Genomic DNA, 57,671 nt, shown 5'->3' on the forward strand with positions numbered 1-57,671 from the left:
GGCTGCGGTGGGTGCCCGCGGGTTTGGTGTCGCCGTCCCGGGCGGGTGAGGGCCGCGCGATGGGCCCGGCGGTCGCCGGGCCCTTCGCGCGCTGCGGTGCGATGAGACGGGATGCGGTGCGTGCTCAGCCCTCCAGGAAGGCCTTGACCGCGCTCGCCAGCAGGTACGGGTCGTCCGCGCCGCACAGCTCGCGCGCCGAGTGCATGGAGAGCGCCGCGATGCCGCAGTCCACCGTGCTGATCCCGAGCCGGGCCGCCGTGATCGGGCCGATCGTCGTCCCGCAGGGCATGGCGTTGTTGGAGACGAAGGTCTGCCACGGCACGCCGGCCTTCTCGCAGGCCGCCGCGAAGACCGCCCGGCCGACCCCGTCGGTCGCGTACCGGTTGTTGACGTTGACCTTCAGGATCGGCCCGCCGTTCGGCATCGGGTGGTGCCCCGGCTCGTGCCGCTCGCTGTAGTTGGGGTGGACGGCGTGGCCCATGTCGGAGGAGAGGCAGACGGTGCCGGCCAGCGCCCGGGCGCGGTCCTCCGGGCTGCCGCCGCGCGCGTAGACGCTGCGCTCCAGCACGTTGCCGAGCAGCGGGCTCTGCGCGCCGGTGTCCGACTCGCTGCCGGTCTCCTCGTGGTCGAAGGCGGCCAGCACCGGGATGTACGGCAGGTCCTCGCCGGCCACGGCGGCCAGCGCGGCGGTGGCCGCGTGCACCGAGAGCAGGTTGTCCAGGCGCGGACCGGCCAGCAGCTCGCGGTCCCGGCCCAGGTAGCTGGCGGGCTGCACGTCGTGCGTCATGAGGTCCCAGCCGGCCACGTCGGCGGGGTCGACACCGGCGCGCTGCGCGACGTACTCGATCAGCGAGCCCTCGTCGACCGGGCCGAGGCCCCAGATCGGGGTGAGGTGGCGCTGCTTGTCGAGCTTCATCCCCTCGTTGACCTGGCGGTCGAGGTGGATCGCCAGCTGCGGCACGCGCAGCAGCGGCTCGTCCAGCTGCACCAGCCGCGAGCTGCCGTCCCGCAGCGCGAGGCGGCCGGAGAGGCCGAGGTCGCGGTCGAGCCAGGTGTTCAGCGGCACGCCGCCGTAGATCTCCACGGCGACCTGCCGCCAGCCCGCCGAACCGGTGTCCGGCACCGGCTTGACCCGCAGGTTGGGCGAGTCGGTGTGGGTGCCCACGACGCGGAACGGCGTCTGCGGAACGGCGCCCTGCGGCACGTACCAGGCGATCAGCGCACCGCCCCGGATCACGTACCGGCCCCCGGCCACCGCGTCCCAGGCGTCCGTCTCGGCGACCTGCCGGAAACCCGCCTTCTCCAGCCGCTCGGCGGCGCTGGCGACCGCGTGGTACGGCGACGGTGAGGTACCGAGGAAGGCAATCAGATCATCGGTGTGCGTCCGGTCGAAGAAAGCCTGACGGGCGGCGGTCGACATGCTGCTCCTGAGTCGAGGGAGGGCTGAAACCGGATGGGGGTCGGCTTCGCACCTTGAGCATATGCCCGTACACGGACAGGACACTCGGATCCTCCCAACGGATGCAGAACGCGGACAGAAACCTGAACTGACGCCGCGCCGGACGGCGCGCACCCAGCGGTCGTGCCCGGTCGCGGACGGTCATGGCGGTCCGGAGACGGGCGTGGAACGGCGGTCCGGGGGAGAGACGGCGTGGCCGGGGGACGGCGTGGGCGGAAGCGACCGGTGGCACACCGAAGGGCCCGGTCGAGGAACCGGGCCCTTCGGTGTGAGGGTGGGGTCAGGCGGTCATCGGGGAGGCCGGCGTCAGAACGCCTGCTCCGCCAGCTCCATGATCTCGTTGTCGATGCCCTCGGCGATCAGGCGCTGCGAGGCGACGGTCGGCAGGATGTTCTTGGCGAAGAAGCGGGCCGCCGCGACCTTGCCCTGGTAGAAGGGGACGTCCTTCTCCGAGGCGCCGGCCTCCAGCTTGGCCAGGGCCACCGCGGCCTGGCGCAGCAGCAGCCAGCCGACCACGACGTCGCCGGAGACCATCAGGAGGCGGGTGGTGTTGAGGCCCACCTTGTACATGTTCTTGACGTCCTGCTCGACCGAGGAGAGGTCGGCCAGCAGCTTGCCGACGATGGCCTCCAGGTCACCGGCGGCCTGGGCGAGCAGCTTGCGCTCGGTGGCCAGGGCGTCGCCGCCCGCGGCGGAGCCGAGGAACTTCTGGATCTGCTCGGACAGCGCGGTGAGCGCCTGGCCGCCGTCCTTGACGATCTTGCGGAAGAAGAAGTCCTGGCCCTGGATCGCGGTGGTGCCCTCGTAGAGGGTGTCGATCTTGGCGTCCCGGATGTACTGCTCGATCGGGTACTCCTGCAGGTAGCCGGAGCCACCGAAGGTCTGCAGGGACTGGGCGAGCTGCTCGTAGGACTTCTCCGAGCCGTAGCCCTTGACGATCGGCAGCAGCAGGTCGTTCAGGCGCTCGGCGGCCTCGTCGTGCTCGCCGCGCAGGCGGGCGGCGAGCACGTCGTCCTGGGTGGAGGCGGTGAGCAGGACCAGCGCGCGCATGCCCTCGGCGTAGGCCTTCTGGGTCATCAGCGAGCGGCGCACGTCGGGGTGGTGGGTGATCGTGACGCGCGGCGCGGTCTTGTCCAGGAACTGCGAGATGTCGGCGCCCTGCACGCGCTCCTTGGCGTACTCCAGCGCGTTGAGGTAACCGGTGGAGAGGGTGGCGATGGCCTTCGTGCCGACCATCATCCGGGCGAACTCGATGATCTTGAACATCTGGCGGATGCCGTCGACCTTCTCGCCCAGCAGCCAGCCCTTGGCCGGGTGCTTGGCACCGAAGGTCATCTCGCACGTGTTGGAAGCCTTGAGGCCCATCTTGTGCTCGACGTTGGTCGCGTAGACACCGTTGCGCTCGCCGAGCTCGCCGGTCTCCCAGTCGAAGTCGTACTTCGGCACGATGTAGAGGCCGAGTCCCTTGGTGCCCGGCTTGCCGCCCTCGGGGCGGGCCAGCACCATGTGGATGATGTTCTCGGACATGTCGTGCTCGCCCGAGGTGATGAAGCGCTTCACGCCCTCGATGTGCCAGGAGCCGTCCTCCTGCTTGATCGCCTTGGTGCGGCCGGCGCCCACGTCCGAACCGGCGTCGGGCTCGGTCAGCACCATGGTGGAGCCCCAGAGGCGGTCGGTCATCCGCTTGGCGACCTCCAGCTGCTCCTCGGTGCCCTCCTCGGCGATGACACCGGCGAAGGCCGGGCCGGAGGAGTACATCCAGATGGCCGGGTTCGAGCCGAGGATCTGCTCGGCGAAGCCCCAGATCAGCGAGGACGGGGTGACCTGGCCGCCGATGGACTCCGGGATGCCCAGACGCCACCACTCGGCGTCCATGAAGGCCTGGTAGCTCTTCTTGAACGAGGCCGGGATCGGCGCGGTGTTGGTCTCCGGGTCGAAGACCGGCGGGTTGCGGTCGGTGTCGATGTACGACGCGGCGAGGTCGTTCTCGGCAAGGCGCGCGATCTCGCTCAGGATGTTCTTCGCGGTCTCGACGTCCATGTCCGCGAACGGTCCGGTGCCGTAGACCTGCTCGCGGCCGAACACCTCGAAGAGGTTGAACTCCACGTCCCGCAGGTTGGACTTGTAGTGACCCATCGCCGTTTTCTCCGGTTCGTCGCTTCCGGGAGACCGCCGCGTTCGGGCGCCCCGTACCCACCAGTAAGCATCATGATGCTACCCAGCGGTAACTTGTTTCAAGCCCCTGGCGATGAATCCCCTATGAACGTGGTCACGTCCCACAAGCCGGGAGGGCCACTCCTTGTCAGGATCAACGCCAGCACAGGCGGCTGCGCTCCCGATAGCCTGTCCGTGTGTACGGCTATGACCAGAACGCATACCCGGGCGATCCCTACCAGCAGCAGGCGGGACCGCAGCCGGGCATGAACGGCATGCCCGGCCCCGGCCCGTACGGCGAGCAGCCGCAGGCGTCGCAGCAGCAGCAGTCCCTCTACCCCGAGCCGTCCCCGCCGTCACTGGCGGACGCCGTCCGGGCCTTCACCACCGGGTCGATGGCGGTGGAGGACTTCCAGGCCATCTTCATCACCTCCAAGGTGCACTGCCCGCGCGGCGACCGCCCCGGGTTCCTGGCGCTGCACAACACGCCGACCCCGGTGATCCCGATGTTCAGCTCCCTGAAGGAGCTGCGCCGCTACGCCGGCAAGGACTCCAAGCACTTCACGGTCACCGGCGCCGAGGTGCTCGACCTGCTGCCGACCGGATACGGCTTCGCCCTGGACATGGAGGGCGAGCACCGGATGGTGTTCGACGCCAAGGCGGTCGAGCAGATGGTCGACTTCACCATGCGCCGCATGTACGGCTGACCGGTCCGCGCGTACGCCCGACCGGCCCGCGCGGCCGGCGACGGCGCCCGCGCGGCCGGCGGTCCCGTTCCGGCCGCGCGGGCGCCCCCGGGCCACACCCTCCGACCCGGCCCCGGCGCCGCCGCCTCCATATAGTTCAACGTTCAACTTGCTTCTTGTTGAGGATTGAACTAATCTCGTGGACGTAGGCCAGAGGAACCCCCCGAAGGAGGCCGACATGCCCGCCGTGACCGTCGAAAACCCGCTTGTTCTGCCGCGTATCGCGGCTCCCGCCGAAGGCTCCAGCCCGCGGCCGGTGCTGGCAGTGTCCACCGCCCCCAGCGGCTTCGAGGGCGAGGGCTTCCCGGTCCGCCGCGCCTTCGCGAAGATCAACCAGAAGTACCTCGACCCGTTCATCATGATGGACCAGATGGGCGAGGTCGACTATGCCGCTGGGGAGCCGAAGGGAACCCCTTGGCATCCACACCGGGGCTTCGAGACGGTCACCTACATCATCGACGGCACCTTCATCCACCGGGACTCCCACGGCGGCGGCGGCGTCATCACGGACGGCGACACCCAGTGGATGACGGCCGGCTCGGGCCTGCTCCACATCGAGACCCCGCCCGAGTCGCTCGTCATGTCCGGCGGCCTGTTCCACGGGCTGCAGCTCTGGGTGAACCTGCCCGCCGCCGACAAGATGATCGCGCCGAAGTACCAGGACATCCGCGGCACGAACGTGAAGCTGCTCGCCTCCTCCGACGGCGGCGCGCTGGTGCGGCTGATCGCCGGTGACATCGCCGGCCACCAGGGCCCCGGCGCCACCCACACGCCCATCACGATGATCCACGTGTCGGTGAACCCCGGCGCCCAGGTCACCCTGCCCTGGCGGTCCGACTTCAACGGCCTGGCGTACGGCCTGGCGGGCACTGGCTCGGCGGGCGAGGAGCGGCGCCCGTTCCACATGGGCCAGTCCGTGGTCTTCGGCGACGGCGACTCCCTCACCATCCGGGCGGACGACACCCAGGACTCCCGAAGCGCCAACTTCGAGGTCGTCCTCCTCGGCGGCCTCCCCATCCGCGAGCCCGTCGCCCACTACGGCCCGTTCGTCATGAACAGCCACGCCGAACTCCAGCAGGCCATGGAAGACTTCCAGGCCGGCCGCCTCGGCACCATCCCCCCCGACGCCAACTGACCCGTACCGCCACGCCAGACGAGGCCCCGACCGCACTCCGCGGCCGGGGTCTCGCCATGCCATGCACCGAGCACCTTGAGCCCGGTCCCCAGCCCGAGGTCTCCTGCCCGGACAGCCAAAGCCCCAACCACGCCTAACGGCGACAGGGCAGCGGGCAGGCTGGGACGGCGAAGTCACCCGGTGTCGGGCCGACGTCCGAGCGCATCGGACAGCCCGCCACTATCCAATCATCGACTGATCACTTGCGATCCGATACAGCCGTCCACCTCACTAAATATTTCGGCACATGATCGATCGCCGGAGACTAATCGACCAGCCTGGGCAGTCCGATCCAGCCGTCGATATGGTTCGCACATGGCCGATGTTTCTCATGAGAGGCATGGAGTCCCGCTCGAAGCGTATGAATTGACTCGGCGAGATCATGCTTCACAGAAATCCTCAGACCAGATCCGTGATGCCGTCAACAAGCAGATGGAAAAGTGGCAAGCCGAGGAGGAGGCGGATCCGAAGCTCAGGGAGCAGCGCAACGCTCACCGCAAAAAGGGGCTTGAGATGCTGGGGGCGTTCAAGAACCCAGATCACCAGATCATGCGCTGGCGCGTGCGTCTCTACTGCGGCCACATCGTGGAGAAGAAGCGCCACTGCACCATGGCTAATCCCAGGATGCACGGATCATCGTCAATGCGGTGCCCGGATTGCGGCAAGGACCCCTCGGACATCGTGGCCTACGAGCCACTCGGGCTTGTAGCGGAACCACCGAATCCCAGAAAGCCCCCCGCTCAAGCCCCCAAGAGTAACCGCCTCACCCGCACCCAGCTTGAACAGCGTATCGCGGCGTTGGAGGCCGAGAATACGCGACTCAAGACCGCGCAGGGTTCCTGAGGCCAGCTGCACGGAACCATGGTCTACTGCGCCACCTCACGGCGGCCCCCTTCCATTTCCGGCCGATAACGGTCCTGGGAAGCGGTAGCGCGGCAGGGCGCCGCTTTGGCTCAATAGGTGCGTGGAGATCAACGAGAACTGGGCCTATCGTGCCCAGCCCAAGCTGCTCGGTGGCACTGTCCGCCGTGTGGAGATCGTCCGAGTGGGAGACCCGCGTCGGTCGGCCCAGGTGCATGTCCGGTTCCTCGAAGGGGAGGAGGCCGGGCTGCAGGAGTGGGTGGCGCAGGCATCACTGGTCGCCCGGTGGGCCGACGTTGAGGCATTCCGTGCTGACGATGCTGCGGAGCTGAGGCTGACCGAGGCGTCCCGGCAGGTGCGCAAGAGCCCCGAGTTCGAGGCGGCCCGGACGATCCTGGGGTTCGTCCGCCCGAAGAGCCAGGTCCGGCTGCGCAAAGGCGTGGCTGATGCCGGCGTGTTGGAGCTGGCAGACCTGGATGCCACAGCACAGCGTCTGGGCCTCGATCCGGCCGAGCTGCGCGCCGATCCGATGGTCTACGAGAACCACTCCGGGCTGAGCCTGGCGGGCTGGCCAGTCGTCGAGCGGATCGCCCGGCGCGTTGCGGAAACGCTGGCCGAGGGGATCCTGCCGGAGGTCGACCGCCGGCAGGAGTCCGTGGACCGCGAGCGGGCCGTTCCGTCACGGCACTCCTGGGAGCGCCGCCGGGACGACGGGAAGCTGAAGGCCGAGGACGACGCCCTCCGCACCATCCGCGAGTGGTGCGGCCAGGAGCGGGTGGACCGCTACGACGAGCTGCTCGCGCTTCGCGAAGAGGTGGAGCGGCTGAACACCCTGATCGAGCGGGCCGTGAAGGCGTTGCGCGAGCGCGGGCACGGCGTCATCGCCTCCACCATTGAGCGCGACCTTGGGGTCCGTATTTCCAGCCTTGGTCCCGAGGTGAGGCGCTGAGGTCGCGCCAGGGGTCTGGCTGGTGGGGTGGCTGGGCAGGTTCAGCCGGCGGTGTTTCCTTGACGGGCCGGTGCGGGCTCCAGCCCTTGAGGAAGGGGCGCAGAGCCTCGTCAGTGGGTTCGGTCTCGAAGTCCTCGACGCCGAGCCCTCGGCCGGGCGACGTCGGGTCGATCCTGTCGGCCTCTTCCTCCCCCCACTTGGCCCACTGACGCAGACGCTCGGCCTCCGCGACGGACGTGGCGCGGGATACGGATTCCTCCAGCTCCGCGCAGAACCGGCGGATCTCAGCCGCAGCACGCCACCGGTCCAGGGCCGCCCCGAAGGTCTCCGCCCGCGCAGCCTCGGCGGCGTGGACCTTGGCGGCGGCGATGGCTTTCTCCCACTTCCGCTGCTTGCGCTCCTTCTCCTCGGCCTCCAGTCGTCGCCGCTCGGTCTCCGCCCGTTCCCGCTCCTCCTTGAGCCGTCGTTGCTCGGCCTCGTACGCCAGACGGTGCGTTTCCTGCTCCTCGGCACGTGCTCTCAGGGCACGGAAGGCAGCCCCGATCTGTTCCTCCAGCTGACGGCTGGGTGTGTCTCCGCACTGCTTCGTCCAGGCGTGGGCGCGGTTGTAGCTGTGGTGAGGTTCGACCAGGTAGAGGTCGAGCTCGCCGGACGGCTCGGATCGGTGGGCGGGCGTGACCCGTTGCCAGTCGTAGGTCTTGCGTCGCCCCTTGGGGGCGGGAACGTACTTGGCGTGCCTCTGCCGCTCCTTGAATTCGATCTCCCAGGTCTTGCCGTGGACGTTGAGCATCGGCCTGACCTGGCGCCGCTTCTTCAAGATCGTCACGTCCCCGTGCCTCGACAGGGCTTCCTCTGCGATCAGACGGACGATCGACAGGACGCGTGGGAGCACGTCTTCGGAGATCTCGAAGGCGCTGTGGTCGGCCTTGATCGCCGCGATCACGTCGTCGACGTCCGTGATGACCCTGCTCCGCTGGAGGCGGATTCGGTTCCACTCGGTCTCGTCGAGCCCGTTCGTCCGCAGCAGGCCGAGGAAGAAGTCGCCCTTCTCCCGTCCGCTGTACTTCAGCTGGTAGCCGTCGGGCGCGTACTCGCGAGCGGCGTCAAAGGCCCGCCGTAGCCGCGCACGTTCCTCGGGAGACGGATCCGAGATACGCAGGAAGCGCCCGGCCTGCTGAACTTGCTCGATCAACGCCGGCCCAGCCACCGAGCGAGGAGGTGGCAGCGGGCGGGCGGGACGGGTAGGCGCCACCGACTTCGGGCTCATGGCCCCTTCGCCCGGCTGAGCGTCCTGCCGGACGACCTTCGTAGCCGGTTCCTGAACCTGGCCTCGCTCAGCAGTCCGACCGACCTTCTTGGCCGGCTGGTCCGGGTGATGGCCATGGTCCAGATAGAACCGTCCAACGTCGGTGATCTCTGCCCGCCACTTCGTGTCAGCAGCCTTCGGCATGAGGATGAGCCCGCGGCCCTTGAGTGCCCGTGCCGTAACGGCGAGCGCGGGTTCGTCCGAGGTTACGGGTTCGACACCCGCACTGATACGAGTCAGGAGAGCGAGCTGACGCTCGTTGAGAGGAGTCCAGCGGTGCATACCGCCGTGGTACCGCCTCCCTTCCGTCCGGCACAAGCCGATTGATCAAATCTGCCGAGAAGAGGACCGCTCGGCACCCGCACTGCGGCTTTCGAGGCGTGGCTCTATTGCAATGAAGTCTTCATTGGACTTCCATGGCTGTATGCCTCTTCCCTTGCGCACAATCGACCCGGCGCGATTGGTGTCCAGACGTGTCGAGCTGGGGCTAACACGCGAAGTGCTGGCTGCGAGGGCTGGGGTCTCATCTCGGATGATCTTCTTCTACGAGGAGGGCCGGCACACGCCCACTCCGCCTCGACTGGAGCAGTTGGCATCCGCTCTCGGCTGTGAGGTGGATGCGCTCACCGGGGCTCCGCAGGGACAGGAGACCCTGGTCGATCTAAGGTATGCCGCTGGGCTGACGCTGGAACGGGTCGCCGAGCTTCTGCGGGCGTCGGCGCCAGGCCGTCAGTTGTCTGTCTCGGCGCCCAAGATCTCTGCACTGGAGAAGGGGCTGCAAGTCCAGGGGCGGCACTGGCAGGACCCCGAGGCGACGGGGCGGCTTCTTGCCCCCCTGGCGAAGGCGTACGGAGTCCCGGTACGGATGGTCCTGGACGCTTGGATGCGCACGAGGCCGGACGAGCAGCCTCCAACCTTGGTCACCAAGCGGAAGCAGGAACCTTCACGGGCGGCGTTGGCGACGTGGGAGTCGCTGAATGAACGCCAGCAGGTCTACTTGGGCGAGATCATGCGGGACGACCGCATGACGGAGACCGAGATGTGGATGCGCCGGGTCCAGCGGCTGCCTGTGCCGAAGGCCGCCGAGTGGCGCAAGTTGCCGCTGACGCTCAAGGCCGCGCCTTCTCTTGTCGGGTACACCCGGTTGCAGGAAAGGCTGCGCCAGCATGGTGTGCACGACCCGGGAGCCGGACAGACGGTGCACGCGCTGGAGCGGAGAGGTTTGCTCGTGGTCACTGAGGATTCGGTCGAGCACCCTGCTACCGGAGAGGTCGGCCGGGTACTGGTCGAGATCACCCGACGGGGCCGTGCGGCTGCGCGTGCTGGGCTTGGCGAACCGCGGGAGCCGGACCCTGCGGCCCATCTGCTGTCGGAGTGGCTCTGGGGGGTTCTGGTGCGTGTTGCAGCCGCTGAGCCCGCCGGGTTGGAGGACGACCAGTTGGCCGGCCGCTCACTGTTCTTCATCGGTGTGGGTTATCGAGGCAGGGCTGGGGGGCAGCCGAGCCGCGGCCTGGTGGACTCGGTGCCCGTCATGGCCCCCGGGGGAACGCATGTCGCTGAGTACCGCTGGCGGCTTACCCAGCTCGGTCGGCGTCACGTGGTGGAGTACCTCGATGTCTACCGAGAGCTCTACCCGCGCGTCAATACCACAGGGCTCGACATGCGTGCGAACAAGATGCCGTAAGTGAGCGTCTTTTCTTCACTGGTGGCGTGTTTGTCGTAGGTGCCCCGTACGCTCCGGATCGTGACGAGTCCTTTGGACGATGGTGCGCAGGCGCTCGATGACGACCGGGTCCGCTACCTGGTGACCCGAGCTGCGCTGCGCGCTGCGAAAGCGATGACCGCGCCGGGCCTGGAACCTCAGCAACGCCTGACGACCTTGATGGAGTGTCACGGCATGCTGCATGCGGCACGCGGCCCGGATAGCCCCCTTGCCTTCGGAGAGTTCAGACGGGCACTCAGAGGGGACCTGGCGGTCCTGCTGCCCAAGGGCGTCAGGCCCCTGGATCTGGACGGGATGCTGGTCGTCGACCAGGACGGACAGGTCACCGAAGACGCCTTCGACCTCGATCTTGAGCAGCAGATGCTGCTGCACACGCTGCGCAAGCTCGACACGTTCGCCGGTGTCGTCAGCGACCGGGACCTCCAGTCGGAGATCGACCAGGAGACGGCCTTCACACTGCTGCGCAAGCAAGGTGAGCAAACCGTGTACGAGGCCGGCCGCAAGGATCTGATCCGTTGCCCTGCAGGGCCCGTCGACCAACTGTGCGAGCTGCGGCTGCCCCCGCTGGTCGCAGATTTCTATCGGGAGATTCCCTTCGACTCCGTCTATCGGGGTTGGTGGTTCCCATGCCCCGTCTGCAGATGGCCGATGCGGGTCGTCGTCCGGAGGAACGCGGGAACCTCCGTAGGAGCCGCGCGCTGCTGGCACACGCCCCACGCGGATATGGGGGCCTCCTACCTCTTCCGGCTGCCGGCAGACGGCAGTGCACCAGAGTTACTGCCGGAGCCCGCACCGCCTCGTCCGGAAGGTCGTGAGGCGGTCCTCTATCCGGATCTTGGAGAAGTCCCGCAGGCTCTGCCCGCAGAGGGCCACAAGGCCGTCACCCGAGGCATCTGGCGCTACACGACTGTTCCCGGTCTGCCCGAACTGGCCTTGTACGACCGGCTGACGGAGCGCGGGCTGAAGGTCTCGCTGTGGCCGGGCCTGGACGCCTACGACCTGCTGATCGAGGTCGGCCCGAAGCGGGGCAAGAAGACGACGTTCAAAGTCGACGTCAAGGACTACACCTCGGCCACGGTTTTGGGGAGCCTCGTCCATGCCCAGGAGGGTGACCGGGGTGGCGCCGACTGGCTGGTGGTGCCGGACTACCGGGCCCGCCAAGTCCCCCTACTGTCGGGGGTGTGCGCGAAGTACGGGGACATGCAGGTCGCGACCGCCTCTGAGTTCGGCGAGTTGGTCTGCGAGAAGGCCGGGGTGAACTGGACATGAGTGACCTGCCCATCGAGGAAACCGCGGTATGCACCGCACTGGCCCTCGCCGGCCACTACTTCCCGTTAGCGGTCGACGGCGAATCCCGCACCGCCGCTCCCTTCGCCGAGGCAGCGTTCCTGCTCTCGGGGACGTACCAGGCGTGGGACCGCTGGAAGATGCTGCCTCATGAGGAGAAGCGGCGGATCGCCGCGGTCTGCTCCATCGCGCCGGGTGAACTCGCCGACGTTCGGAAGTTCTCGGTGGCAGCGCGTTCCCTGCTGGCGGGGCTGATCGGGGAAGCTCCAGGGGACGCATCGGTCATGGCTCCCTTCGAGACCGTGGGCGACAACCCCTTCACGGCCGATGCCGCGTTTCCACGACTCGGAGGCGATCCGCTCGGCTACGTCGACCGTCTGACTGCCCGTTTCCGGCGCCCGAGCGCTCGGCCGAGACCTCCGGAGTTCGCCGGCCCCGGCACGTGGTTCACCGGGGAGATCTTCGTCAAGGACGTGGGCCAGATCCACGGACGCCTGACGATCCCCACCTACCCCCAGTTCACCGAGGCGCTCAGCCACGAAAGCCTCCCCCACCTCTCGACCGTCCCGTACATGGCCGACCTCCGTATCCCCACGCCCGATCTGCTCGACCTCGCCGAGCAGATCGACGAGCGCTACCCCGAAGACAAGCGCTACCTGCGCCACACCCTCGGGCAGCTCTTCGACGCGCTGAAGACCACGGACACCATGTCCCCCACCGAAGCTCTCGCGCTGACCGCCGGCGGCATGGAGATCTTCAACGCGCCGACCGGCACCGGCAAGAGTGTGATGGTCCGCGTCATGGCCGCCTGGTTCGCCGCCCGCAACCTGCGCGTCACGATCGTCCTGCCCGACATCAAGGCATGCCTTGCCATGACCTGGAACGTGCGCCAGGACCTGGCCCACCTTCACCGGTCCAAGGTCATCGAGCACGAGGCCACGTGCGCACACTTGATGTCGTCATCCGGCATGCACGACCGCGCGCTCAAGCTCGCCTCTCTGATCAACGAGGACCCGGACGCGCCCGGCGAGTGGGGCGAACGCGCCGAACGCGACGTCGATCCCCTGGCGTACGGATGCGCCCTGAAGACGTTCCTGGAAGCCACCGGGGACTATCCGCCGGGGCGTGAGCCCTGCCTGTCGCTGCACCGACAGGGTGTCGGGGCTGCGGCCTGCCCTTGGATCCCGACCTGCGGCAGGTACGCTCCCGTGTACGAGGCGGCCGACGCCAACGTCGTCGTCATGAATCACTACGTGTTCATGCAGGGCAACCTGCGGATCGGCGTCAACCTCGACGGTCGGCCCGTACGCAGCATGACCGCAGCCGAGTTCGCACTGAGGACCTGCCACGCTGTTCTCATCGACGAGGTCGACCAGTTCCAGTCCCGGGCCGTCGACAAGTGCGCGAGCGAGATCATCCTGCACTCCCGCCGGCACTGGTCGGCCGCGCCGCAGGAGATGGACACCGACGCCAAACGGCTACGCATCGACGACGAGCACAACCTGCTGCCCGCTGTCAGCCACGTCCGTCTCATGGCCGAGTTCCTCCTGCTCAGCATCTGTAAGAACGCCCTCAGCCTGCACGCCACGGAGGACGACCGGGCCCAGGAGCGCATCCCCGACCAGACCAGTACCCGCTGGCACCTGGCACGTGGGCGTGACCGTACCCTCCTCCGGCTGCTGTGGTCGCCAACAGAGACGGGCGACGGTGCAGACATCCCGGCTGAGCTCTTCCAGCAGCTCAACGCCCTCATGCCTACCCGCTATCAGCGCCGCGATCCGCTCAACCGACAGGCGAGCCTGCTCGACCCCGATTGGCATGACGTCAGGGAAGCGCTCAGCGCGCTGGTGGCGCCTCGCGGCGAGCACCTGCTGGACGCCGTCAAGATCGAACTTCACGGCCTGCTCGAGCCCAGCGTCAAGGACCCGCACAGGCGTGCGCAGGCGGTCAACCTGCTGGTCACCCGGACTGCCATGATCGAGTTGGACGAGGCGTTGTCCGCCCTCCAGGAGAAGGCCCACGACTACCGCTCCTCCGGTCTGCGTTCGGCCCAGAAGATCGTGGAGAACCTGCAGGCGACTGCGATCTCCGCCGTTCTGCCGCTCGGCATGCTGGGGCAAGCCATCACCGGCTACCGAGTCACCGGACTCGATGACAAGGAGAAGAACGCGGCCCTGGTCGCCCAGACCATCGCCGGTGACCCGCACACCTTCACCGCCGAGCTGGGTGGGATCGTGTCCCTCATCCTGGCAGGCGTCGAACGGCCAGTAATGGGGCTGTCGGCCACCGCCTACTTCCCCCAGGCAGTCCGAGAGCACCTCCACGCCCCGGTGCGCTGGTGGATGACCGACGCCCAGGCCAACTCCATCCGGGCCAGGAAACACCGCATCGACTATGGCGAAGGCCACCCCCTGTTCGGAGAACCGATCAAGGTCTCCGGCACCCACCCCAGCCGTAAGAAGGACGCGCTCATCGAGCTCGGCGGCAACCTGTACGACCAGTACATCCACCGCGAACTCGAACGGACCGCTGCCAAGGACCCGGATCGGGCACACGTACTGGTCGTCGCCAACTCCTATCAACAGTGCGCGTGGCTCGCCCGCGGAATCGCTCAGGCCGGGCAGTACGACGGCGGACTATGCCTGGCTGTCCGCGCGGAGAACCGGCACGGTGCCGACCCCGAACTGCCCAGGGAGACCGTGGCCGTACGCCTGACCGCCGAGGAGTTCGAGGACTTCCCCAATCACGGCAAAATCCTCGTCGTTCCGCTGTCGCTCATCGCCCGCGGGCTCAACATCGTCAAGGGCACCCGCTCAGCGGTCCGATCCGTCTACCTGTGCGTGCGCCCCCTCGCACTGCTCAACGAACCCGCCGAGATGTACGGCAGCATCAACGCCGCCGGGCTGCGTGCCCTGTCGGCCGGCGGTATCTCCGACCCGTCGCAGGCCCTGGCCGGTGCCCGCGCGGCGGCATGGGACCGCCTGGCGCTCCTCCTGCGCACAGCCCCACAGTTCACGGCGATGCACAAGTCCCTCCAGGAGGAGGTCGTCGCGGGCATGATCGTCGACCTCATCCAGCTCGCCGGTCGCGCCCGTCGCGGCGGCACCGAAGCCGTGCTGCACATGGTCGACTACGCCTTCCACGAGGACACCTGGAGCGCCGACCTGGAGACCGTCCTTCGGCGCATCCACTCCCAGTGGCCGCCTGACGTGCGACGACGCATGAACGACCTGTACGGAGAGGCGCTCAACGCTTTCCTCTCCTACGCCGGCATCGACCCCCACTGACCCTGGGCACCCGGGCAACCGACGAGACTCACAAGAAAGAAGAAGAGACCACGTGACCGAGCAGGACCCCGCACCGGGCAACCAGGACCGCGCACCCGGCAAGTACCTCAACACCCTCGCCTTCCGCTGCACCCCCGAGCTGGTCGGCGATGCCGTTGTCCACGTGCGGCACTTCGACGAAGCGACCTGGAAGCTCTGGGACGACTTCGACCACCTGTGCAAGAAGAAGTTCAACAACGACTCGGCCCAGGCCCCCTACTCCATCGCCACCACCGTCCTGAGCATGATGAGCGGCGGCTACGTCTACTTCGACCCGGACCGCCGCGCCCCGTTCCTCGCCTCGCTCCGCCCGGTCGACAGCAAACTGCTCCGCCGCGTCTTCACCCTCACCCACTACCTGGCCCTCGGTCAGGACGTCAGCACGATCGACATCACCACAGCGCCCGAACTGGCCAAGCGGATCGCCGACACCCCAGAGCGCACGCACCTGCTGGCCGAGTACCTCCAGCCCACCAGCAACACCCAACCCAGTGCCCCCAACTGGCTCTTCAGCACAGTCGCCTGGGAGCTGTCCCGACGCTTCGCCGCTGAGCGCTGGGCGATCTCCGACAGCAAGTCCATCCAACTACGGGCGGACACGACGGGCGGCCTGGTCGCCTTCGACGACCCCTGGCAGAACGAACAGGGAGGCCGCTTCGCCCTATCCCGGACCGCACTGAAGCTGAAGACCCTGCCCAACGTCGCCAACCCCGTACTGCTGCTGAGTTCCCGGGTGACCCGCATCTCCTCCTCCCTCGTCTTCTCCACCACCGCCCTCGCGGAGCAGCCCGGCCCGGACAACCCGCTGCTGGAGGTCAAGCTCAACGGTCGCGGTGGCGCCCGCACCATCAACCGCCTCGCTCTCCAGGCGCTCGGCCGGCTGGAGATGGACTACTCGATCCTGCGCACCATCGACGAACGTTCGAAGCGGGAGCAGAAGCTCCTCGCCGACGCGAAGGAAAAGAAGGAAGCAGCCCGCTTCCCCCGCGAGCACCCCGGACACGTCTGGCCCATCCTGCCGAAGAACTTCTCCTTCCCCATCGGCACCGGCACCGGCATGCACCACCTTCGGCTCCTGCACCAGCACTTCACCAACGTCTTCGCCGACCACGCCGAGCCCCTGGAGATGCTCGAGGTGCGGATGAGCCTCCCGCACCGCCCCACCGACCCGGAGAACATCTCCAAGCAGGAGTACCTGCGCCGCAAGGCGGAGCGCGAGCAGCATCCGGATCCGAAGACGCTCGGCCCGATCCGCCAACGCGGCAGCCTCTTCCCCACCCCGGAGTCCATCTTCGCCTCCGTCGAAGCTGCCGGCTTCAAGAAGCTGCGTATCGTCTGCCTGTGGTACCGGGACGAAACCCGACTGCGGATGCTCGACACCTTCTGCAAGACCTTCGGCCTCGCGCCGGAGGGCCTCGACCCGCGCGGCGGCGACGAGCTCAGCCTGTACGGAGACCACATCACCGCCGTGTTCCATCAGGCCGGCGACTTCCTTGAACCTGGGCCCTCCGGTGGCCGCAAGGAGGCGCTGGCGGCCACCGGAGCCGCGCGTCGGTCCCAGGACGGGGTGCTTGTCGGTGCCTGGTGCGAGACCGAGATCCCCACAGCGGCCGACGCCGACGGCGGCGGTGAGGCGAGCCTCGACGACCTCGACGCCAAGCCCCAGACCAGGAAGATCCTCGCTGACCTCGATGTCCCGACTCAGTACCTCCGAGGCAAGGACGAGAAGGGCGTTATCAAGCCCAAGGCGAAGGACCACCCCGCCGAGATGGCCCTCCTCGACCTCTACCGCTCGCTTGGCGTCATCGACGACCGCATCGCCAATGCGCTGCAACCCGAGAAGGCGGGCTATCCGGTCGACCGCATCGCCCACGTCGGCATCCACGTAAGGCAGCAGAACAGGCGCAAGGGAGAGTTCGGCCAACCCAAGGTGGTCATCACCGCCTCGGCCCTCGTGCCCCCGGCGGTTGCCGGTGGCACCTGGACGATGCTCGGTTGGAGCTCCACCCGGCCTGTATGGCAGCCCTACCGCCTGGCACAGCCGGCCTTCCACGCCAGCGCCTACCCCGAGGGCACCGGCGACAAGAAGACCTACCGGCAGCGCTGGGACGACGCGGCCGAGACCGTCGAGCGCGCCCTCGCCGACCTGTCCGAGGAACTGGACGACACCCCGTACGTCGTCACCGTGGACGAGCTCGCTTCACGACGGATGTGGGACGGGCTGCAGAACATGCGTCTCGGCAGCTCTCCCGAGAAGCGCAACAGCCGCTACTGGCTTCCCGGTAGCACCCTGAGCCGTGACGAGCGGCCCCAGGCCGTCATCCGTATCAACGTCAGCGACGAGGAGGTACCTCAACCGGTCAGCACGACCCGGATCGCCAAGGCCAAAGGCGGCGACCCCGTGGAACAGGACACCGCGACCACGCTCTACCAGGTCACCACGGACTTCGGCGCCCCGGTGTGGATCTTCTGCAACGTGCCACGCGCCTTCGACGGGGACGGCGCAGGCCGGCTTGGATCCAAGTACACCCGATGGGACGCGAAGCCCTCCGTCTTCTCCGACAAGAAGGAGGAGCGACGCAAGGGTGAGATGCCCCAGAACTGGTACTCCATGACGGCCAACGAGATCTACCCGCTCGCCTGCGCCGAGGGTGTCTCCGAGGAGGCTCTCGCCATCACCACAGCGAAGCTCTCCCACCAGGCCCAGTTCTGGGACGGACGCTCCCGCTTCCCCCTCCCTCTGCACGCCGCGAAGCAGATGGACCTCGACCACCCGCAGTACCGGCGCACTGCCGCACCGGAGGAGAAGCCGCTCGCGGAACCAGGTGCTGAGGAAGCACCAGTCAATGGAACAGAGGATTAGCGTAGGTCTGGGGGACTGTAACGACGAGGCCCGGCAGCCGTCGCAGCTTGCCGCGCCTCTGTCCGGTCGTCAGTCGACGAGGTAGTGGGCTTCGATGTAGGCCACGGTGGAGTCGTACGGTTCCCCCACCGGCTTCAGCGTGTACCGGCGGAAGACTGCGGCGGTGGCGCGGCGGGCGCCCCGGTTACGAGCGTCGGCATTGTCCCACGACCGGGCGAGAGTGCGAGTAACCACCTGGTCAATCTCCTCGGCCAGATTCCTCTCGGTGACTGTGAGGCCGGACGGTGCGTGGTCGTGGATGATCCGCGACAGGACACCCACGTGGTCGTCGTCCAACACAACGACGGCCGTGTTGGGGTGCTTCTCGGCGTCCACGACGGCGCGGGCGATCCGAAGTGCTTCGGACAGGAAGTCCAGGGCATCCTGAGCGTTCTGGATGATCCGGTCGCGCAGCAGCCTTATCCGCTCCGCGAGTGCGGTGTACTTCGCGGACCCCGGTTCGACGCCCTTGTCGAGGGCGGCCTTGATGCGGTCCAGGATCTCCGCCGCGGACGGCGGCGTCTTTTCCTGACCGTCACCCTTGTCGGGCTTGGGGCGGACGAGGGCGAGCAGCTCCTTCAGGATGACGATGCCCTGGGCGTCCAGGACGAGGGCCTCCTCCTGGGAGGCGGCCACGGAGAAGGAGTGGACGTGGGCGTTGATGATCTCCAAGACCATCGGTCCCAGCTCGCCTAGCCGTTCCTTCCTCTCCTCATCGGAGGACTTCTTGAACAGAGTCGTGTACACGGATCCGAACAGTCCGAAGCCGTCCTGGTACTTGGCGACCCGCTTGTCGGTGTTGATGAGCGGGTACAGGCGGGCCAGGAGCCGGTAGTCCTTCGTGAACACCTCGGCCGCTTCAGGGTTGGCGTCCAGGAAGATGTTGATGGCCCGTACGGACTCGTAACCGTGGACTGTGAGGTCGAGGCCGTCCACGTCCGCGAGGAGGTCTTCGATGCGGGCGAAGGTGTTGCGGAACTCGGCGACCAGCGCGGACAAGTCAGTGACGAACCCGCCGCCCTTGCCGACTCCCTTCGAGGTGGGGTCGACGACGGCCCGCTGGACCTCTTCGGCCAGGCCGATGTAGTCCACGACCACGCCGCGGGTCTTCACGAACCCGGTCGGGGATACCCAGGTGCGGTTCGGGCGGGTGATGGTCTGGAACAGGCTGTGGGCCTTCAAGGGCTTGTCCAGGTAGAGGACGCCCTCGTTCGGGGCGTCGAACCCCGTCATCAGCTTCGCGGTCACCACCAGGAAGCACAGCGGGTCGTCCGGGGAGAGGAACCGCCGCTTCTGCTCCTCCTCCTCGGCCTCCGAGAGCTGGAACGGCTTCAGGGCGGCGACTTCGTCCTTGGCATCCGAGACGGAGATGTTCACCTCGGCGGTGATCCGGGCGTGCTTCCCGACTTTGGCGAGCACCTGTGACGCCTCGAAGCCGGCCAGCAGCTCGTTGATCTTCTCCATGTATGCCACGGCCAGCTCGCGGTTGAAGGCGACGACCTGGGCCTTGAGGCCGTTGCGGTAGGCGCCGGCCAGGTAGTGGTCCACGATGTCCTGGCAGACCGCGTGGATGCGGTCGGGGTTGGCGAAGACCGAGGTGAGACGGCCGAACTTGCGGGACAGCGTCTCACGGTCGGGGTCATCGAGATCGAAGTCGTCGGCGAACTGGTCGAACTCGGCCTGCAACTCCTGGTCGTTCATCTCGAAGACGACCGGGCGCGGGTCCAGTACGACCGGCACGGTCGCCTCGTCCAACAGAGACCGGGACACCGAGTAGCGGTGCAGCACACTACCCGGGTCGGCCTCCTCGCCGAAGAGGGCGAAGGTGTCGGTGGCGAGGTTCCGTACGGGAGTGCCGGTCATGCCGAAGAACTTCGCGTTCGGCAGCGCTGCGCGCATCTGCCCGGCCAGGGACTTCTTCTTGTCGGACTGGGTGCGGTGTGCCTCGTCGACCAGCACGATGATGTTGGCCCTGGTCGACAGGTTCTCGCCGGCGTCGGCGAACTTGTGGACGGTCGTGGAGATGACACCGCGCACGTCGCCGGCCAGCAGGGAACGCAGCTTCTGGCTGGTCTTGGGCCGGTGGAAGTAGGCATCCCCCATGGCGGAGGTGAACACCCCGGCGGTGTGCCGCACGAGGTGGGTCCGGTCCGAGAGCAGGATGATCGTGGGTGAATCGGTGCGGGTGTCGGTCAGCAGCAGCGAGGCGGCGAAGACCATCAGCAGGGTCTTCCCCGACCCCTGGTGATGCCAGACCAGACCTTTCGACCCGCCCTCCAGGACCCGCTCGTGGATCAGGTGGGCGGCCTCCATCTGCGGATAGCGGGGCAGGTACTTGATGTCAGCCCCACCCCCGGCAGTGTCGAAGAGGACGAAGTTGGCGAGCATGTCCAGGATCGTGGCCGGATTCATGAGCAGCTCGACGGAGCGCTTCACGTCGGCCTGCCCTGACAGGTTCTCGTCGTCGGCGGTGGACCGGAACGGCTGCCACAGGTTCGTGGGCGCGCCGGCGGCACCGAACCGCAGCTTCAGTCCGTCGGAGGCGACGGCGAACACGTTGGGCGTAAAGAACCAGGGGTACTCGGTGACGTACACGTTGTTGATCTCGTTGGCGGCATCGACCCACCCGGACTTTGCGGTCGGTGACTTCACCTCGACCACGACCAGGGGCAGGCCGTTGACCCAGTACACGAGGTCGAAGCGGCGGGAGGTCTTGCCTGGGACGGTTATGGTCACCTCATCGGACACGACCAGCGTGTTGGCGGTCGGGTGCTCGAAGTCGATGACCTTCAGGGCGTGCCACACGCCATCGGCGTCCCGGAACTCCTTGTGTCCGCGCAGCAGGCGCAGTACCTGCTCGTTGGCCCGGACCAGTCCGCCTTCGACAGCATTGACCGTCGCGACGATTTCCTCGGCCACGGCGTCCACGTCGAACCCCCCGATCACCCCGGGGTTCAACCTGACGATGGCATCCCGCAGCTGGGAGGAAATCACTGTCTGCGTTGTCTCACGCGGCAACGCCCGCCCCGCGGTGAAGCCCCAGCCCATAGGGAGGGACCACCGGATCATCAAGTTCTGGAACTCGCGCTCCCGAATGCCCTTCGCCACAGCTCAGACCCCCAGTTAGACAGACTCAATCTCGATAGTGCGGTCCAGCAAGCCCGCCAGCAGCCCGACACGGACGCTTCGGAGGTGGTCAGCCTCGGCGCGGATTGCGGCGATCTTGGCGTCGATGGCCCACACCGATTCGATCTGGACTTGGCGCACCTCAGCGTCGGGCCAGGGAATCTCGAGCCTGTTCAGCCACCGGACTGCCAGATTCCCAAGCCCGGTGCTGCCGCTAGCGGATTCACTCATCGAGTGCTGGATCCTCGGGCTGCGGAGCACGAGGTAGAGGTAGTCCCTCGTCTCGACATCGGTAGCGTCCAGGGTGAACTGGAAGGCGGAGACCGCCGCACCGTGAGTTTCCTCTGGCGGGAGATAGACGTTGCCGATCCGCTTGCGGTTTCCGTTGGTTCGGATCATGACCAGACTCGTCGGACCGATGACCTTTGTGCGGGCCGGTAGCCCCACCACATAGGCCAGTTCGCTCAGGTCGATGGACCCGTCGGGCTTCGTGTTGGTGATCTTCAGGACCGTCCACGCTCCCTCTGACGGGACCGAAGACTCATCCTTGGCCGCCCAAGACGGCCCCGAGCCGATCACGGGGCAGAGGTCCCCGAGCAGCTTCGTGTCGCTGGCAACAGCACCTGTGAACTCATCCAGCAGCCCGTCTCGGACGCGCATCGTGGCCTCAGCCTCACCATCGAGTGCGGCGATCTGGTCGTCCACCGCATCGATGATCTCGACGATCCGCTCCTGCACTGGCTGTGGCGGAAGGTCCATGACGATGTCGAGGAAGTCAGCGGGCTTCACCCGCTCACGCCTGCCACCCATCCCCTTGGACGCACCCTGAAGGGCATCCCACATGCGCTGCGTCGTGGCGAGAACGCGAAAGAAGTCGGGGTCTGCGTCAGATGCGAAGGCGAAGGTCGGAAACTCCTGCGAAGCGAACGATTCCGGCAGGTCGTCAGGCGTGACGGTGATCGCGCCCTCGAACGCCTTGAGTCGGCTGTAGACGAGCACGCCCGGGCGGATCCGGTTGAGCTTCTTGTAGGAGGTTGAGCTCCCCGCTACGGGATCGCGATAGAGGAGCCCTCGCCCCCTGTTCAGCACGCCCACAGTTGGGTACATCTGTTGCGGGTCCACGTCCACCGACTCCACATTCGGCACGAGAAACCGTGCCAGAGGCGCCCGGACCCAGCCCTCCTGCATTCCGGCGGCCTGGTCATTGCTCGAGTCAGTCATCGAAGCCCTCGATCCCGGCGTCGGCGAGCACCGCAAGCATCCGAGCCTCAGTCTTCTGCCGTTCGGCACGCGCGACGTTGTAGGCGTCGATAAGGGTGCCAAGGTCTTCGCTCTCAGCGGCAGCCTGCTTAATGTACGTGTCGATCTTCAGGTCGTACCCACTCGCCACGATCTCCGTGGTGGGCACCAACCGCGCTGGGAGAGCAGCTTCTACGGTGAGGTCCACCGGGTTGCCATCAGCGTCGAAGTCCGCCTGGTAGGCCCGCACCATGTCGGCGATGTCGACCTTGGTGAGGACATTGCGGTTCTTGGCCTTGGTGAACCGCTTGGAGGCATCGATGAACAGCACCCCGCCCTTGCGCTCAGGGCGCTTGGTACCGGACGCTCGAAACACCAGGATCGCCGTGGGGATGGCCGTCGAGTAGAAGAGATTCGCCGGCAGCCCGATCACGGCTTCCAACAGGTCATCGTCCAGGACTCGCTGGCGGATAGCTGCTTCCTGGCCGCCGCGGAAGAGGACGCCGTGAGGCAGGACGACACCGGCGCGGCCCTTCAGCGGGTCCATGCTGGCGATCATGTGCTGCACGAACGCCCAGTCCGCAGACGACAAGGGCGCGACTCCGCCGATCGCACGCGGGTCCTTGGTCCAAGGCTTCCATTTCAGGCTGTAAGGCGGGTTGGCCAAGATCACGTCGAACTGCTCGACAGATCCGTCCGACTTCTTGAAAAGAGGGTCCTTCAGGGTGTCGCCGACCTCGACCTTGAAGTCGGTGAGGTTGTGCATGAAGAGGTTCATGCGTGCCACGCCCGCAGTGTCCGCTACGGCTTCCTGCCCGTGCAGCTTGAGCGTGTAGCCACGTTTGTTGTGTGCCTTCAGGAGGTTCGCGGAGGCGATGAGCATGCCGCCCGACCCACACGTCGGGTCGTACACCGATTCGCGGTTTTGGGGGTCCAGGACCTCGACGAGCAGCTCGACGACCTCGCGCGGGGTGAAGAACTGGCCGGCACGGGTGCCGGACCCGTCGGAGAAGCGCTTCAGTAGGTACTCGTACGCCCCACCGAGCACGTCGTAGGACATGTTGCCCTCGTGCATCTTCGGGACTCGGTCCATCGCCTGCATGACCGCTGCGAGAACCTCCCCCGACAGCACCTCTTCGGCCGTCCAGGTCATGGCCCCGAAGATGCGGGAGAACTTGTCAGGGTTGGCCGTTTCGATGGCCTGCAGGGAGGCCCGGACCCGCTGGCCGAGGCCGGGCCGGGTGACGGTGGCGAGGATGGACGTCCAAGAGGAACGACGCTCCTGGACGGTGTCGGGGTGGATGAGCGGGAGCTCGAAGTCCTGGTAGTCGCGGTACTCGATCTCGCGGGCTTCCTCGGCGGAGTAGTCCAGGCCCTGGTTCTCGGCCTGGAACTCCTGGCGGCGGTGCTCCCAGGTGTCCGACAGGTACTTCCAGAACATCAGCGGGAAGACTACCGAGGAGTACTGCGATTCGGGCATCGCCACGCGCAGCTCGTCGGCGGCGTCCCACAGCCGGTTCTCGATCTCCTGCTGGGTCACTGCCATCAGTCGGGGGTGTCCTTGCTCGTCAAAGGGCGGCGACCCGAAGGCCGTGCTGTTCCTGCTGGTCACTCGATTCGGGCGCGCTCGACATGTAGTCGCCAGGCGTGTCCTGCCGGGTGAACCTGCGCGGGGCGTCGTATCCCCTGCGCGGAACGACTCACCAACGATATCCGTCCCCTGGGACAAGAAACGGTGCAAGCGAGCAGCGGCCAGGTTCCCCACGCTTGTTGATCTTCTTCCGGTTCAGGACACTGCCTGCCTGAGCCGCGCCGTCGGACTTCTCGGCCAGGCGCGCCGTGGTGGCTGTCTCGTCCGAGAGCTCAGCTGCGTCGACGAGCCGCGACAAGAATATGGGTACCCCCATCGCGGGCGCCGAGGCTGGCGCAAGCAGCGGTCTCGTAGGCGAGGAGTCGGCCCCAGAGCCTGGTGGACGGCGATGAGCCGACGCCGGCCACGTGTCCCCAGTCAGCACAGCGTTTCTGCCAGCGTACGGGGCGCACCATGGAAAACCTGTCGGGCGTGCCACTCTCGGTGCCGATCGGCGACGGATGGAACGCCCGATTGTGGACCTATCACCGGCTGCCCGGCGAGCACGTGCTGCCGGCTCGCCTCGCTGCGGCCGACGAAGCGCTGCGAGACGAGAATGCGGTGCCCCTCGCCCAAGCCCAGGATGCCCTTGTCGAAGAGCTTGTGGTGCAGCGCGCAGAGGCACAGGCCGTTGTCGACCTCGTCCGGGCCGTCGTAGGACCACCACCGCACGTGCGCGGCCTCCAGCCCGACGCTGCTGGCGCCGAGCATCCCGTCGTAGCCGCAGAAGGCGCACTGGAACTCGTACGCCGTCAGGACCATCTCGCGCATCCGGCGGTCCCGCTGCCGACGTGCAGCGGTCTCGGCTTCACCCAGCAGGCCGGCCACGGGCGCGGTCTCGGCCAGCTCCAGATCGAGGCCGACGGCCTCGCACAGATCGGTGTGCAGTGACGGCGGGAAGTTGATGTCCAGCAGTACGCGGGCCAGCCGCCCCAGCAGCGAAGGTTCCCTGATGAGCGCTGTGCGCAACTCCGGAACGAGTCTGCCGGTAGCACCACTGGACCGGAGAAGCCGGATGCCGGTTCCCGGACTTCCCGGCCCGTGGTCGGTCCGGACCTCCCACACTCCGTCATTGACCAGGTAGTGGAAGGGGTATGCGGGCGTCGTGGGATTCGGCGGCCCGTATTCGACCAACAGCCGCTTCAGCTCCTCCTCGACCACGCTGTAGCGCAGTTCGCTGTGGGTGTCCTGCTGGAAGCTGCCGAGAGCGTACAGCAGCAATAGCGGCTTATGCGGAGCGCGAACCTCGCTATTTGTCCACTGTCGCAGCTTCGCCACCCGATCGAGCCAGTCCATGACCGTCAGCGTAGTTCGTGGCACCGACGCCAACTACGCCCTGGGGTCCAGCGTCTGCACTCAACAAGGGTGATCGGTAGCCGAGTCGAACCGTCCAGGGGGGAAGCACCCGGGCACCTGAGTCAGCAGCGAGGCACCCCATTCTCCAAGTAGGAGGTTGCCGACGGGGATCGTGCGTCAATCGCGGCGTGGACTCGCCGGGCCAGACGAGGGATGAGGAGCTCGTCGATCTGGTCGGCGGTATGGAAGGCGCACTCGCCGATCTCCACTCCGTCCAGGTTGATCTCAACGTACGCCGCCCACTCGGCAGGTGTGGTCAACTATGCCCACTGCCGCCTTCCCAGGATGTGATTGCTGGTGAGCACTCAGGCCGACGGGCTCGCGCCGTGGAAGATCTACGGCGACCGCGTCGTTTATGACAACCCATGGGTACAGCTGGCGCTCGTGGACGTTGAGCCGCCTGGTGTGGCGCGCTTCGAGCATCACGTCGTCCGATTGAAGCTCGTGGCCATCGCCGCGGTGCTGGATGCCGATGACCGCGCGTTGATGCTCTGGCGGTACCGCTTCGTGCCGCAGTCCTGGGGGTGGGAGCTTCCCGGTGGCATCGTCGATCCCGGCGAGGACGGTCTCGGGGCTGCTCTGCGCGAGGTCGAGGAGGAAACCGGCTGGCGACCGGATCACCTCGACCACGTGGTTACCTTCCAGCCGATGATCGGCATGGTGGACTCGCCGCACGAGGTGTTCGTCGGCCAGGGGGCGACCCTCGTTGGCGCGCCCGAGGACGGTGAGGAGGCCGGCCACGTCGCGTGGGTTCCGATGTCCGAGATCCCGGTGCTCATGGCGAAGGGGAAGCTCATGGGTTCGGGAACCTTAGTGGCGCTCCTGCATGTCCTGGCTTCCCGAAGTCAGTGAGAGTTCGGGAGATCGCCACCCTCATCGCGATGCTTCGAACTTTCCGACCAGTTGGTCGATTCGGGCGCGTTGGCGGGCTGCCCCCGTGCGGTTGGCCAGGAGCCGCGCCTGACGTAGGTGGTTCATGGCCTCGTCCTGTTGCCCAGGTCGTAGTGGCGCCAGGCTCGTTCCATGGTACCGACGTCGAGTGCCTGCCACGCGGTCACTGTGGCTGCCCCGGCGAGTGCCCGAGCAATGGGTCCCTGGTGGATGTCCCGTCCGGTAACTCAGCCACGTCGCCGGGCCGCGACAAGAATATGGGTGCCCCCATCGCGGCCACCGAGGCTGGCGCAGGCAGCGGTCTCATAGGCGAGGAATCGCTCCCAGAGCTGCGGGGACTCCTCGATAACCGCCAGGACGTCCTGGTGTCGAACGTGGCGTCAGGAAAGCGGCTGTGAGGAGCGTCTCCCGTTAGCGGCAAAGGACCTTCGCGACGCTTTTCTCACGTGCAGGCTGCTGCGCGTCTCGTAGCGTCAGCCCACGCACCGGCGAGCTGGGCGCGGAGATGGGCCTGGCGGGCGTGGTGGTGCTGCCGCTCCAGCCGCCAGGCGCAGAGGTGGCAGGCCGCGAGTGTGACGGTCTCGCCTTCAACGGTGAGTGTGCCCAACTCGGCGACTTGGGTGACTTCCTCACACTTGAAGCAGAACCCGGTCGTCCAGGCGAAGCGGAGTCGGAACTCGGCGGGAGGGTTCCGGTCACGTCGGGGTCTCACGTCCTGTCGCTCCAGCTCGACCGCGGTAGGGGGAGAGGGCTGGAAGAAGTGACGCCGCGGTGGTGGATCTCGCGCTCGATGACGAAGGCGACCTCGGGCCACGGCAGCGCCATCGGTGAGGTGAGGCTCCAGAATCCGTGGCTCGCCCGGACCAGGGCGCTGACCCCGAGCGGTGCGGCGTCCGCGGAGACGGCGGCAAGGACGCGGCGGAGTATCCCGCCGGCCCCTCGTGCCGCAGGGGCGATGCCGTTTCCGACGAGCAGCGTCGCGGTTCGAACGGCGTCGAGCACATCGGTGTCCACGCCGGCCGTCGCGAAGCGGCCGAAGGCCAGCTCCCACCAGGGGCGACAGGTGCGGGCCCAAGCCAGTCGCTCAAGGCCGGAGCCCAGGTCCACGGCCATGCAGCTGGGATCCGCGGCATTCCAGAGCAGGACGATGTCACCGATGGGAAGGTCCAGGTGCCGGAAGTGCACCGTGAGGCCGCAGACTTCGCGGCGTTGCCAGACGGCATTGCGGCCATGGATGGTGAGGTGTCTGGCGTGGAGGCCGATGCCGGACAACAGTGTGAGCCAGTGGTCGAAAATCCCGGTGAACTCGGCCGACCGAGTGACGGGTTCGATGCGCGAGATGTTGACGAACGAGGTGAGGAATCCCTCCTTCAGGGCGCCGATTTGGTCCCGCTCGCCGGTCAGGCGGACGACCGGCTGGGGGAGGTAGCCACGGCGGAAGACGTACGGCTTGCCGTCCTTGAGAAGGGGGTCGACTGCCTGGACGGCGGAGATCGTCAACTCGGTGTCCCGGCCCCACCGCATGGGCAGCGGTCTCGCGCGGGTGACGCCCGCCGCACGGAAGCCACTCTCCAGCTGGTGCAGCAGACCGGCCCACTCGGGCGGTCGACGGGGCGGCCGATACGGCGTCCCCCGGTGACGGTGACGGATCTCGAAGCGACCGTCGGCACCGTGCTCGATGTCCCACTGCGTGCCGAGCCCGAGGCGGTTGCTCAGGAGATCGAGCGGCCTCGACGGTGAGTCCGCGGTCAGCACGGCCTGGTCGCCAGAGCGCGGAAGTGCCGCTCGGGGTCGAACCGGTTCAGGCCGATGTCCTGCACGGTCGGTGCGTCCAATTCCAGGCACCGCTCGATCGCAGTGGCGAGCACCAGGGCCACGTCCTCGTCATCGTGCTCAGGATCGGCTCTGGCAACGGCTCCGGTGCTCTCGCACAGAGCCGCCTCCGCACAGGTGCCGTCTCGCCAGCAGAGTGCGGCGACAGGCGTGCCGGCTCGCAGGGACTCTCCGAACACGGCGGCGCCGGCCTCCACGTAGCTGCGTGAGCACGTGTAGACGTAGACCGAGGCATCGGAGAACGCGGCCGTCTTGGCCGCGCCTCCGACTTCGCCGACCCAACTGACGTGATCGGCCGCGAAGAGGGCCTGGTGCCGTCGCACGTAGTCGTTGTCGAAGACCGGTCCGACAATGCGTATCCGCCGACCGAGCAGTTGGGCCGCGCGCACCGCGAGGTGCGGCGCCTTCTCCTCGTCGATCCGGCCGAGCCAGACGAGGTCGCGGCCGGGCCTGGCGGGAGGTTCGGCTTCACCGAGCCCGAGGTGGACCGCGTGCTCCAGCACCGGCGTGTGGGCGGCGTACAGCCCCGCCATCTCGGGCGAGTAGCAGTACAGCCGGGAACGCCTCGCGTCGAAGGCGTCGGCGGCGTGCCGGAAGACCGGCGAGTGCTGGAAGGTCGCGACGTCGCAGTCGAGATCGGCCCAGACCCGGCGCCACCCGGGGAGCGACGGGTACTCGTGTCCGACCACGAGCAGGTCGTAGCCGGTGGAACGCAGGTCACGAGTCTGCCGGGTACCCGGCTGGAGGTCCTCCAGGCGGATCGGACGGGTGGTCCAGTCCGCTGCGAGGTCGGTCCTCCAGCCAGGGCCGAGGAGGTGTACGTCGGCGCCTGCGGCTCGGGCGCCTTCCGCCACTGCCCAGAGCCAGCGTTCGATCCCGCCGTAGCCGGCGGGCGGGAAGGTGTAGCTGCTGGGGAAGTCGCAGATGCCGACTAACACTTATGCCTCCGTTGTTCCGTCCGCCGAGATCCGGCGGAATCCGAGGTAGGGCACCAGGGCCTCGGGCAGGACGATGGAGCCGTCCTGCTGCTGGCACTGTTCGAGAAGGGCGGCCAGGGTGCGGCCGATGGGCAGCCCGGAGCCGTTGAGGGTGGCGACGGGCTTGGTCTTGCCGTGCTCGTCCCGGGTGCGGATGCCCGCGCGGCGGGCCTGGAAGGAGCCGCAGTCCGAGACGGAGGAGATCTCGCGGTAGGTCTGCTGGCTGGGCAGCCAGACCTCGATGTCGTAGGTGATCTGGGCGGAGAAGCCGAGGTCGCCGGCGGCGAGCTGGACGACCCGGTAGGCCAGGCCCAGCTCCTTGAGGCAGGCTTCGGCGTGGCTGAGCATCTTCTCCAGCTGGGCCTGCGAGTCCTCGGGGTCGCAGATGCGGACCATCTCGACCTTGGAGAACTGGTGCTGGCGCAGGATGCCGCGGGTGTCACGCCCGTAGGAGCCAGCCTCCGAGCGGAAGCAGGGGGTGTGTGCGGTGAGGGCCAGGGGGAGTTCGGCGGGCGGGATGATCTCGTCCGCGTAGAGGTTGGTGAGCGGGACCTCAGCGGTCGGGATCAGGAAGAGCTCGCGCTCCCCCATGCCGGTGGCGAAGAGGTCTTCCTCGAACTTCGGGAGCTGACCGGTGCCGGTCATGGTCTGCCGGGTGACGAGGTAGGGGACCGCGTGCTCGACGTACCCGTGGCGCTTGGTGTGCAGGTCCAGGAAGAGCGTCGCCAGGGCGCGCTCGATGGCGGCGCCGGCTCCGCGCGAGACGCTGAACCGGGAGCCGGAGAGCTTGCTGGCCCGGGTGAAGTCGAGGATGCCGAGAGCCTCACCGAGGTCCACGTGGTCCTTCGGCTCGAAGGAGAAGGACGGCGGCGCGCCGAACCGCCGGATCTCGACGGCGTGCTCGTCCGAGTCGCCGTCCGGGGTGCTGTCGAGCGGGAGGTTGGGGATGGTCAGGAGGAGGTCGCGCAGTTCCTGCTGGGCCTGGTCCTGCTCGGCCTCGGCCGAGCGGATCGACTCCTTGAGGTCTCGGGCCTGGCCCTTCAGGGCCTCGGTGTCGCCACCCTGCCGAGCCGCCTGCTGGACCTCCTGGGCGACCCGCTTCGACTCGGCCCGCAGATCGTCGGCGCGGGTGATGAGCTGAGATCGGCGGGACTGAAGAGACTCCAATGCAGAGAGATCCAGGGTGTAGCCGCGGCGGGCGAGGCGGCGGACCGCCTCGGAGCCCATCTCGATCAGGGCGCGGGGATCATGCATGGGAGTTCGTCTCCTCCAGCTGGGCAGATGGTCCATCGAAGGTAGCAAGTACGCGCCGGTCTTCTGGCCTCGCCGCCCATCCGCCCGCAGCGTTGGTCTTCTCCTCCTCCGTGTCTAGGGCGTCCAGCAGGGCCGTGATCAGGTCTTCGAGTTCGCTGTCCTCGATTCTGGTCAGGTACAGGCAGCGCACCTCGTCGAAGAAGATCGGCATGGCCCGCCCCGGGCTCTCGCGCATAGTCCGTCTCTGCCATCGGATCACGGAGGCCAGCAGCCCGTGCGCGACGACCACCCGGGCTGAGGGCAGCTGGAGGGCGCTGCGAAGGCCGCGCAGCATCCTGCGGATGGCTTCGCGTTGGGACTCGGCAGCACCGGGCGGCTCTTCCCAGGGGCCGGCGTTGACGAGCCAGCGCGCGTACTCCGTGAAGGGTCCGCCTTCGAACTGCCCGTAGTCCACTTCGTTGAACGCGGGCTCGACCTTGACGGGTTGGTCGGCGTCGCCCATGAGCAGCCGGGCCGTCTCGCTCGTACGGGCGAACGCCGAGGTGAGCCAGCTGCTTGGCTGGACGGCGGCGAGCACGCCGCTGCCGGTCCGGCAGGCGACGCGACCCGCTGGGTCGAGTGGGAGATCGACCGTCGGGTCGCCGTTGACGCGGTGAGTCGTGCTGTAGCGGGTGCTGGCGTGGCGCAGGAGGTAGGTGGTCATGTCCGGCCGGTCCTCTCCGGCAGCGCGGTGAGGTCGAGGTCGGCGGCCAGCCCCGCGATCACCCGCTCCATCGTGGGGGCACGGTGGTCCTCCACCTCACGGTAGTAGAGGAGCCCGTCCACGCAGAGCGCGAGGCTCCAGTGGCGCAGCCGCCGTGGATCGAGATCGGCGGTGACGGCGGCGGTCTCGAACCGGTCGCGGGTGCCGGCGCCCAAGTTGTAGTAGACGGTCCAGAACGCCCAGTCGAAGATCTCGTCCCCGGTCATCGGCAGGGGGTCCGCCAGGACGGGCTTCCTGTCGTGGTCGAAGAGGACGTTCTCCCGGTAGACGTCCGCGTGGAGGACCGTTGCCCGCGTTTCGTCGGGGTGCAGCCCGGTGACCAGACTCTCGCCAAGTCTCGCCCAGTCGACCTCCGCCTGGGGGCGTTGCGCCGCCAGGCGCCGGTGCACTCGCGGGATCAACTCGCCGTCGAGGTAGTCGCGGAGGCCGGGAAGCGCTGCGGCTGTGGCCGTGGCAGTCGCGCCTCGGCCGATGCGGTGCAGTTGCCGTAGTGCGGCGGCGACGTCCTCGTGCTCGTGGTTCGCCGGTCCGGCGGCTCCGCCGGGTACGGCGGCCACCACCTCCAAGGCGGCGATTCCGAGGTCGTCCGCGTGGTTGAGCACCTTGACGGCCGGCCCGTCGGCCCAGATCCCCAGCGCGGCCACCTCGTTGCGGTAACGGCTGTGCTCCGGCCACGCCTTCAACAGCACCTCGCGTCCGCTACCGCGCTCGTGCGCCACCATCAGCAGCGAGGCGTGCCCGGCGTCGTGGTAGCGGTGGAGGATCAACTGCCAACGTTGCGCGGCTTCGTCGAAGCGCTCGGGTGCACAGGCGAGCCACCCGTGCACCCCCTGGCCGTAGTGCTCCCGAAGGCGCTGCCAGGCGCTGCGCGGAGGCAGGAGGGTGCGCGATTCGGTGGGCATCAGCTGAGCCGGACGCCGTGGTGGACGAGTTCGGCAGTGAGGTCCGGGAAGCCGCCGAGGGCGAGGGCGACCTGGGCCTGCACCTTGTCGATCTCGGGGTCCTCGGCCGAGAGCCGGACCAGGACCTTCCATGGCTGGTCGAGTCGCTGGCCGGTCGCGCTGACCAGGTGGACCTCGGCGTAGCTGCCGGTCTCCTCGTACAGGCGCTGGGCGAGCCGGGTGGCCGCCAGGTTGTAGAGCTTCCCGACGTGGTAGACGGGGTTCTTGCCGCTGGCGCCTTCGAGGTTCATCGGGCGCAGCGGGGTGATCAGGCCATTGACCCGGTTGCCGCGACCGACGACACCTTCGTCGCCGGACTCGATGGAGCTGCCGGTGTAGGTCAGGTAGAGCTCGTCCTTCTCCGGGACGTCGCGGGCGTTGAGGAGGAAGGTGACCTCGACGCCCGCGAGGTGCTGCTCGGCGAACCGGGCGCACTCAGCCAGAACCTCCTCCTTGTTGGCGAGGTACGCGGCCCGGTCGGGCACATGCTCGGACTTCTGCGGGACGCACAGGATGGCCTCGGCCTTCGCGCCGTCGAAGTGCCCCATCAGCTTCACGTCGGAGCCGCACCACGGGTTCGCCCGGGTGAACTCACTGACGCCGGACAGGTGGTTGACCAGCGCATGGGCGAACTGCTCGAACGGGGCCATCGGGGCCCAACCGGTGCCGAGCGAGGTGTCGTTGGCGAGCAGGGTGTGGCGCTCACGCAGGTCGTCCACCGAACGGGGTGCGAACCAGCGCGATCGATCGGTGCCGCTCTCGTCGGTGACGACCGCGCCGGGGCTGGGGTTGCTGGTGATGTTGAAGACCAGGTCGAGGTGGCCGACGAGCTCGGGCAGGCGGTCGTGGAAGAAGGCCTCGACGGCCTGCTCGACCAACTCCCGTACCGGGATGTCCTCGCCGCCACAGGCGTACGCGGCCCGTCCGTTGACCAGCACCTTCGCCGGGGCCGTCATCCGCCCGGCGCCGTAGCGGACCTCGCAGGAGCCACCGAGCAGGGCGAGCTTGTCGAAGTTGTGGTGGAGCACGGCGCCGAAGCGGTCGAGCGTGTAGCGGCTGTACGCGCGGGAGAGCTCCTCTGCCAGGTGGTCAGCGAGGGTGTCGGGGTGACCGAGCCCCTTGCGTTCCAGCAGGACGAGGTCGGTGGGGAGCTGACGCCCGGTCTCGATGGTGATGCTGCTGTGCTGCACGGTCGTGCTGACTCGCTGCATGGCGATCTCCTCTTCCGTCGGTCCGGCTACGGCAGTAACCAGCGGGGTTCGGCGCGTAGTTGCACCGAACACCTGCACGTCAGGCTCGTAGCGGTGTGTAATGGGCGCTTAGCGCTCGGAGACATTCAGCCCTGCCGGCGAACGGCCCGACCAGTACCGGCATTCGGACAGCACCCGCTGTCCACAAGAGACGCCTTGGGGGATCAAGTGCCGCGACCACCGAAGCCTCTGGACCCCACCCGGTCCGCGGCTCACTGGCTCGGCGCGGAACTCCGGCACTGGCGGGAACTCAGGAAGCTGAGCCAGGACGAACTCGGTCGGCTGGTCCACCTCAGCGGGGACCTGATCAGCAAGTTCGAGCGGGCGGAACGACCGTGCAAGCTCCACCACACCCGGGCGTTGGACGCCGCCCTGGACACCGGCGGCGTGCTCTCGCGGAGCGTGGCGCTGGCCGAGGCTGAAATGGACAACCGCTCCGGGGAAATGGACAAACGGCCTGCTGCGGCCGTCAAGGCTCCCCGAGGAGCGCGGCTCGGGGGCACGCTGGAGGGGTCAACTCACGCTCCCGAGTGGAACGAGTCCGACCCCATGGAACGACGCAACTTCCTCACCGCGACGGGCGCCGCCATCGCCGCCGGCCCGCTGGCCCAACTGCTGACCTCCACCTCGGCCGCCGCCGTTCCGACGACGGTTCGGCCCGCCGATGTCGAGCAAATCCGCGACGCTGCGACCACACTGCGCGGCTGGGACAATCTCTACGGCGGTGCCGGCGTAGTCCGCGAGACCGCGCTGGCCCAGCTCAACTGGGCTGCCGGACTGCTGAACAGTCGTTGTCCGGCCCCGCTGCGAGCCGAGCTGTTCGGTGCCGTCAGCCGCCTGGCGACCGTGGTCGGCGCGGCTGCCTTCGACTCCTTCGCCCACGACGACGCCCAGCGCCTCTTCGCCTTCGCCACGGCGTGCGCGGAGGAAGTGGACAACTGGCCGTTGCGGGCCATCTCCTACAACCTCCGCTCCCGCCAGGCCATCTGGCGCGGCGACCCCGACTCCGGTCTCACCCTCGCCGAGCTCGGTCTCGCGCGCGCCGACCGCCTCTCCGCCGCCGAGCAGTCGATGCTCCACAACGCCCGCGCCCGAGCCCTGGCCAAGATGGGCCGCACCCAGCAGACCCTGGCCGCGATCGGCACGTCCGACGACTCGTTCGCTTCGATCGCCCCGGCGGCCGAGGGGCCGTGGATGGCGTACTACGACGGCGCCCAGCACCACGGAGATACCGGCCACGCCCTCTTCGACCTCTCCCTCGCCAGCCATCCGCCGCAGGAAGCCCTCCGGCGGCTGCAGGCGGCGGTGGACGGCCACGGCGAGGGGTTCGCCCGCTCGCGCGCGTTCTCCCGCACCAAGCTCGCCACCCTCCAGATGGCGGCCAGCGACCCCGACCAGGCCTTGGCCGAGGGCCGCACCGCGCTTTCCGAGGTCAGCGACCTCCGGTCGCTCCGGGCCAACTACGAGCTGGCCGAGCTCGCCCGCGTCGCCCACCGTCATCGCAGCCTCCCCAACGTCCGGGATCTGCGCGAACAGATCGCCGCTACGGTGGCGGTGTGAGCAGCCTCGAAGACTCCCGCGCCCTGCTACTCAAGGCCTGCGCGGAAATCGGCCTGTCCGCAGTCGGCGCCGAACCGATCCGGATCGGGGAGAACGCGCTGTGGCGGCTGCCGCACGGGATCGTGGCCCGTATCAGCCGCCCTGGCCAAGCCGCTGCCGCAGTCCGCGAACTGGCTGTCGCCCGCTGGCTGTACGACTGCGGGGTGCCCGCGGTGCGCCCGCTCGCGCACCTGCCGGAGCCACTCATTGTGGACGGCAACCCGGTGACCTTCTGGCACGAGCTCCCCCCACACCAGCCAGGGGCAGCCGCCGACATCGCACCGCTCCTCCGGCACCTCCACGAACTCCCCATTCCCCCCTTCGCTTTGGGCCACCTCGACCCATTCGTCCGGCTGGCCGCTCGGATCGACGCCGCCGCAACCCTCGACGACGACCAGCGACAGTGGCTGCGCAACCGCTTGGCCGAACTCGAAACGGCGTGGCGGGGCCTCCGGCCGAGCCTGCCGACGAGCGTCATCCACGGCGACGCCTGGCGCGGCAACGTAGCGGTCACCCCCACCGCCAGGTACCTGCTCGATTTCGAACGGACCTCCCTGGGGCCTCCCGAGTGGGACCTCACCGCCACCGCCGTCGGCTACGGCAGCTTCGGCTCGGTTTCGGACAGCGAGTACGCCGACTTCTGCGAGGCGTACGGAGCCGACGTGATGACCTGGGCCGGCTACCCGGTACTGCGGAGCATCCGCGAGCTCCGGGTCACCTGCTTCGCTCTCCAGCACGCGGCAGCCGATCCAACCCGACACCGGGCAGAAGCCCACTACCGTCTCTCCTGCCTGCAAGGGCAGAGCAGTCCACGCCCGTGGGGCTGGACAACTGTCAGCTGAGATGTCGATGAGAGGGACGAGCCCGACCGTGATGACTGCACCCGTGATCCGCAGCGATGTCCCCGGATCCTTCGCCTGGGGTGTCTTCCACGAGCGGCACCCGAAGCTCGTCCAGCAGGTTCTCGACGCACTGCCGTACGGGCCGAGCGAGCGAGCCGCGATCGAGGAGCTCCTCGCCGAGAGCACTGACGGTGTGCTGCAACCGCTCAGCACCGGTGCCCACGATCACCAGCAGTGGCTGGAGTGGGGTGAGGGCCTGTTCGGACGGCCGTGGGGCGATGCGCCGTTCCTGTGGGCCGAGAGCTACTTCTACCGCAGGCTGCTCGAAGCCACCGGCTACTTCCGGCCCGGGACTTGGCAGGGCATCGACCCGTTCGCACCGTTCAAGGACGCCGAACTCGCCGGCCCGGCCGTCGACGCCGAGCTGGCGGCCCTCGGCGACCTGCCCTCGGACTTCACCGACAAGCGAGCCGCCGCGCTCCTCTCCTCGGCGCTCTGGGGCAACCGCGCCGACCTGAGCTTCCAGATCACGGCGGAGGCCGGAGGGTCGGTCGCGTCCGACCTGGTGGCCGACGACAACGAGTCGCTCTGGGCCGAGCTGGAGCGGGCCGAAGGCGGGCGTGTCTGCGTCGTCGCGGACAATGCCGGCCGGGAGCTCCTGCCGGACCTGGTGCTGGTCGACCACCTCCTGGCTTCCGGCCTGGCAGCGCAGGTCGTCGTGTACGTGAAGCCGCAGCCGTACTACGTGTCGGACGCGACGATGGCCGACGTCCTCGCCACCATCCAGCGCCTGCGCACCGCCGCCACTGCGGCTGCCGGGACGATCGGCGAACGGCTGTGGCGGGCGATGAACAGCGGCGCGCTCGTGATCCGCACGCACCCGTTCTTCTGCGCACCGCTGCCGTTCCACGACATGCCCGCCGACCTCCGGTCCGAGTTCGCCGACACAACGATGACGATCCTCAAGGGCGACCTCAACTACCGTCGGCTCGTTGGCGATCAGCTGTGGCCGCCCATTACCGCGTTCACCGAGGTGGCCAGCCACTTCCCCTCAGCCGTCACGGCCCTGCGGACGCTGAAATCGGACGTGATCGTCGGCGTCGACGCTGCCGTCGTCGCTCAGCTCGACCGCGCCGGGACGCCGTGGCGCACCAACGGCCGCCACGCCGTCATCCAGGTCGACCTCCGCCGGTAGCCGAAGCGCCTACCCGTATGCCCGCTGCCCTCGCTCGTCCGCGCGTCACGCGATAAGCGTGGAAAGTGCACAGCGGCGGGTGCGGCGTGGACGTCAGTCCAGGTTCCAGGTCGTTCCGGCGAGGAGTACGTCGAAGGCGAAGGCTCTCATGGCGGTGTCGAAGTCGTCCCATTCGTGCTCGGGTTCGACGTAGTGCCAGTCGAAGGCGGCTCGGGTGAGGTCGGGCTCGTGCCATTCGTGTTCCGCGTCCAGTCTGCGCGTGTTGCGCTGCAGCTCTGCGCGGGCTCGAATCTCCGTCCTCGGGGCCTACTGGCGAGGAGTGCCCTGGAACGCCAGCCGGGCATTGGCGCGCTGACATACAGTCACTTCGGCACGGTCGACAGGCCAGTGAGGGGACCATGACCAGCGAGATAACGCCTATAACGGCGAAGGAGTCGGCCGCCAAGCAGTGGTTTGAGGCGCAGAAGCGCAAGGAAGACGAGCGCCAGAGGCGCGCCAAGGACGAGCAGTGGCGCAAGAAGCAGACCGCGCAGGCCAGCGCCGACACCGTCGCGGCACTCCAGGCGAAGGCCGCGAAGAAGCGGGAAGAAGCCGCCAAGGCCGCCAAAGCGGTCGCGAAGGCCCTCGCGGAAGAGCAAGCCCGCCAGGAGAAAGCGGCCAGGAAGGTCGCCGAGAAGGAGAAGGCCAGGGCCGCGAAGAAACGGCAGAAGGCCGAGCATGCGGTGCGCATCCAGCACGTTCGGAAGCCCACGAAGAACCCGAGCCGCAAGCCTGTCCAGTCGGTCCCCCCAGGCACCTACTCCTACAAGCTCATGCAGCAGCACGCCGCCCGCATGGACGCCGAGCAGAAGGTGATGTTCGCCGAGGAGCTGCGCCGAAACGGTATCGAGCTGCGTCCGGCCGCCCCGCGTTCCGGCCAGGTGCGGAGGGAAACGCCTCCCGCAGTTCCGGCGCGGAGTGCCGGGAGAGGACGGGCACTTCCTGAGCTGGACCGCGAGCGCTACGAAGACCCGGTTCCCGATCCCGCTGTGGTCATGGCGGCGAAGCTGCGTGGGGGCGGAACCGTTCCGCTGCCTCCCGATATGCCGCAGGGGCGGGACGATGACGACGAGTGGCGGCCCCACGACCGGCGCGGACCGTATGGGCAGCGTCGGCGACGCAAGAACTGATTGGGCGACCTGGCCACGCAGTTGCCGCCGCTGACCGTGGTTGCTCCCCTCGGCCCCTCAGCAACGCGGCCTGCTGCAACACGGGAAACGTACACGGAACTCGTGGGCGCAGCGGCAGCGGCCGAAGATCTGGTCGTGGACGGCGAGGAGGAGCCAGTCGCGGCGGGCGTGGCAGCCGGTTCAGGTGATGGTGACGCCGCGGGGGTTGAGCTCGGCGGGGTGCGGGACGGCGCGGATGACGGCACGCGCGGGTTCGGGGGCGGGGTTGTAGAAGTCGTGGTCGTAGTCGGTCATGCGGTCCCTTCAGGTCGGCAGCGGGGCAGCAAGGGACCATACGACGTGCGCTGCGGGAATGGATCCCTCCCAGCGAGAAGGACATCGAATCGACACCGTCAGCTTGCTGCAGGGTAGTTGTGGCGCTCCGGCTGAGCCGGATTCCTCGGGTCGGTCTGCTTCGTTGGCTGGGTCCTGCTTTCGGCGGCGGCTGACGGGTGACGTCCGTGCTGGGCGGGATCGGTGGGTGGGGGTTGGTGGGCGGGCGCGGAGGCGCCGTACCCGCCCACCTGGGTTGGTCAGCGCGTCCGGCGCACCTGGTCAGGTGCGACCGGCGCCGGCGGTGCGATGACCGGGGCAACCGGTGTGCCCGTGGTGCGGCTGGTGGTGCGGGCGCGGGCTGCCCTGGTGCGCAGTTCGTCGGGGGTTGGGGCCGGTGCGGGGGTGGGGAGGTTGGCGTCGCGGCGGATCCGCCAGGTGAGGACGGCGGCGGGTGAGTCGGCGGTGGCGAGTTCGCGGCGCCCGGCGGCGTTGGTGAGCAGGGTGGTCGGGTTGTGGCCGACGGCTTCGGCCTGGGCGAGGGTGGCGGCGAGGGCTGCCCAGTTCTCCTCGGCGAGGAGGCGGGTGGCCTGGTCGGTGGGCAGGGTTCGGCGGACGGCGTCGGCCTGCCGGTCGTGGTCTGACTTCGGGAGGAGTCGGCCTTCGAGGGTGAGGTGGGCGATCGGTTTGGCCGCGTGCCGGGTGTAGGCGGCGCGCAGGTGGTCGGCCGCCGTGCGGGCGGCGGCGGCCTGGTGGCGGTGGCCTTGGGCGGCGTGCCACTTGGCGATCACGATGGCGAGCAGGACGAGGCTGGTCAGGATCGTGGCGGCGGCCGTGCCGTCCTCGCCTCGGCCGGTGGCGGGTCCGGCGTGGAGGAGTTCGCGGGCGGCGGAGCGCATCGCGCGCAGGTCGGCGCCGACGGCGCGGGTGTGGGCGGTGCGGGTGTACTCCAGGGCTCGTGCGGCCTGGTGAAGTTCCTTCCTGCTGAGGGTCGGGCTGGTGGCGGCGAGCGTGTCGAGGACTTCGAGGCCGCCTCGGATCACCGCCTCCGCGCGGGCGGCGTCCTGGTCGTCGTCGAAGGCCGGGTAGGCGCGTTCGATGGTGGTGCTGGCCCGGTGGCGGCCGTCAGCGGGCCAGGTTCGGGGGTCGGGTGTGGGGAAGGCGGGTTCGTCGACGCCGAGGGCGAAGCGTGCCTGGATCTTCGGCTGGGTGAGGTCGGAGGCGAGCTTGCTGCCGGAGAACCAGATCGGTCCGCTCTCGTCGCCGGTGGGGAGGGCGAACTTGTAGCCAGTCACGTCACCGGAGGGCGCGCGGCGCACGCCGAGGAGCACGCCCTTCGCGGCAAGCCGGGCGGCGAACTCCTCCTCGTCCACAGCCCCGGCCAGGGCCTGGCGTACGGCGGTGCGCAGGCGGTCGCGGTCAGTGCCCTCCTAGCCGAGGCGCTGAGCCTTGTGCAGCTCCTTGCCCTTGGCGCGCTTGGGGATCGCATCCCGGTATTCGCGGGTGCGGGTGTCGGAGAGGTCCTTGAGCTTGTACTCGCGTTCGATCTCTGTGAGTTCGTCCTCAACGCGGTACTGGTCACCGCGCAGGCGGGCCTGCGTGAGGTCCGCCCGGACGACGGTCGCGAGGATGTGGATGTGGTCGTCGGCGTGGCGCACGGCGATCCAGCGGCAGCCGTTCGGGTCGCCGTCCGGCGCGATGGCGGCGGCAGCCACGATCCGGCGGGCGATGGTGCCCCACTCCTCGTCGCTGAGGATGCGGTCGGTCGGGTCGGCGCGCACCGGGCGGTGGTAGACGTGCTTGGTGACCGGCTTGCCGTAGCGGACGACGTGCAGGTCGAGCGCGTCGCGCAGTTGGACGAGGATGGCATCGGGGTCGCCCGGGTCGCGGCCGGGGTCGGGCGCGAAGCCGTCCCAGGACGCGACGATATGCGCATCGGTGTGCTCGTTGGCCTTGCCGGGACCGAAGAGGTACTTGAGCGCGCCGAGCGTCTTGGACCCGCGCAGGGGCTTGCTGATCACCGGCGCTTCGCCTTCGCCAGGCGCATGGCCGAAGCGTCGACCTCCGCGACGGCCATGCGGACCTCGGCGACCAGGGCCAGGGCCCTGTCGAGGACGGCTGCCGCAGGTCCCGGTTCGACGCCGATGCCAGCGTTGAGCCGGTAGGCGATCTGGTTGGCGTTGTTGCCGACCGGCGCCAGCTGGCCGCGTGCCGCGTCAAGCGCCATGATGGCCCGCTCCAGACACTCGTCGCGGGTGGTGATGCCGGTGGAGTCATCGGCCAGAGCCCGGCGCTCCAGGTAGGCGGCAACGTTCAGTTCGGCTGCGGCGGCCAGCTGCTCGATGCGCGTCTTCTGGGCTTCGGTGCAGCGGAAGCCGACCTTCTTCGGCAAGGGGTTATCGGGGTCACGGCGGCGACGCTTCGGGGCGCGCTGTGTGCGGCTGGCGGCGCTCGCGGACGGGCTGGCGACGGGGAGCGTCAGCACGTCGGCGATGGGCTCGGGCGGCGTGTTGGTGGGCTTCTCCTTCTTCGCCGCGCCCTCGCGGTGAAGGTCCGGTGCTGCCGCCCTCGGCAGCTCCGGCTCGTCCTCGCCCTCCTGGGCGGGGGCGTTGGCGTGCCCCGTAGGGGCCTCGTACGCACTCGCTTGCTCCGCCAGGGGCAGGGAGGTGGTCAACTCCGTTGCGGTCCTGGGAGTTTACAGGCTTCCCGAGCAGGCTGTTCAGGGTTCGGCGGACGGCGTTCACGCGTGTTGTTCCTCGGTGGCGGCTGGCGATTCGGGCTGGTGGGTGTGTGGTGGGCAGTTTCCGGGTGGTTGCCGGTTTGGCCGTGCCGGAATTCGCAGGTATGGGCGACGTGTCCCACGCGGCCTTCCCGGGAGCGACCGCCGCGTCGGACTGTGCCCGCGCTGCGAGTCGAATCCGGCCGGGCGCACTGACCGGGCGGCGCTGGCCTTCTGCCGAATGCGGCGGGGGTCGGCAGAAGTCGGTGTCCGGCTGACCGACCGGGCCGGTCAGCCGGACACGGGGCTGGTCAGTCGGCCTCGGGGCGCGGAGGGTTCTGTTCGTCGGCTTGCTCCTCGCGGAGCTTTCGCACCAGCTCGGTGAGGCGGGTACTGCCGAGCGGAAGGCCGGCGTCGCGGACGGCCTGTTCGACGATCGCGCGGGTGAGACGGCCCTCGGCGGCGACCGCCGCGCGGCCCACCTCCAGCAGTCGCTCCATCGGCGCGCCCGGCGGACGCCCGATCGGCTTGTTCTCCGCCCCGGCGGCGCCATCGGCCTGGGAGTCCGGGGCATCGACCGGCCGGTCGTCGACTTCTGCCGGTTCGGGATCGGGCAGCGCGTCCCGCCACTCGGCAGGCAGAACTCCGGCGGCCGACAGGAGCGCTAGGAGCGCGTTCTCGTCGCTGCGGTCCTCCGCCCGTTCCGGCCCGAGCTCCGGTTCAGGGTCGGCGGTCACCAGGTCGGCAGAAGTCACGGTGAGCGGAAGGGCGTTCTGCTCAGCGGGAGCGGTTACGGTGTCGTGCCCGTGGCGGGCGATGAGGATGTAGAGGTGGACGGCGCCGCCGAGGGCAAGCGGGGCGAGCGTGGACAGGACGCCAACGACGGTGTCGGTGAGCCTCAGCCCGCTGCCGGTGGTGGGCAGTTGGTTGAGGCGGACGGCGTGCAGGGCGTTGGCCCAGACGCTGGTGGCGGTCGCTCCGGCGAAGAGTGTCCAGGCGTAGGCGCGGGCGGGCCATCGGGCGTCGCGCAGGACGAGCAGGGCTCGGACGCCGTAGGCGATGAAGCCGTCGACGATGATCGGGAACAGGTAGGTGAGCGGGCCGCGGACGTGGGTCGCGCCGGCCATCTGCCGCAGGGCGTCGTAGGACAGGACGAAGCCGAGGACGCCGAGCAGGGCGACGGCGAGGCGGTCCCAGACGGTGGCCCGGGCGGACGGGGTGTGGGCAGGGGGTATCGCGATGGTGGTCAAGGGTGGTGCTCCAGGGGTGGCCTCGCCGCAGGCGGGCGTGGCGAAGCGGCGAGGCGGTGGTGGGGTGAAGTTCGGGGAGGTCGGCGCACCGGCCAGGGCAAACCGGCACCGGCGCCGGTCAGGCGGCGCGTAGCCTGCGGCGGTCGGTGCCGGTGAGGATGGCGCGTTCGCACATCTCGGCGAGGCGGGAGGCGGTGCGGTCGCCGAGGGCGTTCTTGATGTCGCCGGGCGCCAGGTTGGTGGTGAAGATCGTCGGGAGCAGGTGCTCGTAGCGGTGGTCGACCAGCCGCAGGGTGAGCTCCTCGGTCCACTCGGACGCCTTGGCGGCGCCGAGGTCGTCGAGGACCAGCAGCGAGCAGGTCATCAGATCGCGCATCTCCCGCTCGGTGTCCGTGCCCTGGCGGGGCCGCTGGGAGGCGTACAGCTCCGTGGCGGTGAGCTTGGTCCAGCGCAGACGCACACCGGCCTTCAACAGGCTGCGGATCGCCCCGTACGCCTGGTGGGTCTTACCCGAGCCAGTGGATCCGGCGATCAGGAGCGAGGGCCCCTGGGCGATGCCCGGGGTGCCGCCGGGGCCGGGTCGGCAGGCCAGGGTGACCTGCTGGACCCAGGTCGTGACCTCCGGGTGGTCGGCTTCGGCGAGGCGGTAGCGCGGCGGGATGCGGCGGTCGGCGAGCTCCAGCGCGGTGGAGGGCTGGTCGGCGTCGGGCAGCGGCCGGTCGGGGTCGATGCCCTTGGCGGCCAGCATCCGTTCCAGGCGCAGGACTGCGCCGGAGGCCGGCTGCGGCTCGCGACGCTCGTTCGCGCGGCGGGGGTTGGGCAGGCTGGTCACAGGTCCCCCTCGTAGTAGTCGCGGGCGTCGGCCGGGTTGGCGAAGGGCCGGTACGGCGCGCGGGCAGCGCTCTGCCCGGTGCGGGTGGCCCCGGCGGGTTGGGCGTTGATCGCCTCGTGGACCATGCTCGGCAGCACGCTCGGGCTCATCGGCTTCGCCGCGTACAGCCGCAGCCCGGCGCGGATGTCGTCGTCGCTGGTGCCGCCGTCGAGCAGGTCCTTGATGACCTTGCCGAGGTGGCCCCGCACGTTGGCCGGTACCGGCTTCGGGCAGGTGGCGACGTACTCGGCCACCAGGTCGCCCGCGTTCACCGACGGCTTGCCGGTAGGCGCGGCGACCAGGACCGGGCCGTCCCGGTCAGGTGCTGCCGACGAGGGTGCCGGGGTGGGCGCGGCGTCGCCGCCCCCTTTAGGGGTAGATCCATGGTCCAAGGTCCATGGTCCAGGCACGACGTTCTCCGGAGCCCTCCGGAGGGACTCCGGAGAAGCCGTCTGACCTGCACCTTCGCTCGGAGCTGCCGCATTCGGCACTGGCAGGGCTACTGCGGGGGCGGGATCGGGGTCGGCGGAGAACGGCCGCTGGGCGGGGACGGCCTCCGCGAGGGTCGCGAGCGGTTCCGGAAGGCTCCGGAAGTTCTCCGGAGCCGGGCGCGCGCAGCCCTTGCCCTTGGCCTTGCACTTGCCGCACCAGCCGCCGCTCTCGTGGACGGGACAGGCGGGCAGGCGCGAGGGGGTGGGGTGGGAGATCTTCTGGTGCTCGTGCCACTTGGTGACGTGCAGGTACTGGCAGCCGTCGCAGCCGGTGTAGCGGCAGATCAGGCCGGTCTCGGCGAGCTGTCGCAGCTCGTCCTCGGTGTCGAGCGCGGTGTGCTCGGGCCGCAGCGACCACAGTGCGCCGTTGAGGACCGCCGCGTTGTCGCGGTGACGCCCCTCGTCGTCGGCCTGGGTGAGCAGGCACAGGAACGTGCGCTCGGCGGTCAGGGAGACCGATGCGAGATCCTCCGAGACGGGGTACTCGGGCTTGATAGTGCGGATGCGCGCCATGGCCTACCACCCCGCCTTCGGGGAGGAGGCGTGCGGAGTAGGTGCGCCGCACAGTGGCGACGCCGTACGCTGGAGCACGTTGGTCCTTCCTCGGTGCGCTCATGGGCTGCAACCCTGCACCGTGGCGGATCGTCGTGGATGGGCGGTTTTGGGACCTTTCGGGCCCTCGGTGTTGATAGCACCGGGGGCCTTCGGCCTTTTCGGGGTGAGCGCGACAGCGCGCCGCGATGCGGTTTGGCTTGACATGCGCTTCACTGTGCATCACTATGGCACCCTGGCGGCCGCTATGCAAGTCGCCTCAGGATCGGATGCGAGGTGAATTGATGGTCGGGACGGACGAGCCCACGGACGACACGACTGGCGAGCCGGAAGAGGAGCTGCCGGGAAGCGAGCCTGCAGGCCCGGAGGCCCCCGCCGGCATGAGCGAGGAGAACGCGGCCGAGCGCGTCCGAATGGAGCGCGAGCGCCGCGGCTGGAGCACCGGCGAGCTGGCCAAGCGCATGGCCGAGGCCGGCTACCCGATCAACCAGTCCTCGGTCTGGCGCATCGAGAGCGGCGAGCCGCGCCGACGGATCAACCTCGACGAGGCGATCGGCTTCGCCAAGGTCTTCGACCTGCCCCTTGAGGACCTCCTCGGCCCGCCGACCTCTCCCGAAGAGAAGATCATGCAGGAACTCGCCGACCACGTGGTCCAGGGCTACCGACTGGCCGCGCAGGGCGCCGAGTTCACGACCAAGGCTTTGACAGCCGCCGAGAAGTACTGCCAGGACTTCCCCCACAACCGCAAACGGCTGCGCGGGAAGATCGCGATCGGCCTCTCCTTCGAGTACCGCAGATACGCGCCCACGCCGCTGGTGCAGGAGTTCCTGCGGGGCGGCAAGATGCCGTCCGAGCCGGTCCACACCGACGAGTAGCCCGGCGGGGTCGGTCACCCGGGCCACCATCGACCGTTCGCCAGGACCGCTCGAGATCGTCTTTGGAAAACGGCCGGGGCCGCTCCTACCGTGCTCACGAGCCCGACCAGCCATTTGGCGCGGCCGGGATCCAGAGCTAACGTCACACCCCACGCGGCCACCAACCGCGCAACGCCCATCCACGACGTCGACCACGGTGCAGGGTTGCAGCCCGCCAGCCACCGAGGAGGGAACCGCATGCCGCCCCAGCAACACCCAGCCTCAGGCTGCGGCTTCTGCTCGGCCACCACCGCGCGGTTCGTCGCGGACTCCGTCGCCACTGCCCCCAGCACCTCCCCCAGACCCATCTGACGGGTCTGTCCCCAGCTGCCGTCCGCAGCCCGCAGGCCACCTGCGCTGGACACCGACGCAGCTTCTCCGCCGTACCGCCGCGACAGATCGCGGCCGGTCCGACTCCCGCGATCTCGATGCTGTCGTCCGATCGCCGCCTTCTCGCTACCGGTCGGGAGCCGCCCCTCCCCCAACCGCCCATCCACGATGTCGCCATGCGGTAGCCCGGGTTGCAGCCCGCCGGCCACCGTAAGAGGAGCCACATGCCCCAGCTGTCTCTCCGCGCTGCCCAGCCGGACGCCTGCTCTGCGGCCACCTACCTGAAGGCCATTCAGGCCCCAGCGACGGCGGCTCGGTCAGCACTGGCCACTACCAGCTTCCCCCGTTCCAGCCGCGCGATCGACGGCTCGCTCACAGCGCTGCGTGAGCGGGAGTCCGCCGGTGGCAAGGACACGCGCAAGCGGGTCGACCCCTCGGTGGCGCCGGCGGTCTTCGCGCCCAGCGACGCAGTCGTGGGCCGCTTCCACACCGGCCGCCGAATCGACAACCGCCCTGAGTCGCTGCCCAACTGGCGGGTCTCCACCACCATCCCGGAGACTGCTGCCGCGATCTCCCAACTCCTCGGCGGCGCAACGGCCGACGACTGGACCCAGGGGGTAGTGACCGGTTCGCCTGCGGTTCGTGTCGTCCTCGACGGCGCGGACTCCGTCACGACAGAGCTTCGGCTGTGGGGGCCGAAGGGACTCGTTCACCACTGTGACGGCGTCGTGTTCCTCTCGCCGACCGAGGTCCAGGGGACTCCGTGTGGCTGCCCCGAGTCCTCCGAGGAACGGGCGGCGCTGGCGAAGAAGCTGCAGGCTCCACAGCCTGCGACCACCGTGGTCTTCCGACTGGCGGGGCGCTACGACCTCGGACGGTTCGAGTTCAGTTCGCCCTCTCGGCTCCTCGCCGACGCGGCGGTCACGACCCGCGCCCAGCTCGCCGGTATCGCGGGGGAAGCCCTCTGCGAACTGGCACTTGAGCTCGTCACGGTCACGGTGGGCGGTGGCGTCGAGGTCTCGTACCGGAAGCCGACGCTGACGGTCCTCGGCCCCTGGAGCTAGGGCCCCCCATCGCAGAGGCGGCCCCGGACATCCCTTGTCCGGGGCCGCTTTCACATGTCGGCGTCTGTCACAGCACGCGCTGTCCCTCGCCGTCGTCGGCCGCCTCCCGACGCTTGGCGAACTCGATCTTCACCCGCTGGTGCACCGGCAAACGGCCCCCGCGCTCCGGGGCCTTGAACACCGTGATCCGGTCCACGAACAGCTTGACGAACTTCCTGCGCTCGGCGAGGGGGGCGCTCTCCCACCACGAACCCGGGCCGATGGGGTCGGCCGCCGGGTCCTCGGGCAGCCACTCGGCGATGGGGATCACCGGTGTCGCCGCCTCCTCCAGTACGGCGATCCTCGCCTCGGCCGCCTCCAGGAGGTGCAGGAGCGCGGCCTCTTCCGTGACGAACCTCCGCCGGCCGATGTCTCCCCGGAAGCCGCCCGCCTTGCGGTCGTCGTAGAGCTCCTCAAGCGCCCTCACCGCATCAGCACGCTCCGCGACGAGCGTCGCGCGTTCCCGCGAACGCTCCGGCAACTCGGTGGCGACACCGAACCTGCGCGTCGCCTCGGCGAGAACCGCCAGGGCCTCGTGGTCGTGCTCGACCTCCCTCAGCAGCTCGAAGATGCTCCGTGCCACGTGGTCGTCCAGTGCCGCCTGACTGACCGTGCACTCTCCGGCGTGCTGGCCGGGCAGCATCTTCCGCCGGCGGCACCGGTACGACCGCTTGACCGCCTTGGCGCTGTCGGCGTGGGAGGTCTTCACCGATCCGCACTCGCAGTACAGGACCTCCATCGCGGACAGCAGCGACTCGCCCCGCGAGAGCCCCTTCCCGCGGCCTCGCGCGTCAAGCCACTCCTGCAGCTCGTACCACTCCACGGGCGGGATGATCGCCTCGTAGATCTGGAGCGGAAGCATCGTCTCGGGGTCGCGGAGGATGCGGTAACTCTCCACCGTGCTCGTGGATTTGCCGTTCTCGCCGACCTTGTAGACGGGTACGGCGGCGAACCCGGCTATCCGGGGATCCCTGAGGATGCGCTTGACGGTCTTGGTGTCCCACGCGCTGTCCTTCGTCTTCTTGCCGTAGGTCGCGCCGCGCGTGGGCACGACGACCTCGTTGTTCATGCTGTTGACGATCCCGCCCAGCGAACCGGGGTGGCGGCGCCGCTTGGGGTCGTACACCTGGTCCTTGTGCTTCTTGATCGTCGCCCAGATGTCACGGATGACCCCCGGCTCGTTCGTGGTGTGCACGAGGGTCTGGATGACGATCGGCCGACCGTCCGCCGTGAGCCTGGTCTCGGCCTTCAACTCGAAGCCGTACGGCGCCTTGCCGCCGATGTACCCGCCCAGGTCGAGTGCCATGGCCTTGGCGCCCCGGACGGCGACGCTCTTGTTCTTGCTCTCGTTGTGGGCCTGGTCCAGCCGCATGAACATGTGGATCAGGTCCACCAGGTTGCCCTTGCGGAACTCGCCCTCGGTGACGCTGACGATGGTGACGCCGAGGTTCAGCAGCTCGACGACGACCGGGATCGCGTCGAGCGGGTCGAGGCGCGAGAGGCGGCTGACGTAGTAGACGACCAGCAGGTTGATCCGGCCCGCCCGGCAGTCCTGCAGCAGCTTCTCGAACTGCGGCCGCTCGACTCCGGTGAACGCCGAGATGCCCAGGTCCTCGTAGTAGGCGACCGACTTGGCGTTGCGGCGCCTGGCCTCGGCCGTACCCAGCTCGCGCTGGGTCGTGGTCGAGGCTTCACTGGCGTTCTCGCGCGCGTCGGACTGGCGCGCGTAGACGGCCGCGTGGACGTCCAAGCCGGTGATCACTGCTGGTGCTGACATGAGTGCTGATGTTACTACTCCCCTAACTGACATAACCCAAGGGCACCCCCTGGCACCCGCACCGCGGCTTCGAGACGGTCACGTACATCATCGACGGGACCTTCATCCACCAGGACTCGCACGGCGGCGGTGGCGTCATCACCGACGGCGACACCCAGTGGATGACGGCGGGCTCCGGCCTGCTGCACATCGAGACCCCGCCGGAGTCGCTGGTGATGTCCGGCGGCCTGTTCCACGGGCTGCAGCTCTGGGTGAACCTGCCCGCCGCGGACAAGATGATCGCGCCGAAGTACCAGGACATCCGCGGCACGAACGTGAAGCTGCTCGCCTCCTCGGACGGCGGCGCGCTGGTGCGGCTGATCGCCGGTGACATCGCCGGCCACCAGGGCCCCGGCGCCACGCACACGCCGATCACCATGATCCACGTGTCGGTGAACCCCGGCGCCGAGGTCACCCTGCCGTGGCGGGCCGACTTCAACGGCCTCGCCTACGGCCTCGCCGGCAGCGGCTCGGCCGGAACGGAGCGGCGCCCGTTCCACATGGGTCAGGCCGTCGTCTTCGGCGAGGGCGACTCCCTCACCATCCGGGCGGACGACACCCAGGACTCCCGGAGCGCCAACTTCGAGGTCGTCCTCCTCGGTGGCGAGCCCATCCGGGAGCCGGTCGCCCACTACGGCCCGTTCGTGATGAACAGCCACCGCGAGCTCCAGCAGGCCATGGAGGACTTCCAGGCCGGCCGCCTGGGTACCGTCCCGGCCTCGTGAGCACCGGCCGGCGTCACCGGCTCCGGTGACGCCCGCCGATCCCGACCGACGGCGCGGACCCTCCCCACCCGGAGGGCCCGCGCCGTCGGCGCGTCCTGCCCGAGGTCCGCCGCGCGCCCCCGGCCGGCTCCCCGCCGCGGCGTCACAGCAGCGCGTAGAGGGCCGAGGCGTCGTCGTGCGCCTTGCCGCGCGGCCAGCGCTCGCAGGCCGCGTCCGACCGCTCGACGGCCCGCACCTGGGCGATCAGCTCGCCCGGACCCGACTCCCCGAGCAGGCGCAGCGCGTCCGCCCAACTGCCCAGACCGAAGCGCTCGGTGTAGCGCGAGGCACCGTCGCTCAGGGCGGCCACCGCGTGCAGCCGGTCCAGGCCGACGAAGCCGGTCTCGGCGTGCTGCGCGGCCTTGGGGCTCGCGGCGGCGATCCACGGCCCGGCGCCGGAGTTGCGCACCGCCCGGACGGCCAGCGCGTACTCCAGGTGCAACGCGGCCCGCTCGGTCGAACCGGGCACCGTCGACCAGACCTGCCGGCGCAGCGCCTCGCCGCCGGGGAAGCGCTGGTTGTCCCCGATCACCTTGGGCGGGCCGTCCTTGTACTGGAGCACCAGCAACGAGTCCCCGAGCACCAGGTACTCCAGCGCTCCGCCGTGCCGCCGGGCGGCGACCACCATGGCGGCGGGCGTGTTGGGGTGCGCGAGGTCGCAGCGGCCGCCGTGCAGCGCGGCCGTCTCCACGATGGCGTCGGCCAGGCACTCGGCGATCGAGCGGTCCGCCCGGTCGGTGAGCCGCGCCAGCAGGTGCACCCCCAGTCGCCGTACGTACCACGGGGTGCCGTGGCGGCACCCGGACTCCAGCCCGGTCGGCGAGCTCGCACCGTCGAGCAGTACGAGCGCCTCCGGTGAGGCCGCCGCGAAGTCCTCGCTCTCGCGGTCCGGCCGCCGTGCTTCCCCTGCCAGCTGTACCTGCATCCCGACAGTGTGGACGCCCGGTGGGGCGCGGGCCCAGACCCGTGCACGCGGCGCGTCCCGGCCCGGCCGGAGCTGCCCGGTGGCAGTGGGGGCAATTCGCCCATACCGTCGGATATCGAGTGGACAATTCGGCCAATCAGGGCCCACCGGGTTTGACGCCTCCTTCGGGGACCGGGGTGGACCGAGACTGACGAGGAGCAGGGGATGTTCTGGCAGTTCATCGTGCTACTGGCCGCCTCGACCGGCTTCCCGACCGCCGCCCTGCTGTTCCTGATCGGCGGGCCGCGCTTCCCCGACGAGCAGCGCGACGGCCGCTGACGGCCGGCGGGCGACGGCCTGGCGGCTGACGGCTGACGGCTGACGGCTGACGGCCTGGCACGCTGCGGGCCCCGCTCCGGGCCGACCGGGCCGACCGGTTCACGGGGCCGCGGCCTCCAGCCCGGCCGCCAGGAAGCCGACGGCGTTGTCGACGACCGCGGGTTCGGCCAGGATCCGGCGGTGGCCCAGGCCCCGGGTGAGGATCAGGTCGAGCCGGTCCCCGTACGCGGCCTTGAGCCGGTGGGCGTGCTCCACGCCGACCTTGCGGTCCCCCTCGTCGTGCACCAGCAGGATCGGCAGGGCGACCTCCTCCGGGCTGCGGGCGGCGTCGAAGTACGTGGTGACGTCCTCGACCCCGGGGAACATCTCCCGCTCGAAGCGCCGCCCGACCTCCCGTTCCAGCACGCTGTTGAGGCCCAGCTCGGCGCAGAAGGCCGCAGGCAGGTAGGAGAACTCGCCGACCCCCGCGACGGCGACCAGCCGCCCGGCCCGCAGGCCCCCGCGCAGCGCGAGGAAGGCCGCGTTGACGCCGAGCGAGTGCGCGACGACGGCTTCGAAGTCGCCGTACCGATCCTGCAGCCCGGCGGCGATGGCCCGGTACTCCAGCACCGTGGTCGCCCGGCCGCCGGACGCGCCGTGCCCGGGGGCGTCGAACGCCACCGGGCTCAGCCCGAGCGCGCGCAGCCGCGGGACGAAGGCGGCGAAGCGGGAGGCCCGGGACTGCCAGCCGTGCAGCATCAGAACGGGCCGGGCACCGTCGCCCCAGCGGTAGACGACCACCCGCTTGCCGTGGACGGTGAGCTGCTCGGTGGCGGCCGAGTCGTGGGCCTCGCGCTCGCCGGAGCGCACCCGACCGCGCCGGACCGGGTGCCGGAACAGCTCGAACGCGACCTTGCCGGCCAGGCCGGGGGCGGGTCGGGAGGCGGTGTTGAGGGCGGTGCGGATCAGTGTGGCGGCCGGGTCCATCGGGGTCTCCCTGTCGGTGCTGACGGGCGTGCCTGGGTGCGGGGCCGAGCTCGATCGAGATATTAGCACGACCGTTCGTGCAGTTTCATGGGCGCGGGACCCCCGGGAAAGGGCCGGGGATCAGGCCAGCTCAGGCGCCCTCGGGTCGGCCGCCTCCGCGCGCAGCAGCCGCAGCACCAGCCGCCCCGCCCGGTCGTAGGCGCCCGGCTCGTCGAGCAGCAGGGCCTGCGAGTTGGCCGCCTCCAGCACCGCGATCAGGGCGAAGGCGAGGTCCTCCAGGTCGGTGCCGGCCCGCAGTCCGCCTGTGGCCCGGGCCTGGGCCAGCGACTCGACCACCGCCTCGCGCCACTCCCGGGCGCAGTGCGCGAGCGCGTCGCGCAGGGGGCCCGGCCGGGCGTCGAACTCCGCGTTCACCTCGAAGAAGAAGCAGCCGCCGGGAAAGACCCGGGCCCGCGAGTACGCCAGCCAGCCCTCGCAGAGCAACCGGGCCCGGCCCAGGCCGGGTTCGGTCCGCTCCAACGGGGTGACCACCGCGTCCAGGAAGATCCGCCGGGCCGCCCGGACGGTGGCCAGCTGCAGCTCCTCCTTGGAGCCGAAGCCCGCGAAGACGCCGCTCTTGCTCAGTCCGAGGTCGGCGGCCAGCCGCCCGATCGACAACGCGTCCAGCCCCTCGACGGAGGCGATCTCGACCGCCCGGCGCAGCACCGCGCGGCGGGTCTCCTCCCCGCGCAGGACCCGGCCGTCGGCCCGGCCGTCGGCGCGTACGGCCGCCCGTCCGTCCGTGCCAGAACCGGTCACAGTGCACCTCAGCTGTCCGTCGGGACGGGAGACCCGTCGTCACCGGGAGCGGTGCCGGGCGGCCCAGGGCCGCGGGCCGCCCGGCGCTCCCGCGTCCTGCCAGCGTATAGGGGGCACCCTCCGGCCCACCGGGCCCGACCGCCCCGGCGGCGTGCGGCACCGGCAGTGGCGGTGCCGGTGGCGGTCGCGGCGGCGGCACCGCCGGAACCGGCGCTAGCCGGCCAGGGCCCGCTCCAGCACGGCGGCCTGGGCGAGCAGCAGTTCGTCCGCACCGGCCGCGCCGACCACCTGGAGGCCCAGCGGCAGCCCGTCGGGCGCCCGGCCGGCCGGCAGACTGAGGGCGGGCAGTCCGGCGTAGCTCCAGGGCAGGGACATCACGGCGTCTCCGGTGCTGTCCAGGCCGAGCGGGGCCGGTCCGGTCGCCGAGGGTGCCAGCCAGAGGTCCACCCCGGCCCGGCCGGCCTGCTCGGCGATCCGCGCGCGGAACTGCGCACGGGCGCTCAGCGCGGCCTCGCGGTCGCTGGGGTCCACCCCCTGGCCGTGCCGGATGCCCGCCGCCGTCTCGGGCCGGTAGAGGCCGCCGAAACGGGCGAACCAGTCGGCGTGGCTGCGGGCGAATTCGAACCGGTTGACCGTCCGCAGCTGCCGGACCACCTGCTCGAAGTCGGGCAGCAGGTCGACCGGGCGGACCGTCAGTCCGGCGGCGCGCAGCCGGTCGAGCTGCTCCTGGAAGGCCTCCCGCGCCAGCGGTCCGGCACGCTCCGGGTACGGCCCGACGGGTACTCCGAGCACGGGCGGCGCGACGTCCCCGGTCGGCCGCCAGTCGTCGCAGAGCAGCGGGGCGGCGAGCGCCGCACCGGCCAGGTCGGCGGTGAACAGACCGAGGGCGTCGAAGCTCGGCGCGTTCGGGATCACCCCGTCCATCGGGATCCGCCCGTACGTCGGCCGCAGGCCCACCACCCCGCAGTAGGCGGCGGGCCGGATCACCGAGCCGACGGTCTGGGTGCCGATCGCCAGGGACACCAGCCCGGCCGCGACCGCCGCCGCCGAGCCGCTGCTGGAGCCGCCCGGGGTGTGCCAGGGGTGGTGGGGGTTCCGGGTCGGCCCGGGGGCGCTGCCGGCGAACTCGGCGGTGACCGTCTTGCCCGCCACCAGCGCGCCCGCGGCCCGCAGCCGGTCCACCACGACGGCCTGCGGCCCGGCCAGCACACCGGGCGGCAGCGCCGAGCCGGCGTGCGTGGGCAGGCCGTCGACGTGGACGATGTCCTTGATCCCGACGGCGACCCCGTACAGCGGCGGCGCGGCGGCCGGATCGGGGTACCGGGCGACCAGCGCACGGGCCTCGGCCCGCAGCCGTTCCGGCCGCCCGGGCTCGGGCACGAAGGCGTGGATCAGCGGGTCCAGCCGCTCGATCCGGCCGCAGAGCAGGTCGGCGTGGGCGACCGGACCGGGGTGCCCGGACCGCAGCCGCGCGACCTCGTCGGCCAACGACCGTGGGCGGACCAGGGATTCGTCCATGCCGACCAGGCTAGGACGTCCGGGCTACGGGTGCTCGGTCGCCAGGTACGGCGTCTCGCGCAGGTAGTACGCGCCGCAGGTGTGGCAGCAGAGTTCGGGCGTCTTGCCCCAGTCCACCGGATCCCGCAGCCGCGCACCCGCGTCCAGCTCCCGGCCGCACATGGCGACGGCCTCGGAGCCGCGGACCATGTGCCAGAGCCTCACCCCGGCGGACGGACCGCCGTCACCGTACTCGGCGCGCATCTGGTGCATCATTCCTCCATCGTCCGGCGGCCGTCGGGCACCGGCAACCGGGGCGGGACCGCCACCGGACGTCTGACGGACGCCGCACCGGACGTCTGACCGGACGCCCCACCGGGGCCCCCGTCCGACGCACCCACCGGACGCACGCACCAGGGCCCCGTCCGACGCACCCACCCGCCGGACGCGCCGCCGATCGCCGTCGACGGCACGTCCGGGCCGGGGATCAGACCAGGCTGCCGTGCAGCCGCAGCCGGGCGATGCCGCCGTCCGGGAAGACGTCGAGCCGGACGTGGGTGGCCGGGCGGGGGCCGTCGAGCACCAGGCGGTGGACGGCGTCGGGCTGGAGCCGGGTGCGGGGCACCAGCTCGAACCACTCCTGCGGGTCGGCCGCCCGCTCGTCCCGGCCGTAGAGCGCGGCCCAGCCGGCCGCGTTGCCGACGTAGTAGCCGGTGTCGATCTCCACCGCGCGGATCGCGCCCCGCCCGGCGAGGCGCAGCAGGACCCAGTCGTGGCCGTCGTCCCGGCGCCGGCGGTTCTCCCAACCGTCGCCCATCGCGCGGGACTTGCCGGGCAGGGCCAGGTTGGACGGGGGCGAGAAGAAGCGGTCCGAGGCGTCCTCGACCGCGCCGCCGTGCTCGATCGCGGCCAGGTCGAAGGTACCGAGGGCGGCCAGCCAGGCGGTGTCCGGCCGGGCCTCGCCGTGCACCCGCAGCCGGGCGATGCCGCCGTCGGGGTACTGGCTGAGCCGCAGGTGGGTGAAGCGGCGCCCGCCCTCGACCGCGAAGCCGTTGGCGGCGTGGCCGCGCACCGGGGAGCGGGGCACCAGCGGGTGCCAGACGGTGGAGTCGGCGAGCAGTTCCTCCGGGCCCGGGGTGCCGGGGAGTTCGGCGCCCTCCAGGCTGATCTGCCGCGGGTAGTTGCCCCGGAAGTGCGCGGTGTCGACGATCACGCCCTGGACGACTCCCGGGACGCCCAGGCGGATCAGCGCCCAGTCGTGGTCCCGCGCGGTCGGGTGCGGGCGGTCGTCGGCGGCGCCCCGGCGCCGGCGGGTCTCCCAACCGTCCATGATCTGGCCCTTGTTGCCGAAGGTGTGCGGGCGGAACTCGGCGGGCTCGGGCAGCAGCAGGTTCTCCCGCTCGGCGAACAGCTCGTCGTTGGCGGCGATCACGGCGCCGCCGAGCCGGCGGTCGGCCAGGTCGGTCAGCGTGGTGAAGTCGAAGGTGCCGGAGCGGTAGTCGGCGTACGGGTTGCCGCCCGCGTAGGGCAGCGCGTCGGCGTCGGGCAGGGTCCTGGGTGTGCTGTCGGTGGCCATGCGTCCACCATGGCTCCGCGGAACCGAACAGGTCCATCACAAAGATCTGACCAAAACGTTCAGTTGGACTGAACATCCCGGGCCGTGTCGGCCAGCGCCGCGAGCACCCGGCGCAGCGGCGGGGTCCCCTCCGTCCCCGCGCGGACCGCGGCGACCACCCGGCGGGTCGGCAGGTCCGCGGGCAGCGCCCGGACCACCGCCCCGCCACCGCGCCCCGCCGAGGCCAGCCGGGGCACCAGCGCCACCCCGAGGCCGGCCGCGACCATCGCCAGGATCGCCGACCAGTCCGCCGCGGTGTGCGCCCGCTCGGGCACGAACCCGGCGTCCGCGCACGCGGTCAGGGTGATCTCCCGCCAGGGGCCGGCCGCGCCGTAGATCCACGGCTCGTCCGCGAGGTCCGCGAGCCGCAGACCCGCCGCGTCGGCCCGCGGGTGCCCGGGCGGCAGCGCCACGTCCAGCGGGTCGCTGAGCAGCACGGACTCGACGAACCGGGGATCGCCGCCGGCCGGCCGCACCGCGAGCGAGAGCGCCAGATCGACGTCCCCCGCCGCCAGCAGCCCGTACGCCCCGGCCGCCTCCGCCTCCACCACCCGGACCGTCAGCCGCGGTGCCTCCACGCGCAGCCGGGCGATCGCCGGGACGAGCAACCCACCGATCGCGGTGGCGAAGGCGCCCACCCGCACCTCGCCCGCCTCGCCGTGCAGATACCCCGCGAGCTCCGCCTCGGCCCGCTCCAACTGCCCGAACACCAGCTCCGCGTGACGCAGCACCAACCGTGCCGCGCTGGTCAGCCGGACCCGCCGCCCGTACGGCTCCAGCATCGGCGCGCCCAACTGCCGGGCCAGCGCCGACACCTGCTGCGAGACCGCCGACGGCGAGAGGCTGAGCCGTTCGGCCGCCGACGTCACCGTGCCGCACTCGCCGACCGCCCGCAGCACCCGCAACCGCCGCAGATCCCACTCGCCCACCGCACCCATCGCGCCAGCGTAGTTCCCTTTCGGCCACCCCGGCCGGAACGCTGTGCCCACCCCTCGATAGGGTGCGGCGGCGCGACCCCGCCGGCGATCACGCCAGGCCACAAGTCGCCCCCATTCGGACATATTTCACCCAAAGCTGGAGCAATGACCGTGCGTTCCTCACGCCTTCTGGCCGCCTCCACTCTGCTCGCGCTGTCGCTCGGCGCGACGGTCTGCGCGGCCACCGCCGGTGCGGTCGGCGTCTCGCCGAGCCCGACCGCGTCCAGCACCCCGTCGGCGCCGCCGACCAGCCCGGCCGCGTCCCCGAGCACGCCGCCGGCGAGCGGCACCCCGTCGGCCGGCACCTCCCCGTCGGGCACCCCGTCCGCCCCGGCCACCACCCGGCCGACCAACCTGCCCACGCCTCCCCTGCCCACCCCGGCCGGGGGAGCGTGCACCAGCCACCGCACGATCGAGCTGAAGACCACGGGCAGCGGCCTGGCCAACACCACGCTGGTCAAGGGCGGCGCCGCCCAGGAGCTGACGGCCACCTTCGAGAACACCAGCGGCGTCGACCTGCAGAAGGCCGAGACCTCCTTCTTCCTCACCGACATCAGCGAGGTGGAGCCCGTCGTCAACCCGGTCACCTGGGGCAAGGACGCCTTCACCGTCCAGGTGAAGCTGCCCGGTGGCGACTGGAAGAACCCGGAGTCGGGCAGCGTGAAGGCCGACGACTCCCACCTGATGATCGACCTGGGCACCCAGAAGATCGCCAAGGGCGCGAAGCTGACCCTCCAGGTGCGGCTCGCGGCCACCGGCAAGGCGGTCACCGCCCGCTACTTCGCCCAGCTGGCGGTCGCCTCCGAGACCTTCGAGGGCAAGAACGTCCCGGGCGCCCCCGCCGACAGCTGCGTCCAGTTCAGCGGCAGCCACCGGGTCGACGACCTGTTCAAGGTCGCCGACACCGCGGCCGCCGCGACCACCCCCGCGGCCACCGGCTCCGCCAAGGCCTCCGCCTCCCCCGCGGCCGGCCCGCACCTGGCCGAGACCGGGTCCAGCTCGAACACCCTCCCGATCGCCCTCGGCGGCGCCGCCGTGCTCGCCGCGGGCGCCGGCACCCTGATCGCGCTGCGCCGCCGCAAGGCCGGCTCGCACGGCTGACACCGGCAGCGGTGACGGAGGAGGGGTACGGGCGGCGCGCCCGTACCCCTCCTCGCGTCTCCCCGGTCAGCAGGCCCGCAGCAGCGCGCCGTCCTGCCACTTGAGGATCTTGTCGAAGCTGACGATGGCTCCGCGCAGGGGGTGGTTGCGGAGCTGGACGTGGTCGGTCAGGGCGTGGATCAGGAAGAGGCCCCGGCCGGATTCGGCGGTGAGGTCGGGGAGGGTGTCGAGGTCGACCGGGCGCAGCGTGGGCGCGGCGGCCCCGGGGCGGCACGGGGGCAGGACGTGGGTGTCGTAGGGGCGGTCCTCGCGGCGGGGGCGGTGGGCGGTGAGGACCGGGCGGGGCACGCTGGCGCGGCCGCGCCGGGCGCGGCGGTGCGGGGCCGGGCGGGCCGGCGGA

At 69.8% G+C, this 57,671-nt stretch carries 44 protein-coding genes and 1 pseudogene (1 of these 45 cut by a window edge); 17 read left to right on the forward strand and 28 right to left on the reverse strand.

What is annotated here, in order from left to right; genetic code table 11:
* Window positions 1–124: 124 nt before the first annotated feature.
* Entirely contained in the window at window positions 125–1,420 is a 1,296-nt protein-coding gene (locus ACFXHB_RS12840) for a M18 family aminopeptidase (RefSeq protein ID WP_380574062.1), read from the reverse strand.
* A 345-nt stretch (window positions 1,421–1,765) separates the two neighbouring features.
* Window positions 1,766–3,595 (reverse strand): acyl-CoA dehydrogenase, encoded by a 1,830-nt coding sequence (locus tag ACFXHB_RS12845; RefSeq protein WP_380574063.1) that lies wholly within the window; start codon window positions 3,593–3,595, stop codon window positions 1,766–1,768.
* Between the two features lie 215 nt (window positions 3,596–3,810).
* On the opposite strand from ACFXHB_RS12845, the gene ACFXHB_RS12850 reads away from it, so the two are divergent.
* From ACFXHB_RS12850 to ACFXHB_RS12865, 4 genes are all read left to right on the forward strand, one after another.
* Window positions 3,811–4,320, forward strand: coding sequence for an SseB family protein (locus tag ACFXHB_RS12850; RefSeq protein ID WP_380574064.1), 510 nt, complete (start codon window positions 3,811–3,813; stop codon window positions 4,318–4,320).
* 217 nt (window positions 4,321–4,537) lie between these two features.
* A complete protein-coding gene (locus tag ACFXHB_RS12855) occupies window positions 4,538–5,494 on the forward strand; it encodes a pirin family protein (RefSeq protein WP_380574065.1) in 957 nt (318 codons plus the stop codon).
* Between the two features lie 354 nt (window positions 5,495–5,848).
* A complete protein-coding gene (locus ACFXHB_RS12860; protein WP_380574066.1) occupies window positions 5,849–6,376 on the forward strand; it encodes a hypothetical protein in 528 nt (175 codons plus the stop codon).
* 121 nt (window positions 6,377–6,497) lie between these two features.
* Window positions 6,498–7,343 (forward strand): PE-PGRS family protein, encoded by an 846-nt coding sequence (locus tag ACFXHB_RS12865; protein ID WP_380574067.1) that lies wholly within the window; start codon window positions 6,498–6,500, stop codon window positions 7,341–7,343.
* On the opposite strand, the gene ACFXHB_RS12870 is transcribed toward ACFXHB_RS12865, so the two are convergent.
* On the reverse strand, window positions 7,273–8,931 hold the full coding sequence (locus tag ACFXHB_RS12870; protein WP_380574068.1) for a PE-PGRS family protein: 1,659 nt from the start codon (window positions 8,929–8,931) through the stop codon (window positions 7,273–7,275). The genes ACFXHB_RS12865 and ACFXHB_RS12870 overlap by 71 nt on opposite strands.
* A 142-nt stretch (window positions 8,932–9,073) precedes the next feature.
* Here ACFXHB_RS12870 and ACFXHB_RS12875 point away from each other — a divergent pair, with 142 nt between their 5' ends.
* Genes ACFXHB_RS12875 through ACFXHB_RS12890 form a run of 4 tightly spaced genes read left to right on the forward strand, consistent with a single transcriptional unit; the run spans window position 9,074 to window position 17,848 of the window.
* Window positions 9,074–10,333, forward strand: coding sequence for a helix-turn-helix domain-containing protein (locus ACFXHB_RS12875; protein ID WP_380574069.1), 1,260 nt, complete (start codon window positions 9,074–9,076; stop codon window positions 10,331–10,333).
* A 60-nt stretch (window positions 10,334–10,393) separates the two neighbouring features.
* Window positions 10,394–11,641 carry a hypothetical protein gene (locus ACFXHB_RS12880; protein WP_380574070.1) on the forward strand — a complete coding sequence of 416 codons (1,248 nt, stop codon included), beginning with the start codon at window positions 10,394–10,396 and terminating at the stop codon, window positions 11,639–11,641.
* Complete coding sequence (locus ACFXHB_RS12885; RefSeq protein ID WP_380574071.1) at window positions 11,638–14,946, forward strand: hypothetical protein; 3,309 nt, start codon at window positions 11,638–11,640, stop codon at window positions 14,944–14,946. The genes ACFXHB_RS12880 and ACFXHB_RS12885 overlap by 4 nt, the downstream gene beginning before the upstream one ends.
* A gap of 52 nt (window positions 14,947–14,998) precedes the next feature.
* The gene (locus ACFXHB_RS12890; RefSeq protein ID WP_380574072.1) at window positions 14,999–17,848 is read left to right on the forward strand and encodes an RNaseH domain-containing protein; all 2,850 of its coding nucleotides are present in this window, start codon (window positions 14,999–15,001) and stop codon (window positions 17,846–17,848) included.
* A gap of 69 nt (window positions 17,849–17,917) precedes the next feature.
* Here ACFXHB_RS12890 and ACFXHB_RS12895 read toward each other — a convergent pair whose 3' ends face one another.
* The 4 genes from ACFXHB_RS12895 to ACFXHB_RS12910 all read right to left on the reverse strand — a co-directional run bounded on the left by ACFXHB_RS12895 (window position 17,918) and on the right by ACFXHB_RS12910 (window position 25,178).
* A complete protein-coding gene (locus tag ACFXHB_RS12895; RefSeq protein ID WP_380574138.1) occupies window positions 17,918–20,956 on the reverse strand; it encodes a type I restriction endonuclease subunit R in 3,039 nt (1,012 codons plus the stop codon).
* A gap of 54 nt (window positions 20,957–21,010) precedes the next feature.
* The gene (locus ACFXHB_RS12900) at window positions 21,011–22,234 is read right to left on the reverse strand and encodes a hypothetical protein (protein WP_380574073.1); all 1,224 of its coding nucleotides are present in this window, start codon (window positions 22,232–22,234) and stop codon (window positions 21,011–21,013) included.
* On the reverse strand, window positions 22,227–23,798 hold the full coding sequence (locus ACFXHB_RS12905; RefSeq protein WP_380574074.1) for an N-6 DNA methylase: 1,572 nt from the start codon (window positions 23,796–23,798) through the stop codon (window positions 22,227–22,229). The genes ACFXHB_RS12900 and ACFXHB_RS12905 overlap by 8 nt, the downstream gene beginning before the upstream one ends.
* 462 nt (window positions 23,799–24,260) lie before the next feature.
* Complete coding sequence (locus tag ACFXHB_RS12910) at window positions 24,261–25,178, reverse strand: phosphorothioated DNA-binding restriction endonuclease (RefSeq protein WP_380574076.1); 918 nt, start codon at window positions 25,176–25,178, stop codon at window positions 24,261–24,263.
* 351 nt (window positions 25,179–25,529) lie between these two features.
* Here ACFXHB_RS12910 and ACFXHB_RS12915 point away from each other — a divergent pair, with 351 nt between their 5' ends.
* On the forward strand, window positions 25,530–26,090 hold the full coding sequence (locus ACFXHB_RS12915) for an NUDIX hydrolase (RefSeq protein WP_380574077.1): 561 nt from the start codon (window positions 25,530–25,532) through the stop codon (window positions 26,088–26,090).
* Between the two features lie 747 nt (window positions 26,091–26,837).
* On the opposite strand, the gene ACFXHB_RS12920 is transcribed toward ACFXHB_RS12915, so the two are convergent.
* From ACFXHB_RS12920 to ACFXHB_RS12945, 6 genes are read right to left on the reverse strand one after another with little or no spacing between them, the layout of a single operon-like run.
* Window positions 26,838–27,884, reverse strand: coding sequence for a hypothetical protein (locus tag ACFXHB_RS12920; protein WP_380574078.1), 1,047 nt, complete (start codon window positions 27,882–27,884; stop codon window positions 26,838–26,840).
* On the reverse strand, window positions 27,878–28,900 hold the full coding sequence (locus tag ACFXHB_RS12925; protein ID WP_380574079.1) for a glycosyltransferase: 1,023 nt from the start codon (window positions 28,898–28,900) through the stop codon (window positions 27,878–27,880). The genes ACFXHB_RS12920 and ACFXHB_RS12925 overlap by 7 nt, the downstream gene beginning before the upstream one ends.
* Window positions 28,901–30,193: a serine--tRNA ligase gene (serS, locus tag ACFXHB_RS12930; protein ID WP_380574080.1), complete on the reverse strand. Its 1,293-nt coding sequence runs from the start codon at window positions 30,191–30,193 to the stop codon at window positions 28,901–28,903.
* Window positions 30,186–30,896 carry a histidine phosphatase family protein gene (locus tag ACFXHB_RS12935; RefSeq protein ID WP_380574081.1) on the reverse strand — a complete coding sequence of 237 codons (711 nt, stop codon included), beginning with the start codon at window positions 30,894–30,896 and terminating at the stop codon, window positions 30,186–30,188. The genes serS and ACFXHB_RS12935 overlap by 8 nt, the downstream gene beginning before the upstream one ends.
* The gene (locus ACFXHB_RS12940; protein WP_380574082.1) at window positions 30,893–31,858 is read right to left on the reverse strand and encodes an aminoglycoside phosphotransferase family protein; all 966 of its coding nucleotides are present in this window, start codon (window positions 31,856–31,858) and stop codon (window positions 30,893–30,895) included. The genes ACFXHB_RS12935 and ACFXHB_RS12940 overlap by 4 nt, the downstream gene beginning before the upstream one ends.
* Window positions 31,858–33,108, reverse strand: a complete 1,251-nt coding sequence (locus ACFXHB_RS12945) for a methionine adenosyltransferase (RefSeq protein ID WP_380574083.1) — start codon at window positions 33,106–33,108, stop codon at window positions 31,858–31,860. The genes ACFXHB_RS12940 and ACFXHB_RS12945 overlap by 1 nt, the downstream gene beginning before the upstream one ends.
* 207 nt (window positions 33,109–33,315) lie before the next feature.
* Here ACFXHB_RS12945 and ACFXHB_RS12950 point away from each other — a divergent pair, with 207 nt between their 5' ends.
* From ACFXHB_RS12950 to ACFXHB_RS12965, 4 genes are all read left to right on the forward strand, one after another.
* Window positions 33,316–34,707 (forward strand): helix-turn-helix domain-containing protein, encoded by a 1,392-nt coding sequence (locus ACFXHB_RS12950; RefSeq protein WP_380574084.1) that lies wholly within the window; start codon window positions 33,316–33,318, stop codon window positions 34,705–34,707.
* Window positions 34,704–35,588 carry a phosphotransferase gene (locus tag ACFXHB_RS12955; RefSeq protein WP_380574085.1) on the forward strand — a complete coding sequence of 295 codons (885 nt, stop codon included), beginning with the start codon at window positions 34,704–34,706 and terminating at the stop codon, window positions 35,586–35,588. Before ACFXHB_RS12950 ends, ACFXHB_RS12955 begins: the two co-directional genes overlap by 4 nt.
* Window positions 35,589–35,619: 31 nt before the next feature.
* Window positions 35,620–36,783 carry a damage-control phosphatase ARMT1 family protein gene (locus tag ACFXHB_RS12960; RefSeq protein ID WP_380574086.1) on the forward strand — a complete coding sequence of 388 codons (1,164 nt, stop codon included), beginning with the start codon at window positions 35,620–35,622 and terminating at the stop codon, window positions 36,781–36,783.
* A 398-nt stretch (window positions 36,784–37,181) separates the two neighbouring features.
* The gene (locus tag ACFXHB_RS12965) at window positions 37,182–37,952 is read left to right on the forward strand and encodes a hypothetical protein (protein WP_380574087.1); all 771 of its coding nucleotides are present in this window, start codon (window positions 37,182–37,184) and stop codon (window positions 37,950–37,952) included.
* Window positions 37,953–38,524: 572 nt separating this feature from the next.
* Here the strand turns inward: ACFXHB_RS12965 and ACFXHB_RS12970 are convergent.
* From ACFXHB_RS12970 to ACFXHB_RS12995, 6 genes are all read right to left on the reverse strand, one after another.
* Window positions 38,525–39,637, reverse strand: coding sequence for a hypothetical protein (locus tag ACFXHB_RS12970; protein WP_380574088.1), 1,113 nt, complete (start codon window positions 39,635–39,637; stop codon window positions 38,525–38,527).
* 57 nt (window positions 39,638–39,694) lie between these two features.
* The gene (locus tag ACFXHB_RS12975; RefSeq protein ID WP_380574089.1) at window positions 39,695–40,285 is read right to left on the reverse strand and encodes a relaxase/mobilization nuclease domain-containing protein; all 591 of its coding nucleotides are present in this window, start codon (window positions 40,283–40,285) and stop codon (window positions 39,695–39,697) included.
* Window positions 40,282–40,938, reverse strand: coding sequence for a plasmid mobilization protein (locus ACFXHB_RS12980; RefSeq protein WP_380574090.1), 657 nt, complete (start codon window positions 40,936–40,938; stop codon window positions 40,282–40,284). The genes ACFXHB_RS12975 and ACFXHB_RS12980 overlap by 4 nt, the downstream gene beginning before the upstream one ends.
* Before the next feature lie 356 nt (window positions 40,939–41,294).
* A complete protein-coding gene (locus ACFXHB_RS12985; protein WP_380574091.1) occupies window positions 41,295–42,233 on the reverse strand; it encodes a DUF2637 domain-containing protein in 939 nt (312 codons plus the stop codon).
* Between the two features lie 118 nt (window positions 42,234–42,351).
* A complete protein-coding gene (locus tag ACFXHB_RS12990; protein ID WP_380574140.1) occupies window positions 42,352–42,981 on the reverse strand; it encodes an ATP-binding protein in 630 nt (209 codons plus the stop codon).
* An 80-nt stretch (window positions 42,982–43,061) separates the two neighbouring features.
* Window positions 43,062–44,108, reverse strand: a complete 1,047-nt coding sequence (locus tag ACFXHB_RS12995) for a hypothetical protein (RefSeq protein WP_380574092.1) — start codon at window positions 44,106–44,108, stop codon at window positions 43,062–43,064.
* Window positions 44,109–44,527: 419 nt separating this feature from the next.
* Here ACFXHB_RS12995 and ACFXHB_RS13000 point away from each other — a divergent pair, with 419 nt between their 5' ends.
* Window positions 44,528–45,022, forward strand: coding sequence for a transcriptional regulator (locus tag ACFXHB_RS13000; protein WP_380574093.1), 495 nt, complete (start codon window positions 44,528–44,530; stop codon window positions 45,020–45,022).
* Between the two features lie 593 nt (window positions 45,023–45,615).
* On the forward strand, window positions 45,616–46,455 hold the full coding sequence (locus tag ACFXHB_RS13005; RefSeq protein WP_380574094.1) for a hypothetical protein: 840 nt from the start codon (window positions 45,616–45,618) through the stop codon (window positions 46,453–46,455).
* A 67-nt stretch (window positions 46,456–46,522) separates the two neighbouring features.
* Here the strand turns inward: ACFXHB_RS13005 and ACFXHB_RS13010 are convergent, their stop codons facing one another.
* Window positions 46,523–48,271 (reverse strand): recombinase family protein, encoded by a 1,749-nt coding sequence (locus tag ACFXHB_RS13010; RefSeq protein ID WP_380574095.1) that lies wholly within the window; start codon window positions 48,269–48,271, stop codon window positions 46,523–46,525.
* Between the two features lie 35 nt (window positions 48,272–48,306).
* On the opposite strand from ACFXHB_RS13010, the pseudogene ACFXHB_RS13015 reads away from it, so the two are divergent.
* Window positions 48,307–49,035: pseudogene (locus ACFXHB_RS13015) on the forward strand (pirin family protein); the annotation flags it as partial.
* 142 nt (window positions 49,036–49,177) lie between these two features.
* Here the strand turns inward: ACFXHB_RS13015 and ACFXHB_RS13020 are convergent.
* The 7 genes from ACFXHB_RS13020 to ACFXHB_RS13050 all read right to left on the reverse strand — a co-directional run bounded on the left by ACFXHB_RS13020 (window position 49,178) and on the right by ACFXHB_RS13050 (window position 56,122).
* Window positions 49,178–49,999 (reverse strand): integrase, encoded by an 822-nt coding sequence (locus tag ACFXHB_RS13020; protein WP_380574096.1) that lies wholly within the window; start codon window positions 49,997–49,999, stop codon window positions 49,178–49,180.
* Window positions 50,000–50,416: 417 nt separating this feature from the next.
* On the reverse strand, window positions 50,417–51,283 hold the full coding sequence (locus tag ACFXHB_RS13025; protein ID WP_380574098.1) for an alpha/beta hydrolase: 867 nt from the start codon (window positions 51,281–51,283) through the stop codon (window positions 50,417–50,419).
* Window positions 51,284–51,403: 120 nt separating this feature from the next.
* Window positions 51,404–52,081: a TetR/AcrR family transcriptional regulator gene (locus tag ACFXHB_RS13030; protein WP_380574099.1), complete on the reverse strand. Its 678-nt coding sequence runs from the start codon at window positions 52,079–52,081 to the stop codon at window positions 51,404–51,406.
* A gap of 213 nt (window positions 52,082–52,294) precedes the next feature.
* Complete coding sequence (locus ACFXHB_RS13035; protein ID WP_380574100.1) at window positions 52,295–53,599, reverse strand: amidase; 1,305 nt, start codon at window positions 53,597–53,599, stop codon at window positions 52,295–52,297.
* A gap of 24 nt (window positions 53,600–53,623) precedes the next feature.
* Window positions 53,624–53,854: a hypothetical protein gene (locus ACFXHB_RS13040; RefSeq protein ID WP_380574101.1), complete on the reverse strand. Its 231-nt coding sequence runs from the start codon at window positions 53,852–53,854 to the stop codon at window positions 53,624–53,626.
* 211 nt (window positions 53,855–54,065) lie between these two features.
* Entirely contained in the window at window positions 54,066–55,154 is a 1,089-nt protein-coding gene (gene alc / locus ACFXHB_RS13045) for an allantoicase (protein WP_380574103.1), read from the reverse strand.
* A 59-nt stretch (window positions 55,155–55,213) separates the two neighbouring features.
* Complete coding sequence (locus ACFXHB_RS13050) at window positions 55,214–56,122, reverse strand: LysR substrate-binding domain-containing protein (RefSeq protein WP_380574141.1); 909 nt, start codon at window positions 56,120–56,122, stop codon at window positions 55,214–55,216.
* A gap of 153 nt (window positions 56,123–56,275) precedes the next feature.
* Here ACFXHB_RS13050 and ACFXHB_RS13055 point away from each other — a divergent pair, with 153 nt between their 5' ends.
* Window positions 56,276–57,271 (forward strand): LAETG motif-containing sortase-dependent surface protein, encoded by a 996-nt coding sequence (locus tag ACFXHB_RS13055; protein ID WP_380574104.1) that lies wholly within the window; start codon window positions 56,276–56,278, stop codon window positions 57,269–57,271.
* Window positions 57,272–57,337: 66 nt separating this feature from the next.
* Here the strand turns inward: ACFXHB_RS13055 and ACFXHB_RS13060 are convergent, their stop codons facing one another.
* A protein-coding gene (locus tag ACFXHB_RS13060) for an ATP-binding protein (protein WP_380574105.1) crosses the window boundary here: on the reverse strand, window positions 57,338–57,671 show its 3' portion. Its footprint extends 311 nt past the window's final position; only the last 334 of its 645 coding nucleotides appear in the window; its start codon lies off the right edge, out of view; the stop codon is at window positions 57,338–57,340.

The sequence above is a fragment of the Kitasatospora sp. NPDC059327 genome, assembly GCF_042752535.1.
GTDB lineage: Bacteria > Actinomycetota > Actinomycetes > Streptomycetales > Streptomycetaceae > Kitasatospora.

Coding starts and splice junctions, on each gene's coding strand:
- ACFXHB_RS12935 (WP_380574081.1), bottom strand. CDS start 30,896: ATGACCACCTACCTCCTGCGCCACGCCAGCACCCGCTACAGCACGACT.
- ACFXHB_RS13040 (WP_380574101.1), bottom strand. CDS start 53,854: ATGATGCACCAGATGCGCGCCGAGTACGGTGACGGCGGTCCGTCCGCC.
- ACFXHB_RS12905 (WP_380574074.1), bottom strand. CDS start 23,798: ATGGCAGTGACCCAGCAGGAGATCGAGAACCGGCTGTGGGACGCCGCC.
- ACFXHB_RS12940 (WP_380574082.1), bottom strand. CDS start 31,858: ATGCCCACCGAATCGCGCACCCTCCTGCCTCCGCGCAGCGCCTGGCAG.
- ACFXHB_RS12945 (WP_380574083.1), bottom strand. CDS start 33,108: ATGCAGCGAGTCAGCACGACCGTGCAGCACAGCAGCATCACCATCGAG.
- ACFXHB_RS12960 (WP_380574086.1), top strand. CDS start 35,620: ATGACTGCACCCGTGATCCGCAGCGATGTCCCCGGATCCTTCGCCTGG.
- ACFXHB_RS12845 (WP_380574063.1), bottom strand. CDS start 3,595: ATGGGTCACTACAAGTCCAACCTGCGGGACGTGGAGTTCAACCTCTTC.
- ACFXHB_RS12840 (WP_380574062.1), bottom strand. CDS start 1,420: ATGTCGACCGCCGCCCGTCAGGCTTTCTTCGACCGGACGCACACCGAT.
- ACFXHB_RS12870 (WP_380574068.1), bottom strand. CDS start 8,931: ATGCACCGCTGGACTCCTCTCAACGAGCGTCAGCTCGCTCTCCTGACT.
- alc (WP_380574103.1), bottom strand. CDS start 55,154: ATGGCCACCGACAGCACACCCAGGACCCTGCCCGACGCCGACGCGCTG.
- ACFXHB_RS12965 (WP_380574087.1), top strand. CDS start 37,182: ATGACCAGCGAGATAACGCCTATAACGGCGAAGGAGTCGGCCGCCAAG.
- ACFXHB_RS12885 (WP_380574071.1), top strand. CDS start 11,638: ATGAGTGACCTGCCCATCGAGGAAACCGCGGTATGCACCGCACTGGCC.
- ACFXHB_RS12895 (WP_380574138.1), bottom strand. CDS start 20,956: ATGATCCGGTGGTCCCTCCCTATGGGCTGGGGCTTCACCGCGGGGCGG.
- ACFXHB_RS13035 (WP_380574100.1), bottom strand. CDS start 53,599: ATGGACGAATCCCTGGTCCGCCCACGGTCGTTGGCCGACGAGGTCGCG.
- ACFXHB_RS12990 (WP_380574140.1), bottom strand. CDS start 42,981: ATGCTGGCCGCCAAGGGCATCGACCCCGACCGGCCGCTGCCCGACGCC.
- ACFXHB_RS12875 (WP_380574069.1), top strand. CDS start 9,074: ATGCCTCTTCCCTTGCGCACAATCGACCCGGCGCGATTGGTGTCCAGA.
- serS (WP_380574080.1), bottom strand. CDS start 30,193: ATGCATGATCCCCGCGCCCTGATCGAGATGGGCTCCGAGGCGGTCCGC.
- ACFXHB_RS12910 (WP_380574076.1), bottom strand. CDS start 25,178: ATGGACTGGCTCGATCGGGTGGCGAAGCTGCGACAGTGGACAAATAGC.
- ACFXHB_RS12855 (WP_380574065.1), top strand. CDS start 4,538: ATGCCCGCCGTGACCGTCGAAAACCCGCTTGTTCTGCCGCGTATCGCG.
- ACFXHB_RS13025 (WP_380574098.1), bottom strand. CDS start 51,283: ATGGACCCGGCCGCCACACTGATCCGCACCGCCCTCAACACCGCCTCC.
- ACFXHB_RS13005 (WP_380574094.1), top strand. CDS start 45,616: ATGCCCCAGCTGTCTCTCCGCGCTGCCCAGCCGGACGCCTGCTCTGCG.
- ACFXHB_RS13055 (WP_380574104.1), top strand. CDS start 56,276: ATGACCGTGCGTTCCTCACGCCTTCTGGCCGCCTCCACTCTGCTCGCG.
- ACFXHB_RS12900 (WP_380574073.1), bottom strand. CDS start 22,234: ATGACTGACTCGAGCAATGACCAGGCCGCCGGAATGCAGGAGGGCTGG.
- ACFXHB_RS12860 (WP_380574066.1), top strand. CDS start 5,849: ATGGCCGATGTTTCTCATGAGAGGCATGGAGTCCCGCTCGAAGCGTAT.
- ACFXHB_RS13020 (WP_380574096.1), bottom strand. CDS start 49,999: ATGCAGGTACAGCTGGCAGGGGAAGCACGGCGGCCGGACCGCGAGAGC.
- ACFXHB_RS13000 (WP_380574093.1), top strand. CDS start 44,528: ATGAGCGAGGAGAACGCGGCCGAGCGCGTCCGAATGGAGCGCGAGCGC.
- ACFXHB_RS13010 (WP_380574095.1), bottom strand. CDS start 48,271: ATGTCAGCACCAGCAGTGATCACCGGCTTGGACGTCCACGCGGCCGTC.
- ACFXHB_RS12995 (WP_380574092.1), bottom strand. CDS start 44,108: ATGGCGCGCATCCGCACTATCAAGCCCGAGTACCCCGTCTCGGAGGAT.